This is a genomic window from Enterobacter oligotrophicus (assembly GCF_009176645.1).
Classification (GTDB): domain Bacteria; phylum Pseudomonadota; class Gammaproteobacteria; order Enterobacterales; family Enterobacteriaceae; genus Enterobacter; species Enterobacter oligotrophicus.
On record NZ_AP019007.1, the window covers coordinates 914,861 to 972,531 of the forward strand.

At 53.7% G+C, this 57,671-nt stretch carries 49 protein-coding genes and 1 tRNA gene (2 of these 50 running past the window's edge); 27 read left to right on the top strand and 23 right to left on the bottom strand.

All coding sequences use genetic code 11. The annotated features are described in order from the left end of the window. On the bottom strand, window positions 1-238 hold the start of the coding sequence (gene yieE, locus EoCCA6_RS04355) for a DNA-binding transcriptional regulator YeiE (protein ID WP_152081635.1). 629 nt of this gene lie to the left of the window's left edge; only the first 238 of its 867 coding nucleotides appear in the window; its start codon is at window positions 236-238; its stop codon lies beyond the left edge, outside the window. A 98-nt stretch (window positions 239-336) separates the two neighbouring features. Between yieE and EoCCA6_RS04360 the strand changes: the two genes are divergently transcribed. After that, window positions 337-1,383 carry a YeiH family protein gene (locus EoCCA6_RS04360; protein ID WP_152081636.1) on the top strand — a complete coding sequence of 349 codons (1,047 nt, stop codon included), beginning with the start codon at window positions 337-339 and terminating at the stop codon, window positions 1,381-1,383. A 64-nt stretch (window positions 1,384-1,447) separates the two neighbouring features. Beyond that, a complete protein-coding gene (gene nfo, locus EoCCA6_RS04365) occupies window positions 1,448-2,305 on the top strand; it encodes a deoxyribonuclease IV (protein ID WP_152081637.1) in 858 nt (285 codons plus the stop codon). 74 nt (window positions 2,306-2,379) lie between these two features. Here nfo and fruA read toward each other — a convergent pair whose 3' ends face one another. Genes fruA through fruB form a run of 3 tightly spaced genes read right to left on the bottom strand, consistent with a single transcriptional unit; the run spans window position 2,380 to window position 6,150 of the window. Then, window positions 2,380-4,065 carry a PTS fructose transporter subunit IIBC gene (gene fruA / locus EoCCA6_RS04370; RefSeq protein ID WP_152081638.1) on the bottom strand — a complete coding sequence of 562 codons (1,686 nt, stop codon included), beginning with the start codon at window positions 4,063-4,065 and terminating at the stop codon, window positions 2,380-2,382. A 16-nt stretch (window positions 4,066-4,081) separates the two neighbouring features. Next, entirely contained in the window at window positions 4,082-5,020 is a 939-nt protein-coding gene (fruK, locus tag EoCCA6_RS04375; RefSeq protein WP_152081639.1) for a 1-phosphofructokinase, read from the bottom strand. Further along, window positions 5,020-6,150 (bottom strand): fused PTS fructose transporter subunit IIA/HPr protein, encoded by a 1,131-nt coding sequence (gene fruB / locus EoCCA6_RS04380; protein WP_152081640.1) that lies wholly within the window; start codon window positions 6,148-6,150, stop codon window positions 5,020-5,022. Before fruB ends, fruK begins: the two co-directional genes overlap by 1 nt. Window positions 6,151-6,508: 358 nt before the next feature. Between fruB and setB the strand changes: the two genes are divergently transcribed. After that, window positions 6,509-7,690: a sugar efflux transporter SetB gene (gene setB, locus EoCCA6_RS04385; RefSeq protein WP_152081641.1), complete on the top strand. Its 1,182-nt coding sequence runs from the start codon at window positions 6,509-6,511 to the stop codon at window positions 7,688-7,690. Here the strand turns inward: setB and EoCCA6_RS04390 are convergent. Further along, on the bottom strand, window positions 7,687-7,941 hold the full coding sequence (locus EoCCA6_RS04390) for a YkgJ family cysteine cluster protein (RefSeq protein WP_152081642.1): 255 nt from the start codon (window positions 7,939-7,941) through the stop codon (window positions 7,687-7,689). The genes setB and EoCCA6_RS04390 overlap by 4 nt on opposite strands. Before the next feature lie 163 nt (window positions 7,942-8,104). On the opposite strand from EoCCA6_RS04390, the gene yeiP reads away from it, so the two are divergent. Beyond that, window positions 8,105-8,677, top strand: coding sequence for an elongation factor P-like protein YeiP (gene yeiP, locus EoCCA6_RS04395; RefSeq protein ID WP_008500940.1), 573 nt, complete (start codon window positions 8,105-8,107; stop codon window positions 8,675-8,677). Window positions 8,678-8,793: 116 nt separating this feature from the next. On the opposite strand, the gene uxuA is transcribed toward yeiP, so the two are convergent. Next, window positions 8,794-9,984, bottom strand: coding sequence for a mannonate dehydratase (gene uxuA, locus EoCCA6_RS04400; protein WP_152081643.1), 1,191 nt, complete (start codon window positions 9,982-9,984; stop codon window positions 8,794-8,796). Window positions 9,985-10,187: 203 nt separating this feature from the next. Between uxuA and EoCCA6_RS04405 the strand changes: the two genes are divergently transcribed. From EoCCA6_RS04405 to yejF, 9 genes are all read left to right on the top strand, one after another. Further along, window positions 10,188-11,654 (top strand): mannitol dehydrogenase family protein, encoded by a 1,467-nt coding sequence (locus tag EoCCA6_RS04405; protein ID WP_152081644.1) that lies wholly within the window; start codon window positions 10,188-10,190, stop codon window positions 11,652-11,654. A 123-nt stretch (window positions 11,655-11,777) separates the two neighbouring features. Continuing rightward, the gene (locus EoCCA6_RS04410) at window positions 11,778-12,764 is read left to right on the top strand and encodes a CobW family GTP-binding protein (RefSeq protein WP_152081645.1); all 987 of its coding nucleotides are present in this window, start codon (window positions 11,778-11,780) and stop codon (window positions 12,762-12,764) included. Window positions 12,765-12,798: 34 nt separating this feature from the next. Then, a complete protein-coding gene (locus EoCCA6_RS04415) occupies window positions 12,799-13,512 on the top strand; it encodes a phosphatase PAP2 family protein (RefSeq protein ID WP_152081646.1) in 714 nt (237 codons plus the stop codon). Between the two features lie 416 nt (window positions 13,513-13,928). Then, window positions 13,929-14,498, top strand: a complete 570-nt coding sequence (gene mepS, locus EoCCA6_RS04420) for a bifunctional murein DD-endopeptidase/murein LD-carboxypeptidase (protein ID WP_152081647.1) — start codon at window positions 13,929-13,931, stop codon at window positions 14,496-14,498. Window positions 14,499-14,624: 126 nt separating this feature from the next. Next, window positions 14,625-16,178, top strand: a complete 1,554-nt coding sequence (locus EoCCA6_RS04425) for a cyclic di-GMP phosphodiesterase (protein ID WP_152081648.1) — start codon at window positions 14,625-14,627, stop codon at window positions 16,176-16,178. 76 nt (window positions 16,179-16,254) lie between these two features. Beyond that, window positions 16,255-18,060 carry an extracellular solute-binding protein gene (locus tag EoCCA6_RS04430; RefSeq protein WP_152081649.1) on the top strand — a complete coding sequence of 602 codons (1,806 nt, stop codon included), beginning with the start codon at window positions 16,255-16,257 and terminating at the stop codon, window positions 18,058-18,060. Between the two features lie 9 nt (window positions 18,061-18,069). Then, on the top strand, window positions 18,070-19,164 hold the full coding sequence (locus EoCCA6_RS04435) for a microcin C ABC transporter permease YejB (RefSeq protein ID WP_152081650.1): 1,095 nt from the start codon (window positions 18,070-18,072) through the stop codon (window positions 19,162-19,164). Continuing rightward, on the top strand, window positions 19,164-20,189 hold the full coding sequence (locus EoCCA6_RS04440) for an ABC transporter permease (RefSeq protein WP_152081651.1): 1,026 nt from the start codon (window positions 19,164-19,166) through the stop codon (window positions 20,187-20,189). Before EoCCA6_RS04435 ends, EoCCA6_RS04440 begins: the two co-directional genes overlap by 1 nt. Window position 20,190: 1 nt before the next feature. Continuing rightward, complete coding sequence (gene yejF / locus EoCCA6_RS04445; protein WP_152081652.1) at window positions 20,191-21,780, top strand: microcin C ABC transporter ATP-binding protein YejF; 1,590 nt, start codon at window positions 20,191-20,193, stop codon at window positions 21,778-21,780. Window positions 21,781-21,783: 3 nt separating this feature from the next. Here the strand turns inward: yejF and EoCCA6_RS04450 are convergent, their stop codons facing one another. From EoCCA6_RS04450 to rsuA, 3 genes are all read right to left on the bottom strand, one after another. Beyond that, window positions 21,784-22,128, bottom strand: coding sequence for a YejG family protein (locus EoCCA6_RS04450; RefSeq protein WP_152081653.1), 345 nt, complete (start codon window positions 22,126-22,128; stop codon window positions 21,784-21,786). Window positions 22,129-22,407: 279 nt separating this feature from the next. After that, window positions 22,408-23,604, bottom strand: a complete 1,197-nt coding sequence (locus EoCCA6_RS04455; RefSeq protein ID WP_152081654.1) for a Bcr/CflA family multidrug efflux MFS transporter — start codon at window positions 23,602-23,604, stop codon at window positions 22,408-22,410. 15 nt (window positions 23,605-23,619) lie between these two features. Continuing rightward, the gene (gene rsuA, locus EoCCA6_RS04460; RefSeq protein WP_152081655.1) at window positions 23,620-24,327 is read right to left on the bottom strand and encodes a 16S rRNA pseudouridine(516) synthase RsuA; all 708 of its coding nucleotides are present in this window, start codon (window positions 24,325-24,327) and stop codon (window positions 23,620-23,622) included. A gap of 148 nt (window positions 24,328-24,475) precedes the next feature. Here rsuA and radD point away from each other — a divergent pair, with 148 nt between their 5' ends. Further along, window positions 24,476-26,233, top strand: coding sequence for a DNA repair helicase RadD (gene radD, locus EoCCA6_RS04465; protein ID WP_152081656.1), 1,758 nt, complete (start codon window positions 24,476-24,478; stop codon window positions 26,231-26,233). Here radD and EoCCA6_RS04470 read toward each other — a convergent pair. Then, window positions 26,230-27,129, bottom strand: coding sequence for an SDR family oxidoreductase (locus EoCCA6_RS04470; RefSeq protein WP_152081657.1), 900 nt, complete (start codon window positions 27,127-27,129; stop codon window positions 26,230-26,232). The two genes, radD and EoCCA6_RS04470, sit on opposite strands and share 4 nt — an antisense overlap. A gap of 98 nt (window positions 27,130-27,227) precedes the next feature. Here EoCCA6_RS04470 and EoCCA6_RS04475 point away from each other — a divergent pair, with 98 nt between their 5' ends. After that, window positions 27,228-28,061: a helix-turn-helix transcriptional regulator gene (locus tag EoCCA6_RS04475; RefSeq protein WP_152081658.1), complete on the top strand. Its 834-nt coding sequence runs from the start codon at window positions 27,228-27,230 to the stop codon at window positions 28,059-28,061. A gap of 127 nt (window positions 28,062-28,188) precedes the next feature. Beyond that, window positions 28,189-28,473, top strand: a complete 285-nt coding sequence (rplY, locus tag EoCCA6_RS04480) for a 50S ribosomal protein L25 (protein WP_148419877.1) — start codon at window positions 28,189-28,191, stop codon at window positions 28,471-28,473. Window positions 28,474-28,524: 51 nt separating this feature from the next. Here rplY and yejK read toward each other — a convergent pair whose 3' ends face one another. Continuing rightward, a complete protein-coding gene (gene yejK / locus EoCCA6_RS04485; protein ID WP_152081659.1) occupies window positions 28,525-29,532 on the bottom strand; it encodes a nucleoid-associated protein YejK in 1,008 nt (335 codons plus the stop codon). A gap of 134 nt (window positions 29,533-29,666) precedes the next feature. Here yejK and EoCCA6_RS04490 point away from each other — a divergent pair, with 134 nt between their 5' ends. The 6 genes from EoCCA6_RS04490 (at window position 29,667) to EoCCA6_RS04515 (ending at window position 34,563) form a co-directional block, all read left to right on the top strand. Beyond that, a complete protein-coding gene (locus EoCCA6_RS04490; protein WP_063450346.1) occupies window positions 29,667-29,894 on the top strand; it encodes a YejL family protein in 228 nt (75 codons plus the stop codon). 19 nt (window positions 29,895-29,913) lie between these two features. After that, window positions 29,914-31,674, top strand: coding sequence for an LPS biosynthesis-modulating metalloenzyme YejM (yejM, locus tag EoCCA6_RS04495; protein WP_152081660.1), 1,761 nt, complete (start codon window positions 29,914-29,916; stop codon window positions 31,672-31,674). 73 nt (window positions 31,675-31,747) lie between these two features. Beyond that, window positions 31,748-31,824, top strand: a tRNA-Pro gene (locus EoCCA6_RS04500). Window positions 31,825-32,098: 274 nt separating this feature from the next. Continuing rightward, the gene (locus EoCCA6_RS04505; protein WP_119915468.1) at window positions 32,099-32,446 is read left to right on the top strand and encodes a MerR family transcriptional regulator; all 348 of its coding nucleotides are present in this window, start codon (window positions 32,099-32,101) and stop codon (window positions 32,444-32,446) included. A 29-nt stretch (window positions 32,447-32,475) separates the two neighbouring features. Continuing rightward, complete coding sequence (locus EoCCA6_RS04510) at window positions 32,476-33,228, top strand: glucose 1-dehydrogenase (protein ID WP_152081661.1); 753 nt, start codon at window positions 32,476-32,478, stop codon at window positions 33,226-33,228. Window positions 33,229-33,357: 129 nt separating this feature from the next. Then, on the top strand, window positions 33,358-34,563 hold the full coding sequence (locus EoCCA6_RS04515) for an NAD(P)/FAD-dependent oxidoreductase (protein WP_152081662.1): 1,206 nt from the start codon (window positions 33,358-33,360) through the stop codon (window positions 34,561-34,563). Window positions 34,564-34,609: 46 nt separating this feature from the next. On the opposite strand, the gene EoCCA6_RS04520 is transcribed toward EoCCA6_RS04515, so the two are convergent. Then, window positions 34,610-35,509 (bottom strand): helix-turn-helix domain-containing protein, encoded by a 900-nt coding sequence (locus EoCCA6_RS04520; RefSeq protein ID WP_152081663.1) that lies wholly within the window; start codon window positions 35,507-35,509, stop codon window positions 34,610-34,612. A 134-nt stretch (window positions 35,510-35,643) separates the two neighbouring features. On the opposite strand from EoCCA6_RS04520, the gene EoCCA6_RS04525 reads away from it, so the two are divergent. Further along, a complete protein-coding gene (locus EoCCA6_RS04525) occupies window positions 35,644-36,585 on the top strand; it encodes an MBL fold metallo-hydrolase (protein WP_152081664.1) in 942 nt (313 codons plus the stop codon). A gap of 135 nt (window positions 36,586-36,720) precedes the next feature. On the opposite strand, the gene EoCCA6_RS04530 is transcribed toward EoCCA6_RS04525, so the two are convergent. Together EoCCA6_RS04530 and EoCCA6_RS04535 are read right to left on the bottom strand one after the other, a co-directional pair. Then, window positions 36,721-37,908, bottom strand: a complete 1,188-nt coding sequence (locus EoCCA6_RS04530; protein ID WP_152081665.1) for an MFS transporter — start codon at window positions 37,906-37,908, stop codon at window positions 36,721-36,723. Between the two features lie 124 nt (window positions 37,909-38,032). Next, window positions 38,033-38,293 carry a DUF2534 family protein gene (locus EoCCA6_RS04535; protein ID WP_152081666.1) on the bottom strand — a complete coding sequence of 87 codons (261 nt, stop codon included), beginning with the start codon at window positions 38,291-38,293 and terminating at the stop codon, window positions 38,033-38,035. Window positions 38,294-38,497: 204 nt separating this feature from the next. Between EoCCA6_RS04535 and eco the strand changes: the two genes are divergently transcribed. Further along, the gene (gene eco, locus EoCCA6_RS04540) at window positions 38,498-39,007 is read left to right on the top strand and encodes a serine protease inhibitor ecotin (RefSeq protein WP_152081667.1); all 510 of its coding nucleotides are present in this window, start codon (window positions 38,498-38,500) and stop codon (window positions 39,005-39,007) included. A 91-nt stretch (window positions 39,008-39,098) separates the two neighbouring features. On the opposite strand, the gene mqo is transcribed toward eco, so the two are convergent. After that, on the bottom strand, window positions 39,099-40,748 hold the full coding sequence (gene mqo, locus EoCCA6_RS04545; protein WP_152081668.1) for a malate dehydrogenase (quinone): 1,650 nt from the start codon (window positions 40,746-40,748) through the stop codon (window positions 39,099-39,101). Between the two features lie 186 nt (window positions 40,749-40,934). On the opposite strand from mqo, the gene EoCCA6_RS04550 reads away from it, so the two are divergent. Then, on the top strand, window positions 40,935-42,224 hold the full coding sequence (locus tag EoCCA6_RS04550) for a SulP family inorganic anion transporter (RefSeq protein ID WP_152081669.1): 1,290 nt from the start codon (window positions 40,935-40,937) through the stop codon (window positions 42,222-42,224). Here the strand turns inward: EoCCA6_RS04550 and mgtE are convergent. The 6 genes from mgtE to EoCCA6_RS04580 all read right to left on the bottom strand — a co-directional run bounded on the left by mgtE (window position 42,187) and on the right by EoCCA6_RS04580 (window position 49,591). Continuing rightward, a complete protein-coding gene (mgtE, locus tag EoCCA6_RS04555; protein ID WP_152081670.1) occupies window positions 42,187-43,623 on the bottom strand; it encodes a magnesium transporter in 1,437 nt (478 codons plus the stop codon). The genes EoCCA6_RS04550 and mgtE overlap by 38 nt on opposite strands. A gap of 191 nt (window positions 43,624-43,814) precedes the next feature. Continuing rightward, window positions 43,815-45,458, bottom strand: a complete 1,644-nt coding sequence (locus EoCCA6_RS04560; protein WP_152081671.1) for a multidrug ABC transporter permease/ATP-binding protein — start codon at window positions 45,456-45,458, stop codon at window positions 43,815-43,817. Window positions 45,459-45,528: 70 nt separating this feature from the next. Next, on the bottom strand, window positions 45,529-46,185 hold the full coding sequence (alkB, locus tag EoCCA6_RS04565; protein ID WP_152081672.1) for a DNA oxidative demethylase AlkB: 657 nt from the start codon (window positions 46,183-46,185) through the stop codon (window positions 45,529-45,531). After that, window positions 46,185-47,243 carry a bifunctional DNA-binding transcriptional regulator/O6-methylguanine-DNA methyltransferase Ada gene (gene ada, locus EoCCA6_RS04570; protein WP_152084398.1) on the bottom strand — a complete coding sequence of 353 codons (1,059 nt, stop codon included), beginning with the start codon at window positions 47,241-47,243 and terminating at the stop codon, window positions 46,185-46,187. The genes alkB and ada overlap by 1 nt, the downstream gene beginning before the upstream one ends. Before the next feature lie 72 nt (window positions 47,244-47,315). Further along, window positions 47,316-48,371, bottom strand: a complete 1,056-nt coding sequence (apbE, locus tag EoCCA6_RS04575; RefSeq protein ID WP_152081673.1) for an FAD:protein FMN transferase ApbE — start codon at window positions 48,369-48,371, stop codon at window positions 47,316-47,318. Between the two features lie 113 nt (window positions 48,372-48,484). Continuing rightward, the gene (locus EoCCA6_RS04580; RefSeq protein WP_152081674.1) at window positions 48,485-49,591 is read right to left on the bottom strand and encodes a porin OmpC; all 1,107 of its coding nucleotides are present in this window, start codon (window positions 49,589-49,591) and stop codon (window positions 48,485-48,487) included. A 743-nt stretch (window positions 49,592-50,334) separates the two neighbouring features. Here EoCCA6_RS04580 and rcsD point away from each other — a divergent pair. Then, window positions 50,335-53,007, top strand: coding sequence for a phosphotransferase RcsD (gene rcsD, locus EoCCA6_RS04585; protein ID WP_152081675.1), 2,673 nt, complete (start codon window positions 50,335-50,337; stop codon window positions 53,005-53,007). 16 nt (window positions 53,008-53,023) lie between these two features. Then, complete coding sequence (rcsB, locus tag EoCCA6_RS04590) at window positions 53,024-53,674, top strand: response regulator transcription factor RcsB (RefSeq protein ID WP_003859405.1); 651 nt, start codon at window positions 53,024-53,026, stop codon at window positions 53,672-53,674. Between the two features lie 483 nt (window positions 53,675-54,157). Here the strand turns inward: rcsB and rcsC are convergent, their stop codons facing one another. Together rcsC and gyrA are read right to left on the bottom strand one after the other, a co-directional pair. Continuing rightward, on the bottom strand, window positions 54,158-57,004 hold the full coding sequence (gene rcsC, locus EoCCA6_RS04600) for a two-component system sensor histidine kinase RcsC (RefSeq protein ID WP_152081677.1): 2,847 nt from the start codon (window positions 57,002-57,004) through the stop codon (window positions 54,158-54,160). 135 nt (window positions 57,005-57,139) lie between these two features. Continuing rightward, on the bottom strand, window positions 57,140-57,671 hold the 3' portion of the coding sequence (gyrA, locus tag EoCCA6_RS04605; RefSeq protein WP_152081678.1) for a DNA topoisomerase (ATP-hydrolyzing) subunit A. The gene runs 2,105 nt beyond the window's last position; the window shows 532 of its 2,637 coding nt (coding positions 2,106-2,637); its start codon lies beyond the right edge, outside the window; its stop codon occupies window positions 57,140-57,142.

Here is a 57,671-nt window from a genome sequence, read left to right on the forward strand (position 1 = left end):
TTTCCATCGCCTGCTCCAGCAGCGCCAGCGCGCGCGGGTAAAGCAGGCGGCCATGTTCATTGACCACCAGCCGCTTCCCTACCCTGTCGAAAAGCTGCACGCCAAGCTGCCCTTCAAGATCGGTTAACGCGGCGCTGACCGCAGACTGCGAGAGAGCCAGCATCTGCGACGCCTGTGTCGTCGACCCGCTTTTCAGCACCTCGGCAAAAACTTCCAGCTGACGCAATGTAATGTGCATGATTGCTTACCACTTATAAAGATTGATTATAAATATATAATCAATTTTATTTTTAAGCCAGCGCGCCGTAACCTTTTAGCCAGACAAAGGAGAAGGTTATGTCAGAACTCACCTTACAGCATCATCGTACATTGTGGCACGTCGTGCCGGGCCTGGCGCTCAGCGCCGTGGTGACTGGCGTGGCGTTATGGAGCGGCAGCATTCCGGCTGTCGCGGGGGCAGGATTCAGTGCCTTAACGCTGGCTATTTTGCTCGGCATGGTGGTTGGAAACACCGTTTATCCGCATATCTGGAAATCCTGCGACGGCGGCGTGATTTTTGCTAAGCAGCACTTGCTGCGCCTGGGGATCATTCTTTACGGCTTCCGTCTCACCTTTTCGCAGATTGCGGATGTCGGCGTAAGCGGGATCGCCATTGACGTCCTGACGCTGACCAGCACGTTTTTACTGGCGTGCGTTATCGGACAGAAAGTATTCGGACTGGATAAACAAACCAGCTGGCTGATTGGCGCGGGCAGCAGCATCTGCGGTGCGGCGGCAGTGCTGGCAACGGAACCGGTGGTGAAAGCGGAATCCAGCAAAGTGACCGTAGCGGTAGCGACCGTCGTTATCTTCGGTACGCTGGCGATTTTCCTTTACCCGGCCATGTATCCACTGGTTGCTCACTGGTTTAGCCCGGAAACCTATGGCATCTATATTGGCTCAACCATGCATGAAGTGGCGCAGGTGGTGGCGGCTGGTCACGCCATTAATCCGGAAGCGGAAAACGCGGCGGTGATAGCCAAAATGCTGCGCTTGATGATGCTGGCCCCGTTCCTGATTATCCTGGCGGCAAGAGTCAAACAGCTGGCTCCGGCAGGCGGTAACCAGAAAAGCAAAATCACCATTCCGTGGTTTGCGATCCTGTTTATCGTGGTAGCGATATTTAACTCTTTCCATCTGTTGCCAAAAGCGCTGGTGGATATGCTGGTCACGCTGGATACGGTACTGCTGGCGATGGCAATGGCGGCGCTGGGGGTGACCACTCACGTCAGTGCGCTGAAAAAAGCCGGTGCGAAACCGCTGCTGATGGCACTGGTGCTCTTTATCTGGCTGATTGTTGGCGGTGGCGCGATTAACCTCGCGGTTCACAGCCTGATGGCATAAACCACTACATCCTTCTTCTGTTAACCCGCTATCATAGGCATTTCGGGTTAACAGGAGTCCCTTTATGAAATACGTTGGAGCGCACGTCAGCGCTGCAGGTGGCCTGGCGAATGCCGCCATTCGTGCCGCCGAAATCGAGGCGACCGCTTTCGCCCTGTTCACCAAAAACCAGCGCCAGTGGCGTGCTGCCGCGCTTACCACTGAAGTGATTGATGATTTCAAAGCCGCCTGCGAGAAATACCACTTCGGGCCGGGCCAAATTCTCCCTCATGACAGCTATCTGATTAACCTCGGCCACCCGGTCGAAGAGGCGCTGGAAAAATCCCGTGAGGCGTTTCTCGATGAAGTGCAGCGCTGCGAACAGCTTGGGCTGACGCTGCTGAACTTCCATCCCGGTAGTCATCTGATGCAGATTGACGAAGATGCCTGTCTGGCGCGCATTGCTGAGTCCATTAACATCACGCTGGATAAAACCAAAGGCGTCACCGCAGTGATCGAAAATACCGCCGGTCAGGGCAGCAACCTCGGCTTTAAGTTTGAACATCTGGCGGCGATTATTGACGGCGTGGAAGACAAGTCCCGCGTGGGCGTGTGCATTGATACCTGCCACGCGTTTGCGGCCGGGTATGACCTGCGCACTACCGAGGCAACAAAAGATACCTTCGATGAGTTCGAGCGCATCGTGGGCTTTCAGTACCTGCGCGGGATGCACCTGAACGATGCGAAAAGCGCGTTCGGCAGCCGCGTCGACCGCCACCACAGCCTCGGTGAAGGCAATATCGGCCACGATGCGTTCCGGTTTATTATGCAGGATGCCCGCTTCGACGGTATTCCGATGGTGCTTGAGACTATTAATCCGGATATCTGGGCGGAAGAGATTGCCTGGCTGAAGGCACAGCAAACCGCAGAACATGCGGCATAAAAAAAGCCGGGTGCTTAATGCGACCCGGCTTTTTTGCAGGTCGGGTAAGGCGTAACCGCCACCCGACACATCGTTTAGGCTGCTTTCGCTACCACGTCCGCTTCCGGGCGCTTCAGCACCGCATATGACAGACCCGCCACCAGCGTACCCGCGATAATTGCCAGCAGGTAACCCAGCACCGGCGTGATTGCGCCAGGGATCAGCAGTACGAACAGACCGCCGTGCGGAGCCATCAGTTTCGCGCCGACCGCCATGGAAATCGCACCCGTAACCGCACCGCCGATGATACAGCAAGGCAGAACACGCATTGGGTCACGCGCCGCGAACGGGATCGCCCCTTCGGTGATGAAGCACAAGCCCAGCACCAGCGCCGCTTTGCCACCTTCCTGCTGTGCTTTATCGAACTTACGACGGGCAACGATCGTTGCCAGACCGAGAGCCAATGGAGGCACCATACCCGCCGCCATAATCGCTGCCATCGGCGCGTAGGTCTGGGTACTCAGCAGGCCCACGCCAAACGCGTATGCCGCTTTGTTTACCGGACCACCCATATCGGTACACATCATGCCACCGAGGATAGCGCCCAGCAGAACCGCGTTCGCCGTCCCCATGGTTTGCAGCCAGTGGGTCAGACCTTCCAGAATACCCGCAACCGGTTTGCCAATGAGGTAAATCATCGCCAGACCGACCACCAGACTGGAGATCAGCGGAATGATCAGGATCGGTTTCAGCGCTTCCATACTTTGCGGCAGCTTCAGCTTCGAGCTGATCAGTTTCGCGACATAACCCGCCAGGAAGCCCGCAATGATACCGCCGATAAAACCGGAACCGGTGCTCACGGCCAGCATACCGCCGATCAGACCCGGCGTCAGGCCAGGACGGTCAGCAATGGAGAAGGCAATAAAACCAGCCAGCACCGGGACCATCAGCGCAAACGCGGAGCCACCACCAATCTGCATCAACGCAGCAGCCAGCGTGCCCTGCTCTTTAAACGCTTCAATACCAAATGCAAAAGAAAGCGCGATGCACAGACCGCCTGCCACTACCATCGGCAGCATGTAAGAGACACCGGTCAGCAGGTGGCGATACGCGCCCGCAGACTCTTTTTTCCCTTCGGTAGCGGTTTTCGCCGCGCCGCTTGCCTGATAAGGCCTGGCTTCAGCCAGCGCTTTATCAAACTCCTGCGCCGTCTTTTTCAGCGCCAGGCCGGTAGAGGTGCGGTACATCGGTTTTCCGGCAAACTTCGCCAGATCCACTTCGATATCCGCCGCGACAATCACCAGATCGGCTTCAGCCACCTCTTCAGGCGTGATCGCATTGCCTGCACCTACGGAGCCACGTGTTTCAACTTTCACCCACCAGCCGCGCTTTTTCGCTTCGGTTTCAATGGCTTCAGCCGCCATAAAGGTATGTGCCACACCCGTCGGGCAAGCCGTTACGGCGACAATGCGTTTCGGGCCAGACGCCGCAACAGGTGCCTCAGCAACGGGGGCACTGTAGACCGACGCATGGCTTTTCGCTTCACTCAGGAACAGCTCCGGATGCGCAACCGCGCGATTGATATCGCCCAGCCACACTTTTTTGCCGTTCAGTGCGCTGTCCACCGGGATTTTATCGCCCAGAACAATCGCCAGCTCGGCATCACCTGGGTTATCGATAATCTCCAGGTGTGCTTTTTGTGCCGCCGCGCCCAGCAGCGTCTTCGCCATATAGGCGCGAGCCTGTCCGAGACCGGAGTCAATGATCAGCAGCGTTTTCATTATTCCTCTCCTGCTGTTAGTTAAAAGGTTTTAAGTCAACGCGCGCCATCATCGCGGCTAACTGGGTACGATCGGTAATACCGACATTGCTCTGGCTAACGGCCAGGGCCGCAACGGCGGTGGCAAGACGTAACGTATGTTCACTGGATTCTCGCATCAGCAGGCCGTAAATCAGGCCGCCGACCATGGAATCCCCTGCGCCAACGGTGCTGACAACATCGACCGACGGCGGTTTGGCAATCCATTCGCCAGAGGCGTTAACCCACAGCGCACCTTCTGCACCGAGAGAAATCACCACGTGAGCGATACCCTGCTCGCGCAACGCATGAGCAGCTTCAATGACATCTTTTAATTCTGGCAGCTTACGCCCAGCCCAGATCTCCAGTTCACGACGGTTTGGCTTCACCAGCCACGGCGCGGCTTTCAGACCTGCGACCAGCGCATCACGGCTGCTGTCGAAAATAATGCACGGACACTGGCTGCGCAGGCGCGTCATCCAGTCGGTGAAGGCTTCAGGGCTTACGCCGGACGGCAGACTGCCGCTCACGCACACCATGTCGAACTGTCCGAGCCAGGTCAGGGAATCGTTAACAAAACGTTCCCAGTCGGACGGCGTGACTTCAAAACCAGAGAAGTTCAGATCGGTCACTTCACCGTCTTTCTCCGTCAGCTTTACGTTGATACGGGTACGGCCCTGGACCACCTGGAAACGGTTCGCAATACCCAGCTCGCTGAACAGCTGCTGGAAACCGTCCTGGTTATCTTTGCCGAGGAAGCCGCCCACGGTGACATCAATACCCAGATCTTTAAGCACTTTCGCTACGTTAATCCCTTTACCCGCAGCATGCAGGCCAGTGGTACGCACGAGGTTAACTTCACCGCGCTCAATTTCCGGGCAGAAGCCCACCAGGTCGTAAGCCGGGTTCAGCGTGATTGTCGCAACACGTCTGCTCATTATGCGCCCTCCCCCAGACCGGCCGCGATGGCATCGCCAATCGCTTTCAGCGCCTGTTCAGCATCTGCCCCCTGTGCGGTAAAACGCAGACGGTGACCTTTCTTCACGCCCAGCGCGACAACCTTCATCAGGCTACGGCCATTGGCCGGCTTGCCAGAACCGTCCAGATTGGTGACGGTGATTTCACTTTCGAACTGCTTGATGGTGTTCACCAGCATGGTGCCCGGACGCGCATGCAGACCGTGTTCATTTCGGACCACAAACTCAGCACTCAGCACGTCGTCAGTCAGCGCATCGTCACTGGTCAGCAGGGCCAGCAGAGTGGCAGCATCCGCATTCAGCAGTTTTTCAGCTTTATTGTTCATAAGCAGATCGCCCAGACGCTTCAGCACGGAAACCGGCTGTTCATCGGCCATCGCGACGGTAACGAGCACTGCAGCGCGTTCACCTTCAACGTCAAACGCGGTGGCCGCGCGGCTGACGGCAATAGCGCTACGCAGGTTCCCTTCAGCACTGTCGTTCAGCCAGATACCCTGGCCCAGATTCAACGGCTTATCATTAATCGCACGTGTCACGAAGCTGGCATCTGCCGCACCGGCTTCTTTCAGACGACCCGCATTCAGTGCCTGCAGCGTGACCAGATCGGAAGCGGCGACATCCAGCGTCAGCGTTTCATTATCCAGTTTCAGCGCTTCGCTCTGTTTTTCACCCATCAGCAAGGCGCGCAACTCTTCCGCTGTCGTGGCGGATTTCAGCTGTTCAGCCACGGAGTCATCACTCAGCACATGCGTCAGCTGACGCAGCAGACCTAAATGTTCGTCGCTGCTGGCGGCAATACCGATAGCCACATAAGCCACCTGGCCCTCGCCCCACACCACACCCTGAGGGAACTGATAAACCTGAACGCCGGTTTTCAGCACCTGGTCGCGTGTGTCGGTCGTGCCGTGTGGAATGGCAATGCCATTGCCAAGGAAGGTCGACGTCTGCTGCTCGCGAGCCAGCATGCCATCAACATAGCCTTCAGCCACGTTGCCCGCCTGCACAAGGGCAGCGGCAACCTGGCGAATAGCCTCTTCTTTATTCCCGGCCTGCGCGGCCGGGTGGATATCCTGAACAGATAACTGGAACATGGTTCTCCTCTCCTGCTGAAATTGAATCGTTTCAGCTTAATTGAGAAAAAATGCGCTAACCTGCTCCGTTAGTTAAAACAAGGTAGCGCTGAAACGTTTCAAGAAGTCTTGCTCTTTCTCCAGTATGTTGCAAGAAAAGTTACAATTCTGATTTCAGAAGTTAGATACGCAGCACATTTCTTCATCGTTCAGCTAATATTGCTGACGTTCAGCAGACCCTTTTCAGCAATGTTCAGCCTGAAATCGTAACCTGAAATGCTATTTTGATTTTTCGTGGCGAAATTGATCGGAGCATCTGTTTATTTTCTGACAGGCGGCGTACACTCCGCGTCTCTTTATGAACTGCCGATCGTGAAAGATGCATAACACCCCCGCTGCCGCCTCACCAAAGCCCTTTGATTTGACGTCAACGGCGTTTTTGATTGTTGCCTTCCTCACCGGAATTGCCGGTGCGTTACAAACACCAACGCTGAGTTTATTTCTGACCAACGAAGTCCATGCCCGTCCGGCGATGGTCGGCTTCTTCTTTACCGGAAGCGCCATTATCGGCATTCTGGTCAGCCAGTTTCTCGCCGGACGCTCCGACAAAAAAGGCGACCGCAAAAGCCTGATCGTCTTCTGCTGCTTACTGGGCGTCTTTGCCTGTGTGCTGTTTGCCTGGAACCGTAACTATTTCGTTCTGCTGTTTGTGGGCGTATTCCTGAGCAGCTTCGGCTCTACCGCTAACCCGCAGATGTTCGCACTTGCCCGCGAGCATGCCGACCATACCGGACGTGAAGCGGTGATGTTCAGCTCTATATTACGCGCGCAGGTGTCGCTGGCTTGGGTGATTGGTCCGCCGCTGGCTTACGCACTGGCGATGGGCTTTGGCTTTACGGTGATGTACCTGAGCGCGGCTGTCGCGTTTGTGGTGTGCGGCGCGATGGTGTGGTTCTTCCTCCCGTCGATGCGCAAAGAGCCAAAAGTCGCGACCGGAACGCTCGAAGCTCCGCGCCGCAACCGCCGTGATGCGTTGTTGTTATTCATCATCTGTACGCTGATGTGGGGAACCAATAGCCTCTACATTATTAATATGCCGCTGTTTATTATTGATGAGCTGCATCTGCCGGAGAAGCTGGCGGGGATCATGATGGGCACCGCAGCAGGGCTTGAGATCCCGACGATGCTGATCGCGGGCTATTACGCGAAGCGTTTCGGGAAGCGTTTTTTAATGCGGATTGCCGCCGTCGCGGGGCTGCTGTTCTACATCGGTATGCTGACGGTACATACGCCGGCGTTGCTGCTGGCTTTACAGCTGCTGAACGCCATCTATATCGGCATTCTGGCCGGGATTGGCATGCTCTACTTCCAGGATCTGATGCCAGGACAGGCAGGCTCCGCCACCACCCTTTATACTAATACGACCCGTGTAGGCTGGATTATTGCAGGCTCAATGGCGGGTATCGTTGCTGAGATCTGGAATTATCATTCAGTGTTCTGGATTGCACTGGTGATGTGCGTCCTGACCATAACCTGCCTGACGCGGATTAAAGACGTTTAAGGTGCGGTGAGCGACTCAAGCTCAAGAAGATATGTCATGGCCTCGGCGCGCGTGCTGCCGCACATTTCCGCTGAAGGCTGAAGCCCGGCACACACCTTCGGGCGCAGGGGCGAGCCAAAGATCATACACAGGTTGGTTTCAGAGAGCTGAACGCAACGGGTATTGGCAGGCTTGCCCTCCGGCATTCCTGGAATGGGGCTTGAAATGGACGGTGCGGTACAGCACGCGCCACAATCTGGACGACAATCCATAAATGCTCTCTATTGGTGACGAACGCCCGCGCAGTCAGGCATTGGACGCACAGTAACACCTTTTATGTATTGATAGCAAAAGCCACGAATTCCGCTTGCCTGAAAGGCCGCGCGCGAGTAATTTGGCGCGATATTTTTACCTCCCGTAAACAGGATTACTGCAATGCCAAGAGCGAATGAAATTAAGAAAGGTATGGTACTGAATTACAACGGCAAGCTGCTGATTGTGAAAGACATCGATATTCAGGCCCCCAGCGCCCGTGGTGCAGCAACGCTGTACAAAATGCGTTTCGCCGATGTTCGTACCGGCCTGAAGGTTGAAGAACGTTTCAAAGGTGACGATATCGTTGATACCGTGACCCTGACCCGTCGCTATGTTGATTTCTCTTATATCGACGGCAACGAGTACGTGTTCATGGATAAAGAAGATTACACCCCCTATATCTTCACCAAAGATCAGATCGAAGAAGAACTGCTGTTCATTCCTGAAGGCGGTATGCCGGACATGCAGGTTCTGACGTGGGATGGCGTGCTGCTGGCGCTGGAACTGCCACAGACGGTGGATCTTGAAATCGTTGAAACCGCACCAGGCATCAAAGGCGCGTCTGCAAGTGCGCGCAACAAACCGGCTACCCTGACCACCGGTCTGGTTGTGCAGGTTCCTGAGTATCTGTCTGCTGGCGAGAAAATCCGCATCCATATCGAAGAAAAACGCTATATGGGTCGCGCTGACTGATTGCGGCATTTGTAGGGTGGCGGCTTCGCCTTACCCGACCTACAAAACACGAAAAACCGGCTCTCAGGCCGGTTTTTCGTAGGCACGTTAAGCGTAGCGCCACCAGGCGACAGAGCTTACAGAAGCTCCGGATACTTCGTCATCTTCAGCGCCAGCTCCACGCCGCGCACTTCCGCCATCCCTTTCAGACGGCCAATCGCCGAATAGCCTGGATTGGTTTTCTTGCGAAGATCGTCCAGCATCTGATGTCCGTGGTCAGGACGGAACGGGATCGGGCGGGTATCTCCCGCGTGCTTACGACGCAGCTCTTCGGCCAGAATGGCATCCACCACCGCGACCATGTTCACGTCGCCGCCAAGATGCGCCGCTTCGTGGAAGGTTTTTGGGTTCTCTTCACGGCAGGTTGCCCGCAGGTGCGTGAAGTGAATGCGATCGCCAAAGGTTTCGATCATCCGGACCAGGTCGTTATCTGCCCGCACGCCGTAAGAGCCGGTGCACATGGTGAAGCCGTTATAAATGCTATCTACCGTCTCTTTCAGCCACTGCATGTCTTCAATGGTAGAAACGATACGCGGCAGACCGAGGATTGGACGCGGTGGATCGTCAGGATGAATAGCCAGTCGCACGCCCGCCTCTTCTGCAACAGGCACAATCGCGCGCAGGAAGTACGCCATGTTTTCACGCAGCTGATTTTTATCGATATCGCCATACTCCGCCAGACGCGCACGGAACTGATCCAGGGTATAACCTTCTTCTGCTCCCGGCAGGCCCGCGATAATGTTGCGGGTCAGCTTTTCGATGTCCGCTTCGCTGGCTGCATTGAACCACTGCAGGGCCTGCTGCTGCTCTTCCGCGGTGTAGTCCGCTTCTGCGCCAGGACGTTTCAGGATATGCAGCTCGAATGCGGCAAATGCGATCTGGTCAAATCGCAGCGCTCTGGAGCCGTCAGCAAGTTGATACTCAAGGTCGGTACGCGTCCAGTCCAGAATCGGCATAAAGTTATAGCAGACGGTATCAATACCGCAGGCTGCGAGGTTACGAATGCTCTGCTGGTAGTTGGCGATCCAGGTTTTATATTCGCCGGAATGGGTTTTAATATCTTCATGAACCGGAATGCTTTCAACAACAGACCAGGTTAAGCCTTTTTCCGCCAGCAGTGCCTGGCGCTTTTTAATTTCGTCTACCGGCCATACCTGGCCGTTAGGAATGTGATGCAGTGCCGTAACGACACCCGTTGCGCCAGCCTGACGCACATCATCAAGAGAAACCGGATCGTTCGGCCCGTACCAACGCCAGGTTTGTTCCATTACCCACCCCTCAAGTTGTTATACCAATATGTGATACTGCGATGACGACTACCATACATGTTTACGAAAAAGGGTCAACACAGCCCGCTGCATTGATTGATCAATCTCACATAACAGGGATATTTACGGCTTACCAATTCAATTTGTTGTCATATAACTTTACACTGCCATTGTTAATTAATGGTTAATCAGGTGTGTATTTCATGAAGACTATTGCCTCCACCGCGCTTCCTGCCCATGTCCAGCAGCCTCGCTACGATCGCACGCTATTACGCTCGCGCATCGTCCACTTTGGGTTTGGTGCGTTTCACCGCGCGCATCAGGCGTTGTTAACAAACAGAGTGCTCAATGCCAAAGGCGGTGACTGGGGGATATGTGAGATTAGCCTGTTCAGCGGCGATGTCCTGATGAGCCAGCTTCGCGCGCAGGATCACCTCTTCACCGTGCTGGAAAAAGGCGCGGAAGGAAATCAACCGATCATCGTGGGGGCTGTTCATGAGTGCCTGAATGCAAAACTGGACTCGCTGGCTGCCATTATTGAGAAATTTTGCGAACCGCAGGTGGCGATTGTTTCGCTTACCATTACCGAAAAAGGCTATTGCATCGACCCGGCCACCGGCAAGCTGGATATGCAAAATGCCCGTATTCTTCATGACCTGGAAAACCCGACTGAACCCCATTCCGCGCCCGGTATTCTGGTCGAAGCACTCAGCCGTCGTCGCGATCGCAATCTGCCGGCCTTCACCGTGCTCTCCTGCGACAACATTCCTGATAACGGTCACGTGGTAAAAAATGCCGTACTCGGTATGGCTCAGAAGCGTTCCCCGGCGCTTGCCGGGTGGATCGATGCCCATGTCAGCTTCCCTGGCACCATGGTCGACAGGATTGTCCCGGCCGCCACCGACGCTTCGCTGGCGGAAATCACGCAGGAACTGGGTGTTGAAGATCCTTGCGCCATCAGCTGTGAACCGTTTATTCAGTGGGTTGTGGAAGATAAGTTTGTCGCCGGACGCCCGGACTGGGAAGTGGCGGGTGTGCAAATGGTGGAGGACGTTTTACCCTGGGAGCAAATGAAATTGCGAATGCTCAACGGCAGCCACTCTTTCCTCGCGTACCTCGGTTATCTCGCTGGCTACGCGCATATTAATGAATGTATGCAGGATGACAGCTTCCGTGAGGCCGCGCGCCGTTTAATGCTGGATGAACAAGCCCCTACGCTGCATATCAATGGCGTCGACCTTATTGCTTACGCCGATAGCCTCATTGACCGTTTTGCCAACCCGGCGTTACAGCACCGGACCTGGCAAATCGCGATGGATGGTAGCCAGAAACTGCCTCAGCGCATGCTGGACGGTGTCCGGGTGCATCTTGAGCACAAAACCGCGTGGCCATTACTGGCGCTGGGTATCGCAGGCTGGATGCGCTACGTCAGCGGCGTAGATGAACGCGGCCACAGCATTGATGTTCGCGACCCGCTCAGCGATAAGATCCGCGCCATTGTTGACGCCAGCAGCGATGCGGAACGTGTTAATGCTCTGCTTGGGCTGAGTGAAATCTTTGGTCACGACCTGCCGCAGTATCCTGAGTTCGTAGAGGCCGTCAGCCAGGCGTACCAGCGTGTTGCTCGCCACGGTGCGCGTCAGGCCGTTGTCGAGACGTTAAATATTTAACGATTATTGCGTTTAAGGCGAACGGAAATGCCCTCCGTTCGCCCGCCCTCTTCTCATTGCACCGTTTTTTCGTCAGGATGATAGATAATTGTTAAAGCATCACGATTATTTATCGGAGCGCACGTGACCAAAACCAACCTGATCACCGGTTTTCTCGGTAGCGGTAAAACCACCTCGATTCTGCATCTGCTGGCAAATAAAGATCCGGCAGAGAAATGGGCCGTTCTGGTCAATGAATTTGGCGAAGTCGGTATTGATGGCGCGTTGCTGGCCGACAGCGGCGCGATGATTAAAGAGATCCCCGGCGGATGTATGTGCTGCGTGAATGGCCTGCCCATGCAGGTTGGACTGAACACGCTGCTGCGCCAGGGCAAACCCGATCGTCTGTTGATTGAACCCACCGGTCTGGGCCACCCGAAGCAAATTCTCGATTTATTGACCGCGCCGGTTTATGAGCCGTGGATCGACCTGCGAGCCACGCTGTGCCTTCTCGATCCTCGCCAGTTGCTGGATGAGAAAACGGTGAATAATGAGAACTTCCGCGATCAACTCGCTTCTGCAGACATCATCGTGGCGAATAAAGAAGATCGCGCTACGGCAGAAAGCCAGGCCGCGTTCGATGCCTGGTGGCAACGTTCAGGTAACGGGCGTCAGCGTATTCAGACCACTCAGGGGAAGATTGACAGCGCCCTGCTGGATCGCCCTCGCCTGAACCTGGCTGAACTGCCATCCAGCGCAGAACACAACCATAGTCATAGCGTAAAGCAAGGTCTGGCGGCATTGAGCCTGCCGGAACATCAGCGCTGGCGGCGAAACCTGAACAGCGGCCAGGGACATCAGGCGTGCGGGTGGATTTTCGATGCCGATACGGTTTTCGACACCATTGGTATACTTGAGTGGGCGAGGCTGGCACCCGTCGATCGCGTTAAAGGCATTATGCGCACCCAGGACGGTCTGGTTCGTATTAATCGTCAGGGTGAAGATTTCTTTATTGAAACGCAGAATGTTGCGCCGCCTGATAGTCGAATAGAGCTAATTAGTGCGGTTAACACCGACTGGAACACATTACAGTCCAGCCTGTTGAAGATTCGTTTAACTTCCGGCGGCTAACGTTGCCCCTGATTTAACTGCTTGCTGAAGAATGATGACAACTCGATTTCCTTTGATTCTGCTGCTTAACGCCGCTGGCCTGGCGCTGTTCTTCTCCTGGTATTTGCCGGTGAACCACGGTTTTTGGTTCCCGCTGGATTCCGGGCTTTTTCACTTCTTTAACCAGGCGCTGGTAAAGAGTCAGGCGTTCCTGTGGCTGGTAGCCATCACCAACAACCGCGCCTTCGACGGCTGCTCGCTGCTGGCGATGGGCTGCCTGATGCTCTCTTTCTGGCTGAAGGAGGACAAGTCAGGACGCCGCCGCATTATGATTATTGGTCTGGTAATGCTGCTGACCGCGGTAATCGTTAACCAGCTGGCACAACATCTGATGCCGGTAAAACGCGCCAGCCCTTCACTCTATTTCCCGAATATTAACCGCGTCAGCGAATTGCTGCATATTTCAACGAAAGACGCCTCGAAGGATAGTTTCCCCGGCGATCATGGCATGATGCTGCTTATTTTTTCCGCGTTCATGCTGCGTTATTTCGGCAAAAAAGCGTTCGCTATAGCCCTTATGATTGTTGTGGTATTTGCATTCCCGCGCGTCATGATCGGCGCTCACTGGCTGTCGGATATTGCGGTTGGTTCACTTTCCGCCGTGTTGATTGGTTTGCCGTGGTGCCTGATGACGCCATTAAGCGATCGGCTTATTGCGCTTTTTGATCGCTATCTTCCCGGCAAAATGCAACAAGCAATAAACAAATAATTAACTCAAATTAACCTCATCCATCAGGGATCATTGTCGATCCCTGATACATTCTCCCGCCTTTTTCACGTTTTCTGCCATCATTACGTCACATTATTCATGATATAAATGAACATGTTGCATGCTTTTTAACCCGATCTGCTGCCATTTTAAGCAATCCCGGTTATTCACTTTCTGTATCACAATTTCTTATAAAAAAATGGTTATTTTTACTCGCAATGCCCTACGCAATCGGTTAATCTCAGACTCGTTTTGCCTCACTGAGATAATTATTATCGTGGTGAATAAATTTGTGCGTTACACCACAAATCTGACCAGAAAGAATTGTCTCAATGTGAACAGATATTTAGTCTCGTCACGGTTGGCATTTTTATAACGATATTTGTCGTTAAGGACTTCAAGGGAAAATAAACAAAATGGTCAAATCTCAACCGATTTTGAGATATATCTTGCGGGGTATCCCGGCGATAGCAGTGGCGGTTCTGCTTTCTGCATGTAGTACAACGAACACCGCGAAGAATATGCATCCTGAGACGCGTGTTGTGGGAATGGAAGATTCCTCTTCACTGCAAGCCTCTCAGGATGAATTTGAAAACATGGTACGTAATCTGGACGTGAAGTCCCGTATTATGGACCAGTATGCTGACTGGAAAGGCGTGCGTTATCGTCTGGGCGGCAGCACGAAAAAAGGTATTGATTGTTCCGGCTTCGTACAGCGTACTTTCCGCGAGCAATTTGGGTTAGATCTTCCGCGTTCAACCTATGAACAGCAGGAAATGGGCAAGTCGATTTCTCGTACCAAGCTGCGCACGGGTGATTTAGTCCTGTTCCGTGCAGGTTCTACAGGTCGACATGTTGGCATCTATATTGGCAACGACCAGTTCGTACACGCGTCCACCAGCAGCGGTGTGACGATCTCCAGCATGAACGAGCCATACTGGAAGAAGCGTTACAACGAAGCGCGCCGTGTTCTGACCCGTAGTTAATATTACTGTCGTATCGTTGGTTATCCCTTGGCTGGCGATACGATAAAAAAAGCACTGCTCCGGCGGTGTTTTTTTTTGCCCGTTACACTGAGTACATTCAGCGGCAATTCAGGAAGCACGACGTCTATGTTCACCCGCTACTTCTCCAGCAACCGTAAGATCCTCGTCCTCAGTATCTTTACTGGCCTGTTCATTGCCCTGCTCCTGGGTTCGTTGCAATTTTTCTGGAGCTACCACAAAAGAGACGTGAAGTCCGATACCCTGATTTCGGACTTGAGCGTGTACATGGAAAGCTATTTTGAGGAGCTTAAAGCCTCGATCGATACGCTCCAGCCTCTCACGCTGAATAACTGTCAGGAGGTGAGCGCAGAGCTGACTTCTCGCGCGGCCTTTAGTATCAACGTGCGGGCCTTTTTACTGGTCCGGGATAAAAAAGCATTCTGCTCATCGGCAACAGGCCCGATGGACACCCCCATGGAGGAGCTTATTCCGGAGCTTCATATCACTAAACCGATCGATATGGCGCTCCTGCCAGGCACGCCAATGCTGCCCAACAAACCGGCGATAGCCATCTGGTATCGAAACCCGCTGGTAAAAGATGGCGGTGTGTTTACTTCCGTTAATATCAATTTAACACCGTACCTTCTTTATACGGCGCGCCAGGATGAGTTCGCGGGCATCGCCGTGATCATTGGTGATCAGGCGTTAACAACCATGTCCGGTGCCCTGATTAAAGCGCAAGATTTGCACGAAAAACCGGCCCGCACCGCCACGCTTAGAGGAGTTCCTCTTACCATCAAGCTCTATGCCGAAGCATGGACGACCGATGAACTGCTGTTTGCCCTGTTTTTCGGTCTGGTTTGCGGCATCGCAGCCGGTTCGCTTAATTACTACATTCTCACCATTCGCCTGAATCCAGGAAAAGAGATTTTAACCGCCATTAAGCTCGGTCAGTTTTACGTGGTTTATCAACCGGTGGTGGATGCAAAAGCGCTTAAAATGCGCGGCGTTGAAGTCTTAATGCGCTGGAAGCACCCCACGATGGGAGAGATCCCGCCGGATGCCTTTATCAATTTTGCCGAAGCGCAGCAACTGATTGTTCCCCTGACATTGCATCTCTTTGATCTGATTATACGCGATGCCCCGGTGTTGCAGACTGTACTCCCTCCTGGCGCAAAACTCGGTATTAATATTGCGCCAGGCCACCTGCACGCAGAAAGTTTTAAAGAGGATATACGCGCCTTTAATGCAGCCCTGCCGCAGGATCATTTCCAGACCGTACTGGAAATAACGGAACGTGACATGATTAATCAACGTGAGGCCAAGTCGCTGTTTGAATGGCTGCACAACGAAGGTTTTGAGATTGCGATTGATGATTTCGGCACCGGGCACAGCGCGCTGATTTATCTAGAACGTTTCACAATGGACTACCTCAAAATCGATCGGGGCTTTGTGAACGCCATTGGCACCGAAACGGTGACATCACCGGTGCTTGACGCGGTACTGACGCTGGCAAGGCGGTTGAATATGTCGACGGTTGCGGAAGGTGTAGAGACGCCGGAGCAGGCCGTCTGGCTGCGTGAGCATGGCGTTAATTTCCTGCAGGGCTACTGGATCAGCCGCCCCATGCCGCTGGAGCAATTCAGTAAATGGCAACCTGACGTGACGCCCGGTGAATAATTTCACAATGCGAGCGGCGTCAATTATCATTCACCCTAATTGAGTACGTCAGGATAAAAAAGGGAGCCGCCGGAAGATGTTTATGCGCTTCGTGTTGATGCTGTTGGCATTAGTAAGCCTGTCCAGCCAGGCGCAGACCATCAAAGAAAGCACGGCGTTTGCCGTCATTGGTGAGCCAAAGTACGCAATTAACTTTACCCACTTTGATTATGTGAACCCTGCCGCGCCCAAAGGCGGAAATGTCACGCTCTCTGCGATGGGCACCTTTGATAACTTCAACCGCTACGCGCTGCGCGGCGTGGCAGCGGCAAGGACAGAATCCCTCTACGACACCCTCTTTGTCACCTCTGATGATGAACCCGGCAGCTACTACCCGCTGGTGGCAGACAACGTTCGCTACGCGGATAATTTTGCCTGGGCGGAAGTTTCAATTAATCCACGGGCGCGTTTTCATGATGGCACACCGGTTAAAGCCAGCGACATCGCGTTCACGTTCCATAAATTTATGACCGAGGGCGTTCCCCAGTTCCGTCTGGTGTATAAAGGCGCAACGGTGAAAGCCATTGCGCCGCTGACGGTGCGCATCGAACTGAGCGAACCGAACAAAGAGAACATGCTGAGCCTGTTCTCACTTCCCGTTATGCCGGAATCATTCTGGAAAAACCATAAACTCAGCGACCCTCTCTCCACCCCGCCACTGGCAGGTGGCCCGTACCGTATCACCGACTGGCGCATGGGGCAGTATGTGATCTATTCCCGCGTCAAAGATTACTGGGCGGCCAACCTCCCGGTAAACCGTGGCCGCTGGAATTTCGACACCCTTCGCTATGATTATTATCTCGACGATAACGTGGCGTTCGAGGCGTTTAAGGCGGGGGCTTTCGATTTTCGTGTGGAGAGCAGCGCAAAGAACTGGGCAACCCGCTATATCGGTAAAAATTTCACAAAAGGTTATATCGTCAAAGACGAACATAAAAATGAGTCCGCGCAGGATACCCGCTGGCTGGCATTTAATATCCAGCGCCCGGTATTTGCCGACCGCCGGGTACGTCAGGCCATCACCCTGGCCTTTGATTTTGAATGGATGAACAAAGCGCTGTTTTACGGGGCATACAGCCGTACCAACAGTTATTTCCAGAATACCGAATATGCCGCGCGCAACTACCCAAACGCCGACGAACTGGTCCTGCTGGCTCCGCTGAAAGCGGAACTGCCGCCAGAAGTGTTTACCACCGTGTTTGAACCGCCTGAGTCCGACGGCAAGGGCTTCGATCGCGATAATCTGTTAAAAGCCAGTACGCTGCTGGATGAAGCAGGCTGGGTGCTGAAAAATCAAAAACGCGTCAATGCGCAAACGGGTAAGCCGCTGAGTTTTGAGCTTTTGCTCTCCTCAGGCGCAAACAACCAGTGGGTGCTGCCCTTTAAACAGAATCTTGAACGACTGGGGATAACCCTGAATATCCGCCAGGTGGATAACGCGCAGATCACCAACCGCATGCGCAGCCGGGATTACGACATGATGCAACGCCTGTATGCGGCGCAACCGTGGCCCGGCACAGATCTGCAGATCACCTGGGATTCCCGCTATATTGATTCTTCCTACAATGCACCGGGCGTTAAAAGCCCGGCAGTGGATGCGCTGATCGCCAAAATCGTGGCAGCACAAGGTGATAAAGAGAAACTTGTGCCACTGGGTCGGGCGCTCGACAGAGTATTAACCTGGAATTATTACATGCTGCCCATGTGGTATATGGGCGAAGATCGCATTGCCTTCTGGAACAAATTCTCTCAGCCATCTGTGCGCCCTGTTTACACCCTGGGCTTTGACACATGGTGGTACGACGTCAATAAAGCCGCCAGACTCCCCGCTGAGCGGCGTTAAGGAACTACGATGGGTGCTTACCTGATCCGCCGTCTGCTGTTGGTTATCCCGACGCTGTGGGCCATCATCACCATTAACTTTTTTATCGTGCAAATCGCCCCTGGCGGCCCGGTCGATCAGGCGATCGCCGCCATTGAGTTTGGCAACACCAGCGGTATGCCTGGCGGCGGGGGCGAAGGTATGGGTGCAAGCCATGCCCGAACCGGCACAGGCAATATCAGCGAGAGCCAATACCGTGGCGGCCGCGGGCTGGACCCGGAGGTAATTGCCGAGATCGTCCATCGCTATGGCTTCGATAAACCGCTCCACGAGCGGTATTTCACCATGCTGTGGGACTACGTGCGTTTCGATTTTGGCGACAGCCTGTTTCGCAGCGCATCCGTCCTGACGCTGATTAAACAGAGCCTGCCCGTCTCCATCACGCTGGGACTCTGGGGAACGCTGATCATCTATCTGGTTTCCATTCCGCTGGGTATCCGTAAAGCCGTCTACAATGGCAGCCGTTTCGATATCTGGAGCAGCACGTTGATCATCATCGGTTACGCGATCCCGGCATTCTTGTTTGCCGTACTGCTGATCGTCTTTTTCGCCGGAGGGAGCTATTTCGACATCTTCCCGCTGCGTGGGTTAGTGTCCGCCGATTTCAGCACCCTGCCGTGGTATCAAAAAATCACAGACTATTTCTGGCATATTACCCTGCCAGTGCTCGCTACCGTGATTGGCGGTTTCGCAGCGCTAACCATGCTGACCAAGAACGCGTTCCTGGATGAGATCCGTAAACAGTATGTCGTCACCGCGCGCGCAAAAGGCGTCGGTGAGAAGCAGATCATGTGGAAGCACGTTTTCCGCAACGCCATGCTGCTGGTGATCGCCGGATTTCCGGCCACGTTCATCAGTATGTTTTTTACCGGCTCGCTGCTGATAGAAGTGATGTTTTCGCTGAACGGCCTGGGGCTGCTGGGCTATGAAGCAACCGTGTCGCGCGATTATCCGGTGATGTTTGGCACACTCTACATTTTCACCCTGATTGGCCTGCTGCTGAATATCATCAGTGATATCAGCTATACGCTGGTTGATCCCCGAATCGATTTTGAGGGCCGCTAATGCCGCGTTTAAGCCCCGTCAACCAGGCCCGCTGGGCTCGCTTTCGCCATAACCGCCGCGGTTACTGGTCGCTGTGGATTTTTGCCGTGCTGTTTGTATTAAGCCTGTGCTCTGAACTGATTGCCAACGATAAGCCCCTGCTGGTGCACTTTAATGACCGCTGGTATGTCCCCGTACTCACCCAGTACAGCGAGAGTGATTTTGGCGGCCCGTTTGCTACTCCGGCCGAGTATCAGGACCCGTGGCTACGCAACCAGATTGAACAGCACGGCTGGGCGCTCTGGGCACCGGTGCGTTTTGGCGCGAACAGCATTAACTATTCCACCGAGACTCCGTTCCCGTCGCCACCCTCACGGCAAAACTGGCTGGGCACAGATGCCAACGGCGGTGACGTGCTGGCGCGCATTCTTTACGGCACGCGGATCTCTATCCTCTTCGGGCTGATGCTGACGCTGTTTTCCAGCGTGATGGGCGTCGTGGCGGGTGCCGTTCAGGGCTATTACGGCGGTAAAATCGATCTCTGGGGACAGCGCGTGATTGAGGTCTGGTCCGGGATGCCGACCCTTTTCCTGATCATTTTGCTTTCAAGCGTAGTGCAACCTGATTTCTGGTGGCTACTGGGAATTACCGTCCTGTTCGGCTGGATGGCGTTGGTCGGCGTTGTCCGCGCTGAATTTCTGCGCACGCGAAATTTTGACTACATCCGTGCCGCTCAGGCGCTGGGCGTGAGCGATCGCGGAATTATCTTCCGCCATATGCTCCCTAACGCCGTGGTCGCCACCCTCACCTTCCTGCCATTTATTTTATGCAGTTCGATCACCACCTTGACCTCACTCGATTTTCTCGGTTTCGGGTTACCGCTCGGTTCACCATCGCTTGGTGAACTGCTGTTACAGGGAAAAAATAACCTTCAGGCTCCCTGGCTGGGGATTACCGCATTTCTTTCTGTGGCAGTGCTGCTCTCGCTGCTGATCTTTATTGGCGAAGCCGTGCGCGATGCCTTTGATCCCAACAAGGCGGTATGACATGACGCAACCCCTTCTCAGTATTGAAAATCTGTCCATTGCCTTTTCGAAGCAGGGTGAGACGCGCACGGTGGTCAATGATTTATCGCTGCAGATCCAGCGCGGCGAAACGCTGGCGCTGGTGGGTGAATCTGGCTCCGGCAAGAGCGTCTCGGCGCTCTCCGTGCTTCGCCTGCTCCCTTCCCCGCCGGTCCGTTATCCGCAAGGGGATATTCTTTTTCACGGCAGTTCACTGCTTCATGCCGACGAACAGACTCTGCGCGGGGTCCGCGGCAATAAGATTGCCATGATTTTCCAGGAGCCGATGGTATCGCTCAACCCGCTGCATACCCTTGAGAAGCAGCTCTACGAAGTGCTTTCCTTGCACCGGGGTATGCGCAAAGAGGCGGCACGGGGCGAAATACTGGATTGTCTTGAACGTACCGGCATACGCAATGCAGCAAAGCGGCTGAGTGATTTCCCACACCAGCTTTCCGGCGGTGAGCGCCAGCGCGTGATGATTGCGATGGCGCTGCTCACACGCCCTGAACTGTTGATTGCCGATGAACCTACAACAGCACTGGACGTCACCGTGCAGGCGCAGATCCTGCAATTGCTGCGCGAGTTGCGCGATGAGCTCAACATGAGCCTGCTGTTCATCACCCATAACCTGAGCATCGTCAGGAAACTGGCGGACAGCGTGGCCGTCATGCAAAACGGGCAATGCGTTGAACAAAACAGAGCGGCCCCCTTGCTGAGCGCCCCTCAGCACCCGTATACGCGGCGTTTGCTCGACAGTGAACCGTCTGGCGATCCGGTGCCTTTGTCTGAAAACAGTACACCGTTGCTGCGCGTTGAAGATCTGGCCGTTTCGTTTCCCATCCGCAAAGGTATTTTTCGCCGCGTCGTTGATCAGAACCCGGTTCTGAAAAATATCAGCTTTACCCTGCGTCCCGGTGAATCACTCGGGCTGGTAGGCGAGTCCGGTTCAGGCAAAAGCACGACCGGTCTGGCATTGCTGCGCTTAATCGCCTCACAAGGGCACATTCTTTTCGATGATTTGCCTCTGCACAGCTGGGATCGCCGCCAGATGCTTCCCGTGCGCCCGCGCATGCAGGTCGTATTTCAGGACCCAAACTCCTCGCTCAATCCACGGCTCAGCGTTTTGCAGATTGTTGAAGAGGGGCTACGAGTACACCGCCCGGCGCTCACGGCCCAGCAGCGCGAAGAGGAAGTGATGCGGGTGATGGTGGAAGTGGGTTTAGATCCCGATACGCGGCACCGCTACCCTGCCGAATTTTCCGGCGGACAGCGTCAGCGCATTGCCATTGCTCGTGCGCTGATCCTGAAACCAGAGTTAATCATACTGGATGAACCGACCTCGTCACTGGACAGAACCGTCCAGGCGCAAATCCTGGCGCTATTAAAAGGGTTACAGGCGAAACACCGGCTGGCCTATATCTTTATCAGCCACGATCTCCAGGTGGTACGCGCTTTGTGTCATCAGGTGATTGTGTTACGGCAGGGAGAGGTAGTCGAGCAGGGTGAGTGCCAGCGCGTATTCGCTGCACCGACGCAGAATTACACGCGCCAGCTATTAACGTCCGGCTAGCGCTCAGAAAGGATATTGACCAGAGAACGGCTCGGCAATTGCTACGCCAAAGTTTTTCAGACGGCAGGTCGCAGCGAACTCGTCCTGGCTGTTCACAAACAGGCAAGGCTCGCCTTCACACTCCAGCACGGAGCTGTCCACTTCAATATCCGTCAGCGCCTGGCTGAGGCGCTCCATTACTGGCCACGCATCTTCATCGCTCGGGCTCAGCAGCTTGAGCGCGACCAGACAATTTTCGCAACCTGGAGCGCTTTGCGGAATCGGTTCAACCTTCGAACCTGCAAAACCCGCCGACCAGCGATAGCTCTGTGGCAAGCGATGGACAATGGAGAGTTGTAATGTATTCACGTTCGTTCCCCGGAAGCAAATTTACTTCACAATTTATTTACATTTATAGTAACACATCATCGCTAACCTGCACTATGAAGGGCTTTTTTACAGGCGTTACAGGTTCGCGTCGGCGCTATATGTACCCGTTTCTGCGATCTAACTCAACCTTTTTAAATACAATGATGTGACTTTTTACACAAATAGATTTTACATAAAAGAAACAAACACAGGGTAAACGAACGGAGGTTTGGTTGATATGCATCAACAAAAAGGCCCGATTCGGGCCTCAGGTGTTCTTTAGTTAGCCGCTTTTCGCGGCCGACTGGCGTAAAGATAGAAGAGAATGGAGCTGGTTGCGCAGAATGCAATCGCCCATAGCATCGGCCAGGCCGTGTTAAAGGTCGCCATAGAAAGCAGCGCGCCAACGATCGCACCAATCCCGAAGCGGAACGTCCCCGCCAGCGATGAAGCGGTTCCCGCCATGTGCGGGAACTCATCGAGGATCACCGCCATCGCATTGGATGAGACCATCGACACACAGCCGACAAACGCCGCAACACCCACCACCAGGGCCCAGAAGCCCACACCGAAAAACGCGCTCACGACCAGCCAGATAGCCATCACAAACTGGACCCACAGCCCGGCACGAAACATGTTGATCGCCCCGACCCTGCGAACAAAGCGGCTGTTAATGATGGTCATGACAAACAGGAACACGATATTCAGCGCAAAGTAGTAGCCAAAGTGCTGGGGCGAAACGTGGTTCAGTTCAATGTAGACAAACGGCCCCGCGCTGAGGAAGGAGAACATCCCGGCAAAGCTGAAGCCGCTCGCCAGCATGTAGCTCAACACGCGCTTATGGCGAAACAGCGAGGCGAAGTTCCCCATGGTGGTACGAATGTGGAATTTCTGTCGGCGCTCGACGGGCAGCGTCTCATCAATAAAGAAGAAGATCATTGCCGACGCCAGCAGAGCCGCAATCGCCAGTATCCAGAAAATCGCATGCCAGCTGAACCACACCAGTACGGCACCGCCGACCATCGGTGCCACCAGCGGTGCAATGGTCGTCACCAGCATGACAAACGACATCATGCGAGAGAACTCTTCCTTCGGGTAAACATCACGCATCAGGGCGTTTATCACCACGCTCGCCGCTGCCGCCGCCAGACCGTGGAAGAAACGCATAACGATCAGTTGATCGATACTCTGCGCCAGCGCACAGGCTACTGCCGCTCCAGCAAAGACCAGCGTACCGCCCAGAATAACCGGTTTACGGCCGAGGCTGTCGGCCATCGGGCCGTACAATAGCTGACCAATAGCGAAACCGAGAATATAGGTGCTGAGCGTCATCTGCGCGCTGCCCGCCGGGACGCCAAACTGCGCGGAGATCACCGGCAGTGCAGGCAAATACATATCGATAGACAGCGGCATCAACATGGCCAGCAGGCCAAGGATGAAGACGATTTTGAACGACGAGTGTGGCCTGGTGGTCACAGAGTTCTCCTGAAATTAGCGTGAAGTCAGACCAACGCTGGCGATCTCTTCTTCTGTCAGCGGGCGATATTCGCCAGGCTCCAGGTCGGGATCGAGTTCAATCGCACCAATACGTTCACGATGCAGACCTGTAACGTGGTTACCCACTGCGGCAAACATACGTTTTACCTGGTGGTAGCGCCCTTCGCTGATGGTCAGACGGACTTCCGTCGGCGTGATAACCTCAAGCACCGCCGGTTTGGTCAGATCTTTTTCATTGTGCAACTGAACGCCTTTAGCGAATTGCGCAGCCGTATCATCCGATACCGGCGATTCCAGCGTGACCAGATAGGTTTTCTCGCAGTGATGACGCGGAGACGTAATGCGATGCGACCATTGGCCATCATCGGTCATCAGCACCAGACCGGTGGTATCGATATCCAGACGTCCTGCCGCGTGCAGTTTGTGTGCAACCGGCTCGTCGAGAAAATAGAGGACTGTCGGGTGATCCGGGTCGTCCGTTGAGCAGACGTACCCTTCCGGTTTGTTAAGCATGAAGTAACGCGGGCCATGCTGCTGGGTCAGCGGGTTGCCGTCATACTCAACCTGATGCTCAGGCTGGAGTTTGAACGCGGTGTCTTTCACAATGTCGCCATCCACGGTAACGCGGCTGGCGCGAATTTCACGCCCGGCAATAGCGCGGCTTACGCCGAGTTGCTGAGCGATAAACTTATCAAGTCGCATGAAATCTTTTTAGCCTTAATGGTGCTGGAAGCGGGCAACGCCCGAAAAAGAAGCAGTCAGGAACGGTTCAGTATAATGGTCTGGTTGCGTCACTCAAGGGAAAAAGTTTCGTGGCATACTATATGCGAAATAACTAAACCGAGAACCCATGACTTTTACACTTCGTCCCTATCAGCAGGAAGCCGTCGACGCGACCCTCGCCTGGTTCCGTAAACACCGGGAACCGGCGGCAATTGTGCTCCCGACCGGTGCAGGCAAAAGCCTGGTGATCGCCGAACTGGCACGCCTGGCACGTGGACGCGTGCTGGTACTGGCGCATGTTAAAGAGCTGGTGGCGCAAAACCACGCCAAATATTGTGCGCTTGGGCTGGAGGCTGATATTTTTGCCGCCGGACTAAAACGTAAAGAGAGCCACGGCAAAGTGGTGTTTGGCAGCGTGCAGTCGGTTGCCCGCAATCTGGAACAGTTTCGCAGCGAGTTCTCATTGCTGATTGTCGACGAGTGCCACCGTATCAGCGATGACGACGACAGCCAGTATCAGCAAATCCTCACCCACCTGAAAGAGGTGAACCCTCACTTACGCCTGCTCGGCCTGACGGCCACGCCCTTTCGCCTGGGTAAAGGCTGGATTTATCGCTTCCATTATCACGGCATGGTGCGCGGAGACGAGAAGGCGCTATTCAGCGACTGTATTTATGAGCTTCCACTGCGCTACATGATTAAGCATGGCTACCTGACGCCCCCGGAGCGCCTGGATATGCCGGTGGTCCAGTACGACTTCAGCCGTCTGCAGGCGCAAAGCAACGGCTTATTCAGTGAAGCGGACCTTAATCAGGAGCTGAAAAAACAGCAGCGCATCACGCCGCACATCGTCAGCCAGATCGAAGAGTTTGCCCAGACGCGCAAAGGCGTGATGATTTTTGCTGCCACCGTTGAACACGCACGAGAAATCACCGGCTTATTACCCGCTGACGACGCGGCGCTGATCACCGGCGAAACGCCCGGCCCGGAGCGCGACGCGCTGATTGACGCCTTTAAAGCGCAACAGTTTCGCTATCTGGTGAATGTCTCGGTGTTAACCACCGGCTTTGACGCCCCTCACGTCGACCTGATTGCTATTCTGCGCCCAACCGAATCCGTCAGCCTTTATCAGCAGATTGTCGGGCGCGGCCTGCGGCTGGCTCCAGGGAAAACGGACTGCCTGATTCTGGATTACGCGGGTAACCCGCACGATCTCTACTCTCCTGAAGTTGGCACGCCGAAAGGCAAAAGTGACAACGTCCCCGTTCAGGTGTTTTGTCCCGCCTGCGGGTTTGCTAACACCTTCTGGGGCAAAACCACCGCCGACGGTACGCTGATTGAACACTTTGGCCGCCGCTGTCAGGGCTGGTTTGAAGACGATGAAGGGCATCGCGAACAGTGTGATTTCCGTTTCCGTTTTAAAAACTGCCCGCACTGTAACGCCGAAAACGACATAGCCGCCCGCCGTTGCCGGGCGTGCGACACGGTGCTGGTCGACCCGGACGACATGCTGAAAGCGGCGCTGAAGCTGAAAGATGCGCTGGTGCTGCGCTGTTCCGGCATGGCGCTGCAGCCCGGCGCGGATGAGAAAGGCGAGTGGCTGAAAATTACCTATTACGACGAGGACGGTGCAGACGTTAGCGAACGGTTCAGGGTGCAAACGCCTGCCCAGAGAACGGCTTTCGAGCAGCTCTTTATCCGCCCACATACCCGCACACCAGGCGTGCCGCTACGCTGGATAACCGTTGCGGATATCGTGCATCAACAGCTATTACTGCGCCACCCTGATTTCGTGGTGGCGCGTAAGAAAGGCCAGTTCTGGCAGGTACGGGAAAAGGTCTTTGACTACGAAGGCCGTTTTCGCCGGGCGAACGAACTGCGCTAGTGAGGTATGTCGCCGTAATTCATGGCGCTCAGATCGTCAATCAGGCCGGGTCCGGCGGGCTGCCATCCCAGACGTTTTTGTGTCCAGGCTCCACTGGCGCGAAGATCCAGCTTTGCGAAAGCGGCAAACCAGCCAAAGTAGTCTCCGGCCTCTTCTTTTGACAAGGAGAGCGTCGGTAGCCCCATGCCAGCCGCAACGGTCTGCGCAATCATTCTGGACGCGATAGCTTCCTCAGCAACGGCATGATAGCGTTCCCCGCGCGTCCCCTTTTCCAGCACGAGGCAATACAGCCGGGCCACGTCATTCACATGAGCCGCTGACCAGCTATTCATCCCCTCTTCAATCCAGGCTGCGCTGCCTTTTTCGCGACAGAGCTGGATATAATAAGAGATCAGCCCCTGCCGACGCGTGTCATGAACCTGTGGCAGGCGCACCACGCGAACATCCACGCCTTTTTCGAGAGCCGCGTTTCCCGCCTGTTCAGAGGCAATACGCGGGTTAGGATGGTTGCGGTTAAAAATCGACTCCGTCGCAGGCTGCCCGTTTTCCGGATCGCCCATACCGGTCCCGGAGGTAATGATCAATGGCCGGTCAGACCCCGCAAGCGCAGAGCTTAGCGTGGCGATCACCCGGCTATCTTTTTCACAGTTAGCCACAAAGCGGCTGAAATCATGATCAAACGCGGTATGGATCACCGTATCTGCACGTTCCACAGCAGGCAAAAGGGTATCGGGTTCATCAATCGTACCGAGGTGGATCTCAATACCTGCCTCACGTAACCGTTCTGCACTTTCCTGCGATCGCGCAAGGCCAATCACCTGGTGCCCATTACGCTTAAGTTCTTCAGCAATACGTGAACCGATAAATCCCGTCGCTCCGGTTAAAAAAAGACGCATAACGTACCTCCTGATAAATGTCACAGGTACGTTAACGCTCTCTCCTGATACTATAAAAGTAGTGAGATTATCGTGGTATACGAATTAACAGGCTAACCATGACTGATGAAAAGCATAATGCGCCCGGTGAATTTCTTAAGGCCTGCCGATTGCGCCTTGATCCTGCCTCTTTTGGTTTTTTAACCGGACGTCGCCGCACGCCAGGTTTACGTCGTGAAGAGGTCGCGCAACTGGCCAATATCAGCCCGACCTGGTACACATGGCTTGAACAGGGTCGCGGTGGTGCACCGTCGAAGGAGGTGCTTAATCGCATCGCCTCAGGACTACGCTTAACCGCCCCTGAGCGGGAGCATCTCTTTATCCTTGCATTCGGACATCCTCCCGAAAATCATTTTCGTGGGCCAGATTCCATTACGCCGCGTCTGCAGCGCGTACTGGACGCAATGCCGGATAGCCCTGCCATTATTAAGAATGTTGCATGGGATGTGATTGCCTGGAACCGTGCAGCCGCGGTGGTACTCACCGATTACGGTGCCCTGCCCCGCGAGAAACGCAATATTCTGCGACTGATGTTTAGCGACAGCCGGGCGCGATCTATCCAGAAAGAGTGGGAAAGCGTGGCAAGTGTAGTCGTTAACGCGTTTCGTGCCGATGTTGCCCGTGCGGGGAAATTTCACAACACAGAACAGCTTATCGAAGAACTTTCACTCGCCAGCCCGGAATTTGCCGCGTTGTGGAGCCGCAACGATGTCGCCGGACATGCGGAGGGGGTAAAACATCTTCGTCATCCGCAACTGGATGATATTGCGCTGGAGTTTTCAACCTTCATCATTGAGGGGCGACCAGATTTAACCATGATGGTTTTCAATCCGGCGGATGATGAGAGCCAGCAGCGTATCCGGCAGTGGCTTAACGCGCATCCGGCTGTCTAACCATACGTTTTGATTGCCCTGCGGGAGATTGGGGGCTATAATGCCGCCCGCTTTTGCATCCGCAAAGCAGAACACTCACCTGCTGCTGGGTCGCCTGTAGTAGGGTTTTAAATACAGAGAGAAATCAATGTTCACTATCGAAGCAGAAGTACGTAACGTGCAGGGTAAGGGTGCGAGCCGCCGCCTGCGTAACGCTAACAAGTTCCCGGCTATCGTTTACGGTGGCGAAGCTGCTCCAGTTGCTATCGAACTGGATCACGACAAAGTGTGGAACATGCAGAACAAAGCTGAATTCTACAGCGAAGTTCTGACCATCGTTGTTGGCGGTAAAGAAGAAAAAGTGAAAGTTCAGGCTGTTCAGCGTCACGCGTTCAAGCCAAAACTGACTCACATCGACTTCGTTCGCGCGTAATCGCAAACCTGTCGAGAAAAACCCCGCTTCTGCGGGGTTTTTTTATGGCAGTTATTTCCCGCCAGAGGTACGACGCTGCAGCTGATCGCGCAGGTTTGGCGGCGTGCCTTTAATGGTCAGCGTGTCGGTGGCCGGGTCCCAGAAAATACGTTCCCCCAGCAGCATGGCATCAAAGTTAATCGTTAACCCGCCGCCGCTACCGGCGAATTTGGTGAGCTGGCGCAGCGTACTGCGATCCGCCGGGAAGCTCTCTTCAAGCTCATAGCCTTTCTCTGCGGTGAATTCCTGGAAGCTGACTTCGCTGACGCCCGCCAGCTCTTTTGACAGCGACTCCAGCTCAATTTCCTCACCGGCCTGCAATTGCTCGTTGCAGTAGCTGTAAACCTGCTGACGCACGGTCTGGCGTTCAGATTTATCAAGCTGCGCTTCTGCCGTGAAGTCGTCGACCGCCTGCAGCAAACCTTTGTTCTGCGCTTTAGCGTTCAGCCCTTCACTGGCACCGAGGAAGTCCATAAAGAAATCGGCCACTTTGCGCCCCACGCGACCTTTCAGGAAGGTCAGGTAGCGGGTTGATTCCGGATTGGTTTCCCACTCGGTCAAATCAATACGCGCCACGATATCCGCATGGTTAATATCCAGATAGTGCGTGGAGCTGATATCCAGCTGTTCGTTTACGCGCATGCTGCTTAAGTTGTTCAGCACGGTGACCAGCAAATACTCTACCGCCAGGTAGCGATAGTGGCAGAACAGGACAACACCGCCATCGGCAAACGGATATTTCGCCAGCTCGTCGCGCAGACGCCCGGTGGCGGCACGGCTGAATGCCAGGAAATCCTCTTCGCCCTGACGCTGCAGGCGCAGGCTGGCTGCCAGCTCGCTCTCTTCACTGAACAGGCCATAGGCTTTATTTTTCGCGCTGTAGACGCGGTGCAGCTCTGCCATCATCTCAACAACGGTAGGCGTTGGTTCCAGTAACGAATCGCGCAGCACCACTTCAAGGGTTTGCTCATCACGCTTGATAAGCTGGTGCAAGGCAATCTGGTTGATTTCCAGACTCATGATAAACTCTCCTTTTAGACCGGGCGGTATTCAACCACCACCAACGCATGTGTGCAACAAGAGATAAAAAAGGGGAAAAAAAGCTGTTGCTACGGTAATATGTTGCCCTTTCATCAACAAACTGATTTTGATTTATGCCACAACATTCCCGCTACAGTGACGAACACGTTGAACAATTGCTCGGTGAGCTGGTCAACGTACTGGAAAAACATAAAACGCCGACCGATCTCTCCCTGATGGTTCTGGGAAATATGGTCACCAACCTTATCAATACCAGCGTTGCTCCGGCTCAGCGTCAGGCGATTGCCAAATCTTTCGCCCAGGCTCTGCAGTCCTCTGTGAGTGACGACCAGGCCCATTAAGGGAAACGAATAACAGTTTATGGTGACAAATCGTCAGCGCTACCGCGAAAAAGTCTCCCAGATGGTCAGCTGGGGGCACTGGTTTGCCCTGTTCAACATTCTGTTGGCGATGGTGATTGGCTGCCGTTATCTGTTTGTGGCGGACTGGCCTACCACGTTAACCGGGCGTATTTACTCCTGGATGAGCGTTGTCGGTCACTTTAGTTTTCTGGTATTTGCCACCTATCTGCTGATTCTGTTCCCCTTGACGTTTATCGTCATGTCGCAGCGTTTAATGCGGTTCCTGTCGGCGATCCTCGCGACAGCCGGTATGACGCTGCTGCTTATCGACAGCGAAGTCTTTACCCGATTCCACCTGCACCTTAACCCTATCGTCTGGGAACTGGTGATTAACCCGGATCAAAACGAGACCGCGCGGGACTGGCAACTGATGTTTATCAGCGTCCCGGTGATCCTGTTGATTGAGATGCTGTTTGCTACGTGGAGCTGGCAAAAGCTCCGCAGCCTGACCCGACGCCGCCATTACGCGAAGCCTGTCGCAGCGCTCTTTTTCATTTCATTTATTGGTTCGCACCTGATGTACATCTGGGCAGATGCGAACTTCTATCGCCCAATTACCATGCAGCGCGCCAACCTGCCGCTCTCATACCCTATGACGGCACGCCGTTTCCTTGAGAAACACGGCCTGCTGGATGCTCAGGAATATCAGCGTCGTCTGGTCGAGCAAGGGAATCCGGAAGCCGTCAGCGTACAGTATCCGCTCAGCGAGTTGCGCTATCGTGATATGGGTCGCGGGCAGAACGTCCTGCTTATCACCGTTGATGGCCTTAACTATTCGCGCTACGAAAAACAGATGCCTGCGCTGGCCGAATTTGGCGAGAATAATGTCACCTTTACTCAGCATATGAGCTCCGGTAACGCTACCGATGCGGGTATTTTCGGTCTGTTTTATGGGATCTCGTCGGGCTATATGGACGGCGTTCTGTCTGCACGTATTCCTGCGGCGCTGATAACCGGGCTGAACCAGCAGGGATATCAGTTAGGTCTGTTCGCGTCAGACGGCTTCAATAGTTCGTTGTATCGTCAGGCATTGTTGTCTGATTTCTCATTGCCTGCGGCGCAGAGCCAGTCCGATGCGCAAACCGCGAACCAGTGGATTAACTGGCTGCAGCGCTACGCCCAGGAAGATAACCGCTGGTTCTCCTGGGTTGCCTTTAATGGCACAACGCTTGATGACAGTAATCAGAAAGGCTTTACGCGCCGCTACTCCCGCGCTGCGGGTGATGTCGATGCGCAGATTGCGCGCGTGCTCACTGCCTTGCGCGCATCCGGTAAGCTGGAGAATACCGTGGTGATTATCACTGCGGGTCACGGCGTACCGTTAGGTGATGAGGCGAAGAACATGGACTGGTCGCGTCCAAATCTGCATGTGCCGCTGGTTATTCACTGGCCGGGAACGCCTGCGCAGCGCATTAATATGCTCACCGACCATAAAGATGTTATGACCACGCTGATGCAACGTCTGCTGCACGTGAGCACACCGGCGAACGAATACTCGCAGGGACAGGATCTGTTTAGTGCGACGCGTCGTCATAACTGGGTGACGGCTGCCGGGGGTAACACGCTGGCGGTGACCACGCCGGAGCTGACGCTGGTGTTGAACAGCAACGGGAACTATCAGACCTATAATCTGCAGGGCGAGAAGCTGAAAGATCAGAAACCGCAATTAAGCCTGCTCCTTCAGGTTCTGACGGATGAGAAGCGGTTTATCGCTAACTGATTAATTATAAACCAGTTAGCGTCGGCTTCCCCTTGCATTCAGCAAGGAAACGGGTAGTATTCCTTTTATGCGTCGGCACGTAGCGCAGCCTGGTAGCGCACCGTCATGGGGTGTCGGGGGTCGGAGGTTCAAATCCTCTCGTGCCGACCAAAAACACATTAAAAACCAGCCTGTTAGGGCTGGTTTTTTTTTATCCTTATGAATCGCTACCGCTTTGGACGTCATCCTCCCTGCGCTTTCCCGCTCCGCGCCAGATATAGGGCTTTCCGATAACGATATACATCGGTTAGAGGCCGCCAGCGCTTTACTACCACCCTATGCATTCGTTCTCTGAAATATTTTATTACATATTTAACATCCCCGTTCGCTTTACATTGACACTAGTGTCAATCTTGTAGATTACCACTACAGCGAGGAGAAGAGTATGCGACCATCCGATCTGGCAAAACTCACCGGAGTAAGCAACAGAGTTCTGCGTCATTATGAATCGAAAGGGCTCATCCGTTCACGGCGACTAGATAATGGATATCGTGATTATGATCCGAAGGAAGCGGAAAAAGTGAAGTGGGTAATCTCGTTAATTAAATGTGGATTCAGTACCAGGCAGATAGCTGAGCTGGAAAAGTTCTCTCAGATCAGCGATATGGACGATGACCGTTTTATTATGTGCCTGGAACAGCACCGGAATAAGCTACAAGCACTGGATACGCTGATTGAGTTACTCAACGAACGTCGAAACGCACTCGCTGCACGGATACATTCCTACGAATGATGAATATTTTTATCGGAAAGAGATGAAGTATGAAACGTTTAGAAAATAAGGTTGCCTTAATTACCGGAGGCAGCAGCGGCATCGGGCTGGCAACAGCAAAAAGATTTATTAATGAAGGTGCCAAAGTCATCATTACCGGAAGAGATGAAAATACGCTGAACCAGGCCATGCGTGAGCTGGGGGATAAGAATGCCATTGCAATACAATCAGATATTAGTGATTTAAATAATCAAGAGGCTGTTTTTTCAACCATCGAAAAACGCTTCGGTAAACTGGATATTGTCTTTGCCAATGCAGGGATTATCTTGCTTTCTGATTTTCAGGACTCGACCGAAAGCGACTTTGATAACCAGTTTAATATTAATGTGAAAGGAACTTTTTTTACCGTACAAAGGGCTCTACCGCTGATGCCACAAGGCGGGTCGATTATATTGACCTCATCTATTGCTCACTACAAGGGCCTTGACGGACACAATATCTATGCAGCGACAAAAGCTGCGTTACGTTCTTTCGCACGAAGCTGGACAGCGGATCTTAAAAACCGAAGTATCCGTGTTAACTGCATAAGCCCTGGCCCCATCGCCACGCCAATCATCAGCAAAATGGGCATTTCCGAGGCAGACCGTGAATTGTTTAATACGAACGTTGCGAGCCATATACCTGCCGGGCGGTTTGGCAAACCAGAAGAAGTTGCTGCCGCTGCGCTTTTCCTTGCCTCAGATGAAAGCCGTTTTATATCGGGAATTGACCTCTGTGTGGATGGCGGGATGGGGCAGATTTAACCGGGATCAAAAATAATATCAAATATGATTAAAAGACATCAATTTTGATGAAGTTCTTTTTTCTGATTATCTCTATATTTATTGCCATGAAGGGCCCATCACTATCCAGTGTTTATTAAAGGTATTTATATGAATAAACGTATTATTATTGCCGGTGCAGGTTTTGCAGGTATGTGGGCGGCCATCTCCGCGGCCAGACTTATACACTTAAACAATGCTGACAATCAGGTTGATATATTTCTTGTCTCGCCTGAACCAAAGTTAACCATACGTCCAAGGCTTTATGAGGCCGTTCTTGAAAAGATGGACCCGTCGATTCTTGACGTGCTTAAGGCGGCGAATGTGAAATATATTCGTGGACGGGTTATTGATATTGATACACAAAATAAAACGATTACCGTCCAAAAGCCAGATGAAGAGACCCGAGTTAATTTTGACAGTTTTGTGCTGGCTGCGGGAAGTCAGGTCTTTCATCCAGAATTGAAAGGGTTGAAAGAGTATAGTTTTGATGTCAATTCGCTGGAAAAAGCCCGCGAACTTGATGCGCATTTACAGTCGCTGGCAGCAGAACCTGATTCGCAGGCGCGGAATACCGTCGTGGTTGCAGGAGGAGGCTTAACGGGTCTGGAAACCGTAACAGAGATGCCGGAACGTTTGAATACACTGTTTGGCGCGGAAAGTCAGCCGCAGGTCATCATCGTTGATAATGCGCCCAAAATTGGGCAGGCAATGGGAGAGGATGCCTGTGAGATTATCAATCAGGCACTGGCCAGCAGCGGAATTGCAGTACGCACAGGCGTAAGAGTGTCATCCATCGAGGCGAATGGCGTCACGCTATCGAACGGTGAGTTTATTCCCAGTAAAACGGTCATCTGGACCGCCGGAATGCGTGCCAGTCCATTAACCCGGTTTATTCCTGGTGAACACGATTCGCTGGGACGCGTGATCGGCGATTCTTTTTTACGCGCCCCAGAAGCCCACGGTATCTTTGTTACCGGAGACACGGTGAAGGTGCCTACTGATAATGATGGCAATTACAATGTAATGTCCTGTCAACATGCCATGAGCCTGGGGCGCGTGGCTGGACACAACGCGGCGGCTGAACTGCTGGAGTTGCCATTGCATCCCTACAGCCAGCCTAAATACGTTACCTGCCTCGATCTTGGCAAATGGGGAGCCGTTTATACTGAAGGCTGGGATCATCAGGTGATGTATCAGGGCGAGGAGGCTAAAAAAATTAAGCAGGAAATTAATACCCTGTGGATTTATCCCCCTGAGCCCGATCGGGAGAAAATGTTCTCTGTCGCCAATCCCGATTATATTATTGTGCCGTAAATTACAACGTCCTCGATGCACTGCATTGAGGTTATTTTCCTGGACTTCATTTTGCATCATGGCTCTTTTTACGCCACTGACTGGGAGTTAACCCCGTCATTTTTCTGAATGCACTGGTAAATGCATTTTGCGAGTTGTAGCCGCTTTCCAGTGCAATTTCAGAAACCTGCTTATTGGTGGATTGTAATTGTAAAAAAGCACGTTCCATTACACGCTGTTTGAGCCAGCCATAAGGCGTAAGACCGGTACTGTTTTTAAACGCCCGGCAAAAATGTGCAGATGACATACCCTGCTCCGCTGCCAGAGCCTGAATAGTCACCTCCCCTATCGGGCTGCTATCCAGGATTTCCAGCGAATTTTTAAGGACGCGTGGGGACAGAAAATAGTTGGCCTGTTGGACATGTGTCTTAACAGGGGAATGATTCTGTATCAGCTGAAGTACCAGCGCCAGCATTAAATGTTCGCAAAGGAGATGAGTGATTTTATTGTTATCTGAAAGGGTATCATGAAGAGCTGAAATTATTTTTGCGGTTGTATCATCAAAATAAGCGGTGCGGAACAGGAGTTCCGTTAGGGGGGCATCTATTTGTAATAACAGATCGTTGAACGTTTGATCAGGAATGTAAAAATGAATCACATCAACGGTGCCAGGCATATCCCAGCGTGACGAACTGCCACGCGGAATAGTCGTAATGGTGCCTTCTCTGATGGTATCTCTTACCACCTGATGTCCTGTTCTTCGCTCAACGGTTTGCATATTGCCGAAGTGCGCGATGATAACGTGTTGATCCATTGGGGCAATAGTTTCGTGCAGCGGCCCATGTGGCCATCGATAACAGTTTACAGACAAGGGATTGCTGCTAGTCATGCTTAATTCTGGCTGATTTTTTAATACTCGGGTCATCTCCTTGACGGTATCTTTAAGTATAACCTCATGATTATTCATGATAATGCCCGCAACGCCAGTGTAAATAGTCTCCAGAGTATAGGTGAAGTTTAAAACGCTAACCTACTTGCCATAAATCCGTCCGCGTTATCACCACGATAGCCGGGAGTCTATATCTGTTGTCAGGAGGTATTATGGAATTATCTAAAACTGCGGCAGATCCGATGCCTGCAGAGGATCGCGTGTCCGTTTCTCATTCTGAACCAGAATTAGTCCCATCGCGTTACCCGCTAAAGATCGGCGACATTGAAGTGCTTGTTGTCAGTGATGGTGTTCTGTCTTTACCGGGCCCAATGCTGGGCCATAATGCCGATCCTTCCGTGAGATCAGCCTGGTTTAAAGAGATGTTTTTACCCTACGACGAACTCGACTGGGCTCTTAATGTCGTGGTGGTAAAAAGCGGTGACAGAACGATCCTCATCGATGCAGGTATGGGTGTCGCCTTCCCTGACCTGCCACGAGCCGGACGGACAGTTCAGCGGCTGGAATCTGCCGGTATTAATCTCGCATCCATCACTGACGTGGCGATCACCCATCTGCATATGGACCATATAGGGGGGTTGCTTATCAAAGGTGTAAAAGAACGTTTGCGTCCTGATCTTCGTATTCATGTGGCAGAGGCTGAAGTTAACTTCTGGGAGTCGCCCGATTTTTCCCAGGTATCCATGCCCACGGGCTTCCCGGAAGCACTCAGGAAAACGGCGACACGGTTCTTACAGGAATACAAGGGCCAGTTGCAAACTTTCGAGAACCAGAGTGAGTTGGCTCCTGGCGTTCTCATTACGCGTATTGGCGGTCATACGCCAGGTCATAGCGTAGTCCGTCTGGCATCACGTGGTGAACGCTTAACATTCGCTGGCGATGCGGTATTTCCGGTCGGCTTCCAGCATCCTGACTGGTTCAATGGCTTCGACCATTATCCCGAAGAAGCTGCTCGCGTACGGATTCAACTCTTACGGGAACTCGCCGCCAACCGGGAATCTCTTGTGGCAACACACCTCTCCTTCCCGTCCGTGTGCCATGTCGCCATTGATGGAGATACCTTCCGTTGGGTGCCGGGCCACTGGAGATACTGAAATAGGGTTAACCCTGTCCGGTAGAAGGTCGCATTATCTTTCAGGCTGTTCGCCTACGCTCAGAAGTTTGAGAAAAAAATAGGCTTATCCCCCTGGGCAGAACTATTGAAAACCAGCCTCTTACGGCTGGTTTTTTTATTTCACTTCATCCGGCGTTTTGCACAGATAGACCAGCGTGGCCAGACAAATCACCGCTCCGGCATAAAACGTATATTCCGCGCCTAACGTTTCCCATATTGCCCCGGCTCCCAGGCTGGCGACTAACAATCCCACGCCGCTGAGCAGACTAAAAATGCCGTAGGCCGTACCGCGCAGATCCGCAGGTGCCGTTTTAGCAATCATTGCCGCCAGCAGCCCCTGCGTCATCCCCATATGCATTCCCCAAAGCGCAACGCCTAAAAGAATGCCTGCCCAGTGGGAACTCAGCGCCAGCACTATATCCGCTCCAATCAGCACTACCAGCCCCCACTGCAGTAGCCGGGCGTGGCTCATCGTGTCGGATAGCTTGCCAAACGGATAGGCAGACAGGAAATAGAGCAGATTCATGGTCACCATCACCAGCGGGATCAGCGCCAGCGGCACCCCAGACTGCTGTGCGCGGAGCACAAGGAAGGCTTCACTGAAGCGGGCGAGCGTGAAGATGGTACCCAGGCCAATGACCCACCAGCAGCCTTTCCCGAGGCGTCTGAGGTTCTCTTTTTTGATGGGATTCGTTCGTTTATGTTCGACAGGTTTTTTCGGCTCATGCAGGCCGAAGAAAAGAAGTGCAACGGCGAAGACGCCGGGGATCACCGCAATCCAGAAAATAGTACGAAAATCATCGTTCCACAGCAGCATTAAGCCTACGGCCAGCAGCGGCCCGAGAAATGCGCCGAGGGTGTCCATCGACTGACGCAAACCAAAAGCCGCGCCGCGAAGTTCCGGTGGCGTAACGTCAGCGACCAACGCATCACGCGGCGCACCTCGGACCCCCTTCCCTACCCGGTCGATTAAGCGTGCCCCCAGAATCATACCTGAAGACGAGGCGAGCGCGAACAACGGTTTACTCAATGCGCCAAGGCCGTAGCCCAGTACCGCCAGCCCTTTACGTTTGCCCAGATAGTCACTGATTGCGCCGGAAAATACCTTGATAAACAGCGCGGTGGCTTCAGCCAGACCTTCAACCAGCCCGATGAAAAGCACGCTGGCTCCCAGCGTCGTGACCATAAACAGCGGCAGCAGGCTGTGAATGATCTCCGAGGAGATATCCATCAGCATACTGACCCCACCCACAACCCAGACGCCCTTCGGGATCCGGCTGAGCGTTGCAAATCGGGATAACATTGAGCATCTCCTGCTGTTTGACGAACATCATCGTTCGACACAGAATATCCTGGAAATGCGAATAAATATCATCAGACATAAAAAAGCCAGCCCGCAGGCTGGCTTCACTATCGCAAATGAATGCTTAGTGCTTTTCACGTCCGCCCAGGAAGAAAATGCCCAGCGGGATAGCAAGCAGAACGGTGAAGACAAGGCTGTAAACGAAGATCATCGCTGACTGCAGCACAAACATGCTGGTCGTCCAGTCAGAAAACGGAATGTTGTACTGTTCGATGACGCCGACAATGGTGGCCCGCCCGACGCATGCAGCGGCAATCATAAATACAACCAGCAGCGCCAGTAAGAACTTACGGCCTTCAGCTGTTTTCAGTTTTGCGCGAATCATGTCTCTCTTCCCTTTACAGATGGCTAACATTATTTAGCGCTTAAAATAACACGATCGCCCGTCCGACTCCATGACAGCATTAACAACCACAAACAAAGCAATAACGCAGTGCATTCCACTAGTCATTTTGAAAATGTAGGTAAATCAATCCAATCATTCATCTACATTATGGTAATGTGGTCAGGATCGTTTTGACATAAAGGAATGACTGTGAAAAACGCACCTAAATTTGCTATCGCCCTGATCGCCGCAGCCTGCGTCAGCGCCAGTGCTTTTGCGAGCGACTCTTCAAAAGAGCAGCCACTGGAAAAAGTAGCCCCCTATCCACAAGCGGATAAAGGAATGAAGCGTCAGGTTATTCAGTTGCCGGCTCAGCAGAATGAAGCCAACTTTAAAGTTGAACTGCTAATCGGGCAGACGCTGGACGTAGACTGCAACCAGCACCGTCTGGGCGGCCAGTTGGAAAGCAAAACGCTGGAAGGCTGGGGCTATGACTACTACGTCTTTGATAAAGTGACGTCGCCGGTCTCTACCATGATGGCCTGCCCGGACGGCAAGAAAGAGAAAAAATTTGTGACTGCGTATCTGGGAGATAACAGTCTGCTGCGCTACAACAGCAAGCTGCCGATCGTGGTATATACGCCTGAAAACGTAGAGGTGAAATATCGCGTGTGGCAGGCAGATGAGACTGTCAGTCCCGCGGTAGTACGTTAAAAAAGGTCGGGGACGGCTTTGCCTTACCCGACCTGCAAAATAACAGCGAACGTAGGCCGGGTAGGCATTAGTGCCACCCGGCTTTTTTATTTTACAGCGCGATATCCGCCACCGGTTTGTTTTCCGTCTGAGGCTTCAGCTCCGCTTTTGGCGCAGCATCCGCAGCCTGCGGTTTCACATATTGTAGTTGCAGAACGCGGCTGGTGTATTCCAGCTCTTGCTCCGTCGCCGCCACGTTACCGTTCAGCTTCGTACCGTAGGATGGAATAATGGTTTTCAGCTTCGCCTGCCATTCCGGGCTCGCGACTTTATCTTTGAACACTTTTTCCATCAGGTGCAGCATGATTGGCGCAGCAGTGGATGCACCCGGTGAAGCGCCCAGCAGTGCGGCAATAGTGCCCTCTTTATCGCTCACCACTTCAGTGCCCAGACGCAGCACGCCGCCCTCTTTCGGATCGCGTTTGATAATCTGCACACGCTGGCCCGCCTGCCACAGACGCCAGTCCTCTTTCTTCGCCTGCGGATAGTACTCTTTCAGTGCTTCAAAACGTTCTTCATCGGAGAGCATCACCTGACTAATCAGGTACTTCACCAGATCGAAGTTATCCAGCCCCACATCCATCATTGGCTTGACGTTAGACGTTGTAGTGGCACTGAGCAGGTCCCACAGGGAGCCATTTTTCAGGAATTTGGTGGAGAACGTCGCGAACGGCCCGAACAGCACCACGCGTTTACCGTCCAGCATACGGGTATCGATGTGTGGAACAGACATCGGCGGCGCGCCCACAGAAGCCTGACCGTACACTTTCGCCAGATGGCGGTTCACCACGTCCGGGTTTTCTGACACCAGGAACTGGCCGCCCACCGGGAAGCCCGCGTAGTCGTCCGCTTCAGGAATACCAGACTCCTGCAGCAGCTTCAGCGCCGCGCCGCCCGCACCGATAAAGACAAATTTCGCCTTGATGATGTGCTCAGCTTCGTTGTTTTTCAGGTCGGCAACGGTCACGCTCCAGCTGTTATCCGCGTTGCGTTTGAAGCCACGTACTTCAGTGTTGAGCTGCAGGTTAAAGTTCTCTTTCTTCTGCAGAGAACCCACCAGCTGACGGGTGATTTCACCGTAGTTGACGTCAGTACCGATTTCAGTGCGTGTCGCCGCCACTTTCTGATTCGGGTCACGGCCTTCCATTACCAGCGGTGCCCACTCTTTGATCTGCGCATGATCTTCAGAGTATTTCATGCCGCGGAACAAAGTGCTCTGCTGCAGAGCAGCGTAGCGTGCGCGCAGGAAGTTGACGTTCTGATCGCCCCACACAAAGCTCATGTGCGGCACGGTGTTAATGAAAGAGTGCGGATCGTGTAACACACCGCTGTTCACCTGGTGTGACCAGAACTGGCGTGAGATCTGGAACGCTTCGTTGATCTCGACCGCTTTTTCGATACTAATGGAACCGTCCTTTTTCTGTGGCGTATAGTTCAGTTCCATCAGTGCCGAATGCCCGGTGCCGGCGTTGTTCCAGCCGTTAGAGCTCTCCTGAGCCACACCATCGAGGCGCTCGACCATGGTCATCGACCAGTCCGGCTGTAATTCGTGAAGGTAAGTTCCCAGCGTGGCGCTCATGATACCGCCACCAATTAAAAGGACGTCCGTTTCCTGCTCTTTTGGTGTGTCTGCTTTCACCGCCATTGAGACAGTGTTCAGCCCCACGGCCAGAGAAAAGAGCATGGCAGTCATTTTTTTCATAATTTATGCCTTAGTTAATAGTGCGTGATGCATGGAAAGTGCAGGTGAAAAAAGCTGCGGGGGAACGGTAGCAACTTTTAAATATTGTTTAAAGGTTACGAAATTATTGTAATTGTGAAATTTAATGATGGATTGTTTGTAGGGAATTACGCTGGCAGCTGGTAATAGCGGGATTTTCTGGCTACTATGCTGCACTTTGTGATCGCGCGCACGGAAGCCTGCCCCTACTTGCGAATTGTTATGTCATTACCCCACTCGTCTGTATCCCATGAAGGCCGTGTCGCCACTGTTTTACGTTCGCCAAAACGTCTGATGCGCGAAACGCTGGCAGGCGTGATTACTGCCCTTGCACTCATCCCTGAAGTCATTTCGTTTTCCGTGGTCGCGGGCGTTGACCCGAAGGTGAGCCTGATCGCCTCCGTCGTGCTTTGTCTCTCCCTCTCCTTGCTCGGAGGCCGCCCGGCGATGGTGACCGCTGCCGCGGGTTCTGTTGCGCTGGTGATTGGTCCGATGGTGCAGCAGCACGGCGTGCAGTACATTCTGCCAGCCGTGATCATGGCGGGTATGATCCAAATTCTCTTCGGCGCACTTGGCATGGCGCGGCTGATGCGCTTTATCCCTCAGTCGGTGATGACCGGCTTTGTTAACGCTCTCGGTATTTTGATTTTCTTTGCGCAGGTGCCCCATTTCTGGAGCAAAAACCCGCTGATTATTGGCCTGTTTGTGCTGACGCTGCTGATTGTTCTGTGGGTGCCGCGCTATATCAAAAGCATCCCCTCTCCGCTTATCGCGATTGTGGTGCTTACTCTGCTCACCGTCACCAGCGGGCAAATTCTGCCAACCGTGGGTGATGAAGGTTCGATGAGCGGCAGCCTGCCAGGGCTGACTCAGCTCCTTGTGCCGCTCAATATGGCGACGCTGAGCATTATCTGGCCGTGCGCACTGAGTATTGCCTTCGTCGGCCTGCTGGAATCACTGCTGACAGCAAAACTGGTGGATGAATTGACCGTGACGCCGTCGAGCAAACGCCGCGAAAGCATCGGGCTGGGCGTCGGCAATATCCTGGCCGGTTTCTACGGTGGTATTGCAGGCTGCGCGATGATTGGGCAAACCATCGTCAACGTGGAGATGGGAAGAGGCCGTAGCCGTATTTCAACCGTCGCGGCAGGCATTGTGCTGCTGGTGCTGGTGACGGCACTGAGCGAGGTAATGGCCAAAATCCCGATGGCCGTGCTGGCCGGGATCATGGCGATCGTCGCGATCAAAACGTTCAGCTGGCACAGCCTTCAGCCTGCAACGGTGAAAAGCGCGCCCATTGCTGAAACAGTCGTGATGCTGGTCACCGTAGCCGCAACGGTTTCAACCGGTAATCTGGCAATCGGCGTGCTGGGCGGGATTATCGTCATGGCACTGCTTCCCGCCCGCATTAAGCGGCGGGTTACAGAAGAAAAATCGTCGCCAGCCCAAGAAAAATAAAGAAACCGCCGGTATCGGTGATGGCGGTGATCATCACGCTCGACCCCACCGCGGGGTCGCGTCCCAGTCTGGTCATCGTCAGCGGGATGATGACGCCCATCATCGCCGCGACCAGTAAATTCAGCACCATCGCCAGCATCATCACCCCACCCAGTGCCATATCATCGTACAGCCACCAGGTGATACCGCCCATAATACCGCCCCACACCAGGCCGTTAATCAGCGCCACGCCCATCTCTCTGAAAATCAGCCACGAAAAGTTACCCGGCTGGATATTTTCCAGCGCCAGCGCGCGGACGATCATGGTGATGGTCTGGTTACCGGTATTGCCGCCAATGCCGGCCACAATCGGCATCAGGGAGGCTAACGCCACCAGTTGCGAAATCGTGTGTTCAAAGCCATCAATAACGCGTGAAGCAATAAACGCAGTACACAGGTTAATGGCCAGCCACGCCCAGCGAGTTTTGACCGCCTTACCAACGGAAGCGTGAACATCATCTTCAGCACTGATCCCACCGAGTGCACGCAGATCGTTGTCAGTCTCTTCATAAACCACGTCAACGATCTCATCAATGGTCAGACGCCCCATCAGTTTGCCGACAGAATCCACGACCGCCGCGCTCACGAGGTCATCACGTTCGAAGGTACGCGCCGCTTTTTCCGCGTCATCTTCCGGGGAAAAGACCATTGGCTCGGTTTCCATCACCTCACTCACCCGCCGCTGGGTGCTGTTCAGCAGGATTGTTTTTAGCTCCAGCTCGCCGAGCAGGGTTTTATCTCGCGAAGTGACAAACAGTTTGTCGGTGTTGTCCGGCATACTGCCCAGGCGGCGCAGGTAGCGCTGTACCGTGCCAAGCGTGACGTCCGGCCGCACCATGATGACGCCGAACTCCATGATCGCGCCGACGCTGTTTTTCTCGTAGTGCATGACCTGGCGCACACGTGCCCGTTCATCCGCAGGCAGCGAGGCCAGCAGGCGGCCGATCAGGTTTCTCGGCAGGTGCTGAACAAGGTAAATCTGTTCGTCGATATCCAGCGTTTGCAGGGCATCAAGGATATCCCGGTCACTCATCTCATCAATGAGGTCGTCCCAGACGTTTTCGGATGCTTCAAGCAGCACCTGTCCGCGCTCCTGATCCTGCACCAGCCGCCACAGCGCATGGCGTTCTTCCGAGGGAAGCGCTTCGAGAGTATCCGCCAGATCCGGCGGCGGTAAATGGGCGACCAGCGCACCTACCTCAGCAATATCGTCGGATAACGTGCCGACATCATATTGCTCAGCCAGGGTCAATTTGCCCAATAACGCAGACGTGACCGCTTTATCGGTCGTCAGGAGCCAGATGAGCCGCGCACGCTCCTGGTCGCGCAGCCTTGCGCTGTTTTTGCTTAATAACGACATCAATCATAAATCCATAAAATGAGATGACATCAAGCATAGCGCGGAGATATGTAAATAAGAATAAACAACGGGGCGGGATGAATAAAAAAGCGGCATATCGTGCAAATCATTGTGCCCGGCGGCGCTACGCTTGCACGGGCCTACAAAATCGTAGGCCGGGTAAGGCGAAGCCGCCACCCGGCACACTGGCATCAGGCCGTGCGCGCCACCGCATCACGGGACGCCGCATCGCGCTCGTCGCCGGTCAGTTCGCTCAGCTTGCCGTCGCGCATCTCCAGCAGACGGTCGGCGTGGATAAAGTAGTGATCGTCATGGCTAATGGCAAAGATGGTTTTGCCCATCTCCTGCATCAGCGGCAACAGCACCTGATAAAACTCGCGGCGGAAATGCGGGTCCTGATCCGCCGCCCACTCATCCAGCAGGATGATGTCGCGCTCTTCCGCCAGCGCCAGCAGCAGCGCCACACGTTTTTTCTGCCCTTTCGAGAGCTTGAGGTTCAGGATTTTGCCATCCTGTAACTCCAGCTTGTGCGACATCTGCAGGTGCGCAAGCCATTTCTCCACCAGCGCAGGGTTAGCCTGCTGTCCCTCTGGACCCAGCAGTTGATCAAACAGCCAGACGTCGGTGAACACCGCCGAGAAAAGTTTGCGATAGTCCTCGGGTTTTTCAGCGCTCAGCGTTTTGCCATCCAGCAAAATTTCGCCCGATTGCGGCTGGTAGAGCCCAGTGAGCAACATCGCCAGGGTCGATTTTCCGCTACCATTGCCGCCGATGAGGAACAGCAGCTCGCCGCGGTGGATCGTCAGGTTGACAGGCCCGACGGAAAACGCATTATCCTGATAGCGGAACGTCACGTTACGCAGCTCCAGCGTTTGCCAGTTCGGGTATACCTGCGGGCGCGGAAACTCGGCTTTAAACGGCGCAAGGTCAAATTTCCTGAGCTTGTTAAACGCGACCTGGGCGCTCAGCAGCGTCGGCAACGCACCAACGGCGGAGAGCAGCGGCGTGCGCAAAAACAGCAGCGTCAGCGAGTAGGTTGCCGCGACGTTCGTATCCGCCCAGCCCAGGCTGTTTGCCATCCAGAACACCAGGCCAATGGCCCCCAGCATCATAATGTTTGACCAGTTCACCGCACTCAGGTGGAAAGTGTCGGCGCGAATAATATGGTGGCGATATTCGCGCGCATCCGGGATATAGAGGTTGTTAAAAATATGCTCGGCACGCTCGCGGTTCAGGGTCAGCTCTTTGCGCCCTTCCAGCACCGTCTGATAATCGTTATAGAGCTTGTCTTCAGTTTCACGCAACACCGCCATGTGTTTATAGACGCGCGACACCAGCAGGAACCCGCCCCAGATGGTGATAACAATCCACAGCGCGGTCACCGCCAGCATTTTGGTGGAAAGCCAGGCGAGATAAGCCGCCGAGCCAAAGGTCAGGATGATGCCCTGCACCAGTTCCGGCAGACGTACAAAAGCAATGGTAATGGCGCGCACATCACTGGTCAGCCCCGCCAGCAGAGAAGCACTTCCGAGTTGCTCCACACGCTCCACCTGCGTATCCAGAATGCGCTTGATAAACTCACTGCGCAGACGGAAAACAAAATGGTGGCCAAGCGCGGTCAGCGCCAGCTGCGAACCGAGCGTTACCGCCATCAACAGCAGCAGCAAACCCAGAAATTCCGGCAGAACGGACAATGACGTATCGACCATTTCGATCAAACGCACGTTAATGAACGCGATCAGACCAATACCTAACGCGGCGCTGGCAAGGCTCAATGCCATCACAGCGATAAAAGGCCAGCGGTACTGACGCCAGACAAGAATGAGTAGTTGCATGCAGAGCTATCCGGGCAATAAAAATCAGCCAGCAGTTTAAACTGCCCAGCGCGCACATCAAGAATAATTCTTATTTTAATTCGCCATACGATGCCTGCCGGAAGGTCAGGTTGTAGCGAAACTCACCCGTCAGCGGATGAACGCCAGGCTTAAGCGGCTGAACACCATGATAATAAAGCCGCGACTCCCTGCCCCACACCACCACATCCCCGTGCTCAAGCATCAGCCGTTTGAGCGGATCGTTGCGCTTCAGCCCGCCAAACTGAAACACGGCGGGCAGACCGAGTGAGACAGAGACAATCGGTGCCCGCAGGTCCGGCTCGTCCTTATCCTGATGCAAAGAGAGTTTTGCCCCCACGGCATAGCGATTGATCAGGCAGGCATCTGGCTGAAAATCGGCATAGCCTGCTTCCACGGCAGCAGCGTGGCACAGCGCCTGAAAAGCTGCAGGTATCTGTGGCCACGGCTTGCCGGTTAGGGGGTCTTCCGGTGCATACAAATAGCCACGTTCGTTCGTCGCCCAGCCCAACTGACCACAATTGGTCATCGCCACCGACATGGTGTACCCACCCGGCGTCACCATATGGCGAAACGGCGAGCGTGCCGCCACAGCATGAATATCGTTAAACAGCACTTCCGCGCGCGACAAAGCAAAGCGGCGTAAGATCACCGCACCTGGTGCCAGCGGCTCCTGCCAGGGTTCAGCATCGGCAAAAAGATCGAGCATTATCCCTCCTGGTTTTTTGCCTCACGTTTCAACAACTGCGCTTTTCGGGCAATACCCCAGCGATAGCCTGAAAGTGCCCCATCATTACGCACCACACGGTGACACGGAATAATAATCGCCAGTTTATTAGCAGCACAGGCAGCCGCCACGGCACGCACGGCATTCGGTTTACCAAGCGCCCGAGCCACCTGCTGGTAGCTTGCCGTTTCACCACAGGGAATAGCGCGCAGTGCCTGCCAGACTTGCTGCTGAAAGGCCGTTCCGCGAATATCCAGCGGGAGCGATAGCGGCGTGGCGCGACTGTCGATACTGGCAATGACCTGCTGAACGCGCAGGGCAAATTCGCCTTCCATCGGTTCCCGCTCAGCGTTCGGAAACAGCGCTAACAGTTCTGCAGTTAACACCGCGTCGTTATCGCCCAGCAATATGGCACAGATCCCCCGTTCACTCTCCCCTACCAGACAGCGGCCTAATGAACAGTCACTGGTTGCGTAACGTACCGCAACATCCCCTTTGCGATACTGTTTCGCCGTCATTCCCAGCGCGCCATCGGCTTTACGGTAATAGCTGCTGCTATCCGGAAAACCGGCTGCCAGTACGGCGTCGGTGATTTTATCCCCCTGCGCCAGCGCACTGCGCAGCCGCTGTTCCCGCGCCGCCTGCTGCCAGGCTTTCGGCGTCATCCCGGTCACGGATTTAAACAGGCGGTGGAAATGGAACGGACTGGTTGCAACCTGCTGCGCGAGTGTCTCCAGCGTCAACGACGGGTCCTGCTCCAGCAGACGGCAGGCCAGTTCAACTTTTGCCACCTTCTGCTCCTGCGGATCGCGTTTGTCGGGCATACAACGCTTACAGGGGCGAAACCCGGCAAGCGCAGCGTGTCGGGCATCGGGATAAAAAAGAACGTTCTTACGCAGTGCGTGGCGGGCGCGACAGGACGGGCGACAAAAAATGCCGGTTGTCTGCACGGCAAAGACAAACTGAGTATCTGCACGAGGGTCGCGGGCCAGAACAGCCAGCCAGCGATCCTCATCGGTGGTAAAGGTTGCGTTTTTCATCATTGGCTCCTCTTACAAGCATACTCCTACCTTGCCTGAGTGCCAGTGAGCAAAAACCCGCAACCTTGCTTTTTAATTCTGCTCGCTGACCAGGAAACTGTCGAACTGCGGCGAGCTCCAGGTTTTAAACCCGTCGGCTTCTTTGGTGATCATATAAACGGCCAACCCTTCCTGGCGCACCACCTCTTTCGCCTTCTCCGGCCCGAGCACCATCAGGCCGGTGTCCCAGGCGTCGGCTTCCAGCGCTGTCGGGGCAATGACGGTAACAGAAACCAGGTTATGGGCGATCGGGCGACCCGTTTGCGGATCGATCACATGCGAAATGCGTTTGCCCTCAAGTTCGTAATAGTTCCGGTAACTTCCGGAGGTGCTAATGCCGTGACCATTGATATCCACAATCGCCTGCACCGCATTTTGTTGATCGGTGGGCTTTTGAATGGCCACCCGCCATGGCTTACCGCTGGCGTTCATGCCCCGGCTGACCAGCGCGCCACCCACAGAGACCAGATAGCGCGAAATACCTTCCTCAGCCATCAACGCGGCCAGGTGATCCGCAGCATAGCCCTCGCCAACCGTGGAGAGATCGACATACAGGTCGGGAATGTCTTTCTGCAGGTACTGCTGACCGTACTGATTGATGACCGTCAGGTGCTGCAACCCAGTGCGGGCGCGGGCGTCATCAATAGCCGCCTGAGAAGGTGTCGTAACCGGCTGTTTGTTCGGGCCAAACCCCCAGAGATTAACCAGCGGGCCCACGGTGACGTCCATCGCACCATGCGTTTTATAGCCCACACGCAGAGATTCAGTAACGATATCGGCCATCGCTTCGCTCACCGGCCAAAGGGACGTGCTGGTGGACAGATTAAAACGCATCAGCGCTGAGTCGTTTTTATAGGTCGAGAGCAGTTGATCGTCAGCATCAAGCTGTGACTGGATTTTGCCGCGAAGTTCGTCAGCACGCGCGTTGTCGAGATTCATCACGCTGACGCGCCAGAAGGTGCCCATCGTCTTGCCTTCCAGCACCGTCGCCGCTGGCGCGTTCGTTTTTGCCGGAGGTGTGGAAGAGTCGCATGCTGTCAGAAAAAAAAGGGTAGCCAGAAAGCTGGCGCGTAAAAAAGTCATGTCCATTCATTATTATCCTCATGCCAGGGCGGCAAGAGTACACCAAAACGCAGGAATTGAAGACCCTAAAAAATGCATAAAAAAGGGGCCAGTTGGCCCCTTGCAATACCGTGAAGCGATTAGAACTGGTAAACCAGACCCAGCGCTACGATGTCATCAGTGCTTACACCCGCCTGGCGAGTGAAGGTGTTGTCATCCAGCAGGTTGATTTTGTAGTCCACATAGGTAGACATGTTTTTGTTGAAGTAGTAAGTCGCGCCAACATCAACATATTTCAGCAGATCCTGATCGCCGTAACCTTCAATGTCTTTACCTTTGGACTGCAGGTAAGCCACGGATGGACGCAGACCGAAGTCGAACTGGTACTGCGCAACCACTTCAAAGTTCTGCGCTTTGTTAGCAAAACCGTAGATGTCGCTGCTGCTCTGAGAGTCGCCGAAACGGGTTGCGTTATAGGTCTGAGAGTATTGTGCCGCCAGGTAAATATTGTTGGCGTCATATTTCAGGCCACCAGAGTAAACTTCTGCGCGATCGCCATCACCCAGCGCGGCAGTGTTGTTCTGGTCTGAAGTACGTTTGGAAGAGGACATCGCACCACCGATGCTGAAGCCTTCGCCCAGGTTGTAGGTCAGAGACGCGCCGTAACCGTCACCGTTTTGTTTCAGGGTGCTACGGCCAGTGTCGTTTTCACCGCTTACGCTGCCGTTTTTGCCCTGATACTGCAGAGCAAAGTTCAGGCCATCAACCAGACCGAAGAAGTCCTGGTTACGGTAGGTTGCTACGCCGTTAGCACGGGATTGCAGGAAGTTATCTGCACCGTAGGTGTCGCCGCCAAATTCTGGCAGAACGTCAGTCCAGGACGTTACGTCGTAGATGACGCCGTAGTTACGACCGTAATCGAAAGAGCCCGCTTCAGCGAATTTCACACCCGCGAACGCCACACGCGTCCAAGACTGGTTATCGCTTTCGTCAGTGTTACCCTGAATCTGGTATTCCCACTGACCGTAGCCGGTCACCTGATCGTTAACCTGGGTTTCACCTTTGAAGCCAAGACGCATGTAGGTCTGGTCGCCATCCGCACCATCGTCATCGGAGAAATAGTGCAGGCCATCAACTTTACCGTACAGATCTAATTTGTTGCCGTCTTTGTTATAAATTTCAGCCGCATTTGCTGCGCCTGCTACCAGCAGTGCTGGTACCAGGAGGGACAGTACTTTAACTTTCATTTTATTAACCCTCTGTTATATGCCTTATTATTACCACTGCTTACCGGTTAACCCTCTTAACCAGTCGGCAAGTTCATTCTCCGCAAAAATGCAGAATAATCCAATGCGAATATGATACTAAAACTTTGAAGATGTTTCATTCTACCAACAAGATGTTTCAATTTGTAAATTTGGAGGAACTTTTACAAAGCACAAAGCGTTCAAAAATATAGCACTAATAATCAAAATAAAATTTCATTTCAATACAATCAATGACTTACACCAAAAACGGTTACAGCACTGAAAGACAAAACAAAATCACTTAATCTCACTAAAATAACTCTCGCTATCATCATTAACTTTATTTATTACCGTCATTCAGCTTTGAATGTCTGTTTATCCCTAATTGAACCGAATGCTCAGCATTCGGTTTTTTTTTACCTTTCTTTACGTAATTATAATTTTCTTGTGCTACCAGGTGGAAATTATAACGACTATTAACTAAATCTCATCCGCCTCCATCTGACCGGGTTTACACACATCGAAAAACTTAATTTCTTGTTAATTCGTGCTATTCTTTCCATGAGTTAGTCCTTTATTTGTACATTCCTTCTCATTTCGTACACATTTAACGCAACCCAGGAGAACGTTCAGCGGTACAGAAAAAGTATTCTGCCCACTGACAAGGACGCTGGAAATTCAGTTATTACCCTTTATACTGCCCTATCCCCTTTAAGCGCGGCCATCACGGGTTATACAAATCAATGAGTCAGACTGAAACTACTGCCCCAAGCAAATTTTCCCTTCTCCCTGGGAGCATCACCCGTTTCTTTCTTCTGTTGATCGTTGTGCTGTTAGTCACGATGGGAGTGATGGTCCAGAGTGCCGTCAATGCCTGGCTTAAGGACAAGAGCTATCAGATTGTCGATATCACTCATGCAGTGCATAAACGCATCGATACCTGGCGTTATGCAACATGGCAAATTTACGACAATATCGCCGCGACACCCGCGACTTCCTCCGGGGAAGGTTTGCAGGAAACCCGTCTCAAACAGGATGTCTATTACCTCGAAAAGCCGCAGCGCAAAACAGAAGCGCTGATATTCGGCTCGCATGACAGCGCGACGCTTGAGATGACGCAGCGGATTTCGGCCTATCTTGATACCCTGTGGGGTGCCGAGACGGTTCCGTGGTCGATGTACTACCTGAACGGTCAGGACAACAGCATGATCCTGATCTCTACCCTGCCGCTTAAAGATCTCTCGTCTGGTTTTAAAGAGACGACGGTGGGCAGCATTGTCGATTCCCGTCGGGCTGAAATGTTGCAACAGGCCAACGCACTTGATGAACGTGAAAGTTTCTCCTCCCTGCGCCGCCTCGCCTGGCAAAATGGTCACTACTTTACGCTGCGCACCACCTTTAACCAGCCTGGACATCTGGCAACCGTGGTCGCCTTCGATCTGCCCATTAACGATCTGATCCCGCCGGATATGCCACTGGACAGCTTCCGTCTGGAGCCCGATAACAGCACACAAAATATGCGAACGCCGCCGGACAAAGAGAATGCCGAAAGCGTCTCTATTTCGTTTAACGGCTCGAAGATTGAGATTGCCTCATCGTTGAACTCAACCGGCATGCGCCTGGTGTGGCAGGTGCCTTTTGGCACGTTGCTGCTCGACACCCTGCAAAACATTCTGCTGCCGCTTCTGCTGAATATCGGCCTGCTGGCGCTGGCGCTGTTTGGCTACAGCACGTTCCGTTTCCAGCCCTCGCGTCAGAGTGACGCCACATCGGTCTCCACCGGGACCAGCAATGAGTTACGCGTACTGCGCGCACTGAATGAAGAGATCATTTCCGTACTGCCACTCGGAGTGTTAGTTCACGACCAGGAAGCAAACCGTACGGTGATGAGCAACAAAATTGCCGACCACCTGCTTCCGCATCTTAACCTGCAAAACATCACCAGCATGGCAGACCAGCATCAGGGCGTGATTCAGGCCACCATCAATAATGAACTGTATGAGATCCGCCAGTTCCGTAGCCAGGTTGCGTCACGCACGCAAATCTTTGTTATCCGCGACCAGGACCGTGAAGTGCTGGTGAATAAAAAACTCAAGCAGGCGCAAAGGCTGTATGAGAAAAACCAGCAGGGTCGCGCGGCGTTTATGCAGAATATTGGCGATGCCTTCAAGCAGCCGCTCAAAACGCTGGCCGCGCAGGCCGCAAGCCTGAACACGCCAGAAAGCCAGCAGTTGACCAACCAGGCCGACTCGCTGGTGCGTCTGGTCGATGAAATCCAGCTGGCTAACATGCTGGAAAACGACATCTGGAAGGGAACTGCAACGCTCTTCTCTATTCAGGATCTGATCGATGAAGTGGTTCCGGACGTCCTGCCCGTCATTAAGCGCAAAGGGCTACAACTGCTCATCAACAACCATTTGCCGGCGAATGATGAACGCCACGGGGATCGTGAAGCGCTGCGTCGCATACTGCTGATGCTCATTCAGTATGCGGTGACCACGACGCAGATCGGCAAAATCACGCTTGAAGTCAGCACCGACGAATCGACAGATGACCGTCTGACGTTCCGCATTCTGGACACCGGTGAAGGCGTTACCGTGAGTGAAATCGATAACCTGCATTTCCCGTTCCTGAACGATACCCAAAGCGATCGCTATGGCAAGGCCAATGCCCTCACCTTCTGGCTGTGTGACCAGCTGGCGCGTAAACTCGGTGGCCATCTGAATATCAAGGCGCGTGAGTCGCTCGGCACCCGCTACTCACTGCACGTTAAAATGGCCGCCAATCCACAGGAAGAAGATGAAGAACGCCTGCTGGATGAGGTGATAGTGATGGTGGATGTGACATCAAATGAGATCCGCAATATTGTGGTTCGTCAGTTAGAAAACTGGGGCGCGGCCTGCATCACCCCCGACGAAAGACTCGCGAGTCAAGAATTTGATCTGTTTTTAACTGATAATCCGTCTAATCTTACTGCCTCCGGCTTGCTTTTAAGCGATGATGAGCCAGGCGTGCGAAAAATCGGCCCTGGGCAGATGCGCGTAAACTTTAATATGAGTAATGCAATGCAGGAAGCTGTACTACAACTTATAGAAGAGCAGCTGGCGCAGGAAGAGATAGCGGAATCACCGTTAGGCGGCAATGAAAATGCCGAGCTCCACGCCAGCGGATATTATTCACTCTTTGTTGATACAGTACCAGATGATGTTAAGCGGTTGTATACTGAGTCCGCTGCGAATGATTTTGCGGCGCTGGCACAGACAGCACACCGGCTTAAAGGGGTGTTTGCCATGCTTAATCTGGTTCCCGGCAAGCAGTTATGTGAAACGCTGGAACATCTAATTCGTGAGAAAGATGCCTCTGGCATTGAAAAATACATCAGCGACATTGACACCTATGTCAAGAGCTTGCTGTAGCAAGGTAGCCTTATACATGAACAATATGAACGTAATTATTGCCGATGACCATCCGATTGTACTGTTCGGTATTCGCAAATCGCTTGAACAGATCGAGTGGGTGAATGTAGTCGGTGAATTTGAAGACTCTACAGCACTGATCAATAACCTCCCGAAACTTGATGCGCACGTGCTCATTACCGATCTCTCCATGCCTGGAGACAAATACGGTGATGGGATCACGCTTATCAAATACATCAAACGTCACTTCCCGGACATCTCGATCATTGTTCTGACCATGAACAATAATCCGGCTATTTTGAGCGCCGTACTGGATCTGGATATCGAAGGGATTGTCCTGAAACAGGGTGCGCCGACCGATCTGCCGAAAGCGCTGGCTGCACTGCAGAAAGGCAAGAAATTCACGCCTGAAAGCGTCTCTCGTCTGCTGGAAAAAATCAGTGCGGGCGGTTATGGCGATAAACGCCTGTCACCAAAAGAGAGCGAAGTTCTGCGCCTGTTCGCTGAAGGTTTCCTGGTGACTGAGATTGCCAAGAAGCTGAACCGCAGTATCAAAACCATCAGTAGCCAGAAGAAATCAGCAATGATGAAACTGGGCGTGGATAACGATATTGCCCTGCTGAACTATCTCTCCTCTGTCACGCTGAGCGCGACGGACAAGGATTGATTCCCGCTGTCAATGCCGGGTGGCGCTCGCGCTTACCCGGCCTGCACTCCCCACAAAATAATGCGAGCAGTGAACAATCCCCTCGCCCCTCTGGGGAGAGGGTTAGGGTGAGGGGAACATACGGCTGAGGTGGAATTTCCGTTCACTTCAATTTTCTTGCTGCTCTTTAACCCCTTAAGCGGTGAACGTGCCAGGGTGGCTCAGTCGCCACCACCCTGGCGACCTGGGCTCCCGGCGGTAAATCGCCGCTTCGCGGTACCTTCGGCTTATTCCTTTCGGCTTATCGGGTACGGGCGGAGGCAACGTCCCTGTAAAGCCCGCCCTCTCGGCGCATCCATGCGCCTCGCCCCGGCCTGCAGGAAACGCCTCAGCGATTCACAGCCGGACCGGGGCATCGCTGTAAGTCATTTATTTCACTTATAAAATATTAATCGCTTCAAGTCGTAAATTTTCTGGGGAACCCTCAGCCCTTTCGGGCCTTTTTTATATTCTCGTTTTCCTCACGCGATCCGCATAGACAGATAACGTCTGCTTCAGCACGTCCAGCGTCACCGGTTTCGACAGACAGCTGTCCATACCGGATTCGAGACAGCGCTGCTTCTCTTCCGCCAGGGCGTTTGCCGTTACCCCAACCACCGGGAGCGTCAGACCAAGCTGACGAATGCGCTGGGTCAGACGGTAGCCGTCCATATTTGGCATGTTCACATCACTGAGGACAATATCAATGTGGTTTTTGCTCAGCACATTCAGGGCATCCACACCGTCATTGGCCGTTTTACACTGATACCCCAACGAACCGAGCTGATCGGCCAGCAGGCGGCGGTTAATCGGATGGTCGTCCACCACCAGAATCATCATATCGTCATTAGCCAGTGCCAGCGCATCCGGTGACGGCAGTGCCGCTGTGCCATCGCTGTCTTCCAGCTGTACGCTGTAAATGCGTGCCAGCAGCCCCAGAAGCTCATGAGGCGTCGCCACGCTGTGCACCCATTCACCAGGCGCACGCTCTGCAGGTATCCCAATATGACGGCGGCAGAACGTCACGACGCCTCTGCCCGTCCACGCCTGTTCCAGTTCGCCATCGGTAATCAGCATATCGTCAGCATCCGGCGTCTGGCCTTCATACCGCGAGACCCGCACACCGCTGCTGGTCAGCAGTGAAGCAAGAAAATCCTGTAAGGATGCATTATGCACCGCCAGCCAACAGCGTTTATCACTCAATCCGTCAACGGTTGCTTTCGCCGGATACTGCGCGGAATAGAGCGGAATGCGGATGGTGAACTGGCTTCCCATGCCGGGTTCGGTATCAACGGAGATATCACCGTCCATCATGCTGATGAGCTTCTCACAGATCGCCAGCCCCAGCCCGGTGCCCTGGAAATTGCGCTGCACGCCAGTGCCCACCTGGAAGAAGGGATCAAACAGACGGACAACCTCCTTCGCCGGGATACCTACGCCGGTGTCACGCACGCGGATGCGCAGGTAGTCCCCTGCCCGACAGACATGCAGCACAATACAGCCAGTGTCGGTGAATTTGATAGCGTTGCTCAGAAGGTTCGAGATGACCTGCTGCAGGCGCATCGGATCGCCGTGCAACGTCAGCGGCACATCCGGCTCAATAAAGCAGTAAAGCCCCAGTTGTTTACGCACCACCAGCGGCAAATAGTTAGCGCTGATATGGTTCATCACCTCGCGCGGCGAGAACTCACGCGGCTCAATTTTCAACTGCTCAGACTCAATCTTGGAGAAGTCGAGAATATCGCTGATGATTTTCAGCAGCAGGCTTGAGGAGTTGTTCATCGCCGTGACCAGACGGTCGACCCCTTTCGGCAGTTCTTTGGTCTGCAGCAGATCGAGGTTACCGATGATCCCGTAAAGTGGTGTACGCAATTCGTGGCTGACGGTAGCCAGGAACATCGATTTCGACTGGCTGGCCTGTTCTGCCGCCTGCGCCATCTCCTGCAGCGACTCTTCCATCTTCACGCGCGCAGAGACATCCACCAGCACGCAAATCGCTACGTTTTCATTACGATAGCGCGAATGCACGAAGCTAATTTGCAGGTTGGTGTGGGTACTGGTCAGCACATCCACAAAGTTTACCTGCTGCCCGCAGATAATCTGCGTCAGCCGTTGCCTGTCCTCATGCGTCAGCATGTTCAGGTAGTTATGTGCCAGCTCGTTACTGAGGATATTCGTGCCATCCTGGGTACGCAGGATACAGATCCCGACGGGCGCAGAGGCCACAATCTTGCGATTAAACTGCTCGTGTTCTTCAAGGCGCTGGGCATCACTTTCGGCAGGGATAAAGATCCGACGCTCATACATCCGCGCCAGCATAAACAACACAACACCAACCAGCACATTCAGCAAAATGGCGTTCAGAATAAGAATGCGGATACGCTCCAGCACCATATCGACAGGCAGCGAGTACACAATACTCAACGACGAAGGGGGTAAACTCTTCTTCAGCACCAGCTCGCGGAAACCGGAGGTGTAGCCAAACCACGAGCGCTCCTGCATCCAGTGTGGATCGACTTTTAAACGGTTCTCCGGCCCGACAAGGGAAATAAGCGTATGGCCGTTCTCATCAAGGATGGTCACCCCCATCGGCAAACTGCCCGGCGTGAAGAAGTTTTCCATACGGATCGTCTGTTCAATCCCCAGCAGCGCCTGCAGACGATTGCCCAGATAGACCGGTGTGAGAGCATAGAAGTAGCCCACGCCCATACGCGGTCCCTGGCTAATCCAGAACAGGTTGTTACCCCGCTCCTCCTGCGGTGCATTACGGTATTTCACGATCCGTTCGTGCAGGCTTTTCAGGGCGTCATCGCGCTCAACGGGGATGTCGCGCAGGCCAAAATCCGCCATACAGAGGTTGTCGCTGCCAATGAGGAAAACGCGGTTCAGATCATAGGCGGCAGAAAAATTGTCACGCCAGTAGCGCATAAACCATGCAAGCGACTCCAGCGAACCGCGCCAGGCATTGCCCATGGTTGAACAGTCGGAGTCCGGGAACAAAGGCTCAAAATCAGGCACTTCGGTTTTTTCATTTCGCCCACGAATGGCAAGAATACCATTTTCCGCCGTCAGCCGGTTTTCGGCAATATACTTCAGCTCCTTCATGACGTCGGAAGTTCGCTGAATATAACGCTGGGCCTGATCGGAGCTTAAATTGAACTCCTGGCGGATCTCCGCTTCTTTCTGGTGTAACGCGTTAACGATGTAAAACACCGAGAACAACGCCACCAGCAGCCAAAGCAGTAGTGCCAGCGCCCGAAACAGGTAGCGAGAGACTTTCAGCGTGGTACGAAAGGAGACGAGGTATTTCAAGGGGGCGAGGCTCCGCCGTCGGGGTCAAAAAGAATGTGGTTAAGGTAGCGGTAAACGCGCCTTGTCGCAACGTTCACTTGTCTGCTTGTGCAAAAGAAAAGGGCCGGAAACCGGCCCTTTTTGCGTCAGGAGACATTACTCGTCAGCGTCATCCGCTGCTTCGTCGTCGGTATCCGCTTCCGGTGCGATTTCATCATCACCTTCCGCGACGCTACCGTCGATAGAGTCGAGTTCTTCGTCATCCACCGGCTCTGCAACACGCTGCAGACCCACCACGTTTTCATCTTCCGCAGTACGGATGAGGATCACGCCCTGGGTGTTACGACCCACCACGCTGATCTCGGAAACGCGGGTACGCACCAGCGTACCGGCATCGGTGATCATCATGATCTGGTCAGTATCATCGACCTGCACCGCGCCGACAACGGAACCGTTGCGCTCGGTCACTTTGATGGAGATAACGCCCTGCGTACCACGGGACTTGGTCGGATATTCACTTTCCGCCGTCCGTTTACCGTAGCCATTCTGCGTAACGGTAAGGATTGCACCTTCACCACGCGGAACAATCAGGGAAACAACGGAATCTTCACCCGCCAGCTTGATACCGCGAACGCCCGTTGCGGTACGGCCCATTGCGCGGACCGCGTTCTCTTTAAAGCGCACCACT

What these genes read in the sequence shown, in the direction of transcription:
- EoCCA6_RS04425 (WP_152081648.1), top strand. Translation starts at nt 14,625, where the DNA reads ATGTTCACCCGCTACTTCTCCAGCAACCGTAAGATCCTCGTCCTCAGT.
- EoCCA6_RS04560 (WP_152081671.1), bottom strand. Translation starts at nt 45,458, where the DNA reads ATGCAACTACTCATTCTTGTCTGGCGTCAGTACCGCTGGCCTTTTATC.
- EoCCA6_RS04435 (WP_152081650.1), top strand. Translation starts at nt 18,070, where the DNA reads ATGGGTGCTTACCTGATCCGCCGTCTGCTGTTGGTTATCCCGACGCTG.
- yejF (WP_152081652.1), top strand. Translation starts at nt 20,191, where the DNA reads ATGACGCAACCCCTTCTCAGTATTGAAAATCTGTCCATTGCCTTTTCG.
- EoCCA6_RS04580 (WP_152081674.1), bottom strand. Translation starts at nt 49,591, where the DNA reads ATGAAAGTTAAAGTACTGTCCCTCCTGGTACCAGCACTGCTGGTAGCA.
- eco (WP_152081667.1), top strand. Translation starts at nt 38,498, where the DNA reads ATGACTGTGAAAAACGCACCTAAATTTGCTATCGCCCTGATCGCCGCA.
- EoCCA6_RS04505 (WP_119915468.1), top strand. Translation starts at nt 32,099, where the DNA reads ATGCGACCATCCGATCTGGCAAAACTCACCGGAGTAAGCAACAGAGTT.
- mepS (WP_152081647.1), top strand. Translation starts at nt 13,929, where the DNA reads ATGGTCAAATCTCAACCGATTTTGAGATATATCTTGCGGGGTATCCCG.
- EoCCA6_RS04390 (WP_152081642.1), bottom strand. Translation starts at nt 7,941, where the DNA reads ATGGATTGTCGTCCAGATTGTGGCGCGTGCTGTACCGCACCGTCCATT.
- yejM (WP_152081660.1), top strand. Translation starts at nt 29,914, where the DNA reads ATGGTGACAAATCGTCAGCGCTACCGCGAAAAAGTCTCCCAGATGGTC.
- EoCCA6_RS04515 (WP_152081662.1), top strand. Translation starts at nt 33,358, where the DNA reads ATGAATAAACGTATTATTATTGCCGGTGCAGGTTTTGCAGGTATGTGG.
- apbE (WP_152081673.1), bottom strand. Translation starts at nt 48,371, where the DNA reads ATGGACATGACTTTTTTACGCGCCAGCTTTCTGGCTACCCTTTTTTTT.
- nfo (WP_152081637.1), top strand. Translation starts at nt 1,448, where the DNA reads ATGAAATACGTTGGAGCGCACGTCAGCGCTGCAGGTGGCCTGGCGAAT.
- alkB (WP_152081672.1), bottom strand. Translation starts at nt 46,185, where the DNA reads ATGCTCGATCTTTTTGCCGATGCTGAACCCTGGCAGGAGCCGCTGGCA.
- EoCCA6_RS04510 (WP_152081661.1), top strand. Translation starts at nt 32,476, where the DNA reads ATGAAACGTTTAGAAAATAAGGTTGCCTTAATTACCGGAGGCAGCAGC.
- EoCCA6_RS04470 (WP_152081657.1), bottom strand. Translation starts at nt 27,129, where the DNA reads ATGCGTCTTTTTTTAACCGGAGCGACGGGATTTATCGGTTCACGTATT.
- EoCCA6_RS04475 (WP_152081658.1), top strand. Translation starts at nt 27,228, where the DNA reads ATGACTGATGAAAAGCATAATGCGCCCGGTGAATTTCTTAAGGCCTGC.
- uxuA (WP_152081643.1), bottom strand. Translation starts at nt 9,984, where the DNA reads ATGGAACAAACCTGGCGTTGGTACGGGCCGAACGATCCGGTTTCTCTT.
- setB (WP_152081641.1), top strand. Translation starts at nt 6,509, where the DNA reads ATGCATAACACCCCCGCTGCCGCCTCACCAAAGCCCTTTGATTTGACG.
- mgtE (WP_152081670.1), bottom strand. Translation starts at nt 43,623, where the DNA reads ATGTCGTTATTAAGCAAAAACAGCGCAAGGCTGCGCGACCAGGAGCGT.
- ada (WP_152084398.1), bottom strand. Translation starts at nt 47,243, where the DNA reads ATGAAAAACGCAACCTTTACCACCGATGAGGATCGCTGGCTGGCTGTT.
- EoCCA6_RS04525 (WP_152081664.1), top strand. Translation starts at nt 35,644, where the DNA reads ATGGAATTATCTAAAACTGCGGCAGATCCGATGCCTGCAGAGGATCGC.
- radD (WP_152081656.1), top strand. Translation starts at nt 24,476, where the DNA reads ATGACTTTTACACTTCGTCCCTATCAGCAGGAAGCCGTCGACGCGACC.
- EoCCA6_RS04430 (WP_152081649.1), top strand. Translation starts at nt 16,255, where the DNA reads ATGTTTATGCGCTTCGTGTTGATGCTGTTGGCATTAGTAAGCCTGTCC.
- EoCCA6_RS04360 (WP_152081636.1), top strand. Translation starts at nt 337, where the DNA reads ATGTCAGAACTCACCTTACAGCATCATCGTACATTGTGGCACGTCGTG.
- rplY (WP_148419877.1), top strand. Translation starts at nt 28,189, where the DNA reads ATGTTCACTATCGAAGCAGAAGTACGTAACGTGCAGGGTAAGGGTGCG.
- rcsB (WP_003859405.1), top strand. Translation starts at nt 53,024, where the DNA reads ATGAACAATATGAACGTAATTATTGCCGATGACCATCCGATTGTACTG.
- EoCCA6_RS04440 (WP_152081651.1), top strand. Translation starts at nt 19,164, where the DNA reads ATGCCGCGTTTAAGCCCCGTCAACCAGGCCCGCTGGGCTCGCTTTCGC.
- rsuA (WP_152081655.1), bottom strand. Translation starts at nt 24,327, where the DNA reads ATGCGACTTGATAAGTTTATCGCTCAGCAACTCGGCGTAAGCCGCGCT.
- fruB (WP_152081640.1), bottom strand. Translation starts at nt 6,150, where the DNA reads ATGTTCCAGTTATCTGTTCAGGATATCCACCCGGCCGCGCAGGCCGGG.
- rcsD (WP_152081675.1), top strand. Translation starts at nt 50,335, where the DNA reads ATGAGTCAGACTGAAACTACTGCCCCAAGCAAATTTTCCCTTCTCCCT.
- EoCCA6_RS04490 (WP_063450346.1), top strand. Translation starts at nt 29,667, where the DNA reads ATGCCACAACATTCCCGCTACAGTGACGAACACGTTGAACAATTGCTC.
- EoCCA6_RS04535 (WP_152081666.1), bottom strand. Translation starts at nt 38,293, where the DNA reads ATGATTCGCGCAAAACTGAAAACAGCTGAAGGCCGTAAGTTCTTACTG.
- yejK (WP_152081659.1), bottom strand. Translation starts at nt 29,532, where the DNA reads ATGAGTCTGGAAATCAACCAGATTGCCTTGCACCAGCTTATCAAGCGT.
- fruK (WP_152081639.1), bottom strand. Translation starts at nt 5,020, where the DNA reads ATGAGCAGACGTGTTGCGACAATCACGCTGAACCCGGCTTACGACCTG.
- mqo (WP_152081668.1), bottom strand. Translation starts at nt 40,748, where the DNA reads ATGAAAAAAATGACTGCCATGCTCTTTTCTCTGGCCGTGGGGCTGAAC.
- EoCCA6_RS04415 (WP_152081646.1), top strand. Translation starts at nt 12,799, where the DNA reads ATGACAACTCGATTTCCTTTGATTCTGCTGCTTAACGCCGCTGGCCTG.
- EoCCA6_RS04405 (WP_152081644.1), top strand. Translation starts at nt 10,188, where the DNA reads ATGAAGACTATTGCCTCCACCGCGCTTCCTGCCCATGTCCAGCAGCCT.
- EoCCA6_RS04520 (WP_152081663.1), bottom strand. Translation starts at nt 35,509, where the DNA reads ATGAATAATCATGAGGTTATACTTAAAGATACCGTCAAGGAGATGACC.
- fruA (WP_152081638.1), bottom strand. Translation starts at nt 4,065, where the DNA reads ATGAAAACGCTGCTGATCATTGACTCCGGTCTCGGACAGGCTCGCGCC.
- EoCCA6_RS04550 (WP_152081669.1), top strand. Translation starts at nt 40,935, where the DNA reads ATGCTGCACTTTGTGATCGCGCGCACGGAAGCCTGCCCCTACTTGCGA.
- EoCCA6_RS04530 (WP_152081665.1), bottom strand. Translation starts at nt 37,908, where the DNA reads ATGTTATCCCGATTTGCAACGCTCAGCCGGATCCCGAAGGGCGTCTGG.
- yeiP (WP_008500940.1), top strand. Translation starts at nt 8,105, where the DNA reads ATGCCAAGAGCGAATGAAATTAAGAAAGGTATGGTACTGAATTACAAC.